Source organism: Microbacterium sp. IO18, assembly GCF_049099505.1.
Lineage (GTDB): Bacteria > Actinomycetota > Actinomycetes > Actinomycetales > Microbacteriaceae > Microbacterium > Microbacterium aurugineum.
In genome coordinates this window covers 1143119-1199002 of the sequence record NZ_JBMJAF010000001.1, presented here as the reverse complement: position 1 = coordinate 1199002, position 55884 = coordinate 1143119, and the positions used below count along the sequence as shown (strand labels likewise).

At 69.5% G+C, this 55884-nt stretch carries 50 protein-coding genes (1 of these 50 running past the window's edge); 19 read left to right on the top strand and 31 right to left on the bottom strand.

Translation table 11 applies throughout. The annotated features are described in order from the left end of the window. From ACLF6J_RS05805 to ACLF6J_RS05770, 8 genes are all read right to left on the bottom strand, one after another. On the bottom strand, positions 1–519 hold the 5' portion of the coding sequence (locus ACLF6J_RS05805; RefSeq protein WP_208526522.1) for an HAD-IA family hydrolase. The gene continues 132 nt to the left of window position 1, outside the view; the window shows 519 of its 651 coding nt (coding positions 1–519); it begins with the start codon at positions 517–519; its stop codon lies beyond the left edge, outside the window. Between the two features lie 39 nt (positions 520–558). Then, positions 559–1251 carry an ABC transporter ATP-binding protein gene (locus ACLF6J_RS05800; protein ID WP_047521675.1) on the bottom strand — a complete coding sequence of 231 codons (693 nt, stop codon included), beginning with the start codon at positions 1249–1251 and terminating at the stop codon, positions 559–561. Next, positions 1248–3020, bottom strand: coding sequence for an ABC transporter permease subunit (locus ACLF6J_RS05795; protein WP_131493784.1), 1773 nt, complete (start codon positions 3018–3020; stop codon positions 1248–1250). The genes ACLF6J_RS05800 and ACLF6J_RS05795 overlap by 4 nt, the downstream gene beginning before the upstream one ends. After that, on the bottom strand, positions 3007–3867 hold the full coding sequence (locus ACLF6J_RS05790) for a branched-chain amino acid ABC transporter permease (protein WP_134353239.1): 861 nt from the start codon (positions 3865–3867) through the stop codon (positions 3007–3009). The genes ACLF6J_RS05795 and ACLF6J_RS05790 overlap by 14 nt, the downstream gene beginning before the upstream one ends. Positions 3868–4094: 227 nt before the next feature. Beyond that, entirely contained in the window at positions 4095–5267 is a 1173-nt protein-coding gene (locus tag ACLF6J_RS05785) for an ABC transporter substrate-binding protein (RefSeq protein ID WP_134353240.1), read from the bottom strand. 82 nt (positions 5268–5349) lie between these two features. After that, positions 5350–5739 (bottom strand): nuclear transport factor 2 family protein, encoded by a 390-nt coding sequence (locus ACLF6J_RS05780; protein WP_134353241.1) that lies wholly within the window; start codon positions 5737–5739, stop codon positions 5350–5352. Positions 5740–5762: 23 nt separating this feature from the next. Next, positions 5763–6551, bottom strand: a complete 789-nt coding sequence (locus ACLF6J_RS05775; RefSeq protein ID WP_134353242.1) for a MoaF C-terminal domain-containing protein — start codon at positions 6549–6551, stop codon at positions 5763–5765. 229 nt (positions 6552–6780) lie between these two features. Beyond that, positions 6781–7737, bottom strand: a complete 957-nt coding sequence (locus tag ACLF6J_RS05770; RefSeq protein ID WP_047521664.1) for a helix-turn-helix domain-containing protein — start codon at positions 7735–7737, stop codon at positions 6781–6783. Between the two features lie 102 nt (positions 7738–7839). On the opposite strand from ACLF6J_RS05770, the gene ACLF6J_RS05765 reads away from it, so the two are divergent. Next, positions 7840–8946 carry a DUF998 domain-containing protein gene (locus ACLF6J_RS05765; RefSeq protein ID WP_256536055.1) on the top strand — a complete coding sequence of 369 codons (1107 nt, stop codon included), beginning with the start codon at positions 7840–7842 and terminating at the stop codon, positions 8944–8946. Between the two features lie 18 nt (positions 8947–8964). Here the strand turns inward: ACLF6J_RS05765 and ACLF6J_RS05760 are convergent, their stop codons facing one another. Continuing rightward, complete coding sequence (locus ACLF6J_RS05760) at positions 8965–9822, bottom strand: MurR/RpiR family transcriptional regulator (RefSeq protein WP_134353243.1); 858 nt, start codon at positions 9820–9822, stop codon at positions 8965–8967. A gap of 135 nt (positions 9823–9957) precedes the next feature. Between ACLF6J_RS05760 and ACLF6J_RS05755 the strand changes: the two genes are divergently transcribed. Both ACLF6J_RS05755 and murQ read left to right on the top strand, forming a co-directional pair. Next, positions 9958–10851: an N-acetylglucosamine kinase gene (locus tag ACLF6J_RS05755; RefSeq protein WP_166804708.1), complete on the top strand. Its 894-nt coding sequence runs from the start codon at positions 9958–9960 to the stop codon at positions 10849–10851. Continuing rightward, entirely contained in the window at positions 10841–11776 is a 936-nt protein-coding gene (gene murQ, locus ACLF6J_RS05750; RefSeq protein ID WP_047523144.1) for an N-acetylmuramic acid 6-phosphate etherase, read from the top strand. The genes ACLF6J_RS05755 and murQ overlap by 11 nt, the downstream gene beginning before the upstream one ends. A 193-nt stretch (positions 11777–11969) precedes the next feature. On the opposite strand, the gene ACLF6J_RS05745 is transcribed toward murQ, so the two are convergent. Both ACLF6J_RS05745 and ACLF6J_RS05740 read right to left on the bottom strand, forming a co-directional pair. After that, positions 11970–13955 (bottom strand): primary-amine oxidase, encoded by a 1986-nt coding sequence (locus ACLF6J_RS05745; RefSeq protein WP_208526523.1) that lies wholly within the window; start codon positions 13953–13955, stop codon positions 11970–11972. Between the two features lie 94 nt (positions 13956–14049). Beyond that, on the bottom strand, positions 14050–14634 hold the full coding sequence (locus ACLF6J_RS05740; protein WP_131493772.1) for a TetR/AcrR family transcriptional regulator: 585 nt from the start codon (positions 14632–14634) through the stop codon (positions 14050–14052). A 66-nt stretch (positions 14635–14700) separates the two neighbouring features. Between ACLF6J_RS05740 and ACLF6J_RS05735 the strand changes: the two genes are divergently transcribed. Together ACLF6J_RS05735 and ACLF6J_RS05730 are read left to right on the top strand one after the other, a co-directional pair. Then, the gene (locus ACLF6J_RS05735; protein WP_134353245.1) at positions 14701–15252 is read left to right on the top strand and encodes a hypothetical protein; all 552 of its coding nucleotides are present in this window, start codon (positions 14701–14703) and stop codon (positions 15250–15252) included. Between the two features lie 39 nt (positions 15253–15291). Beyond that, positions 15292–15957 carry an SDR family oxidoreductase gene (locus ACLF6J_RS05730; RefSeq protein WP_134353246.1) on the top strand — a complete coding sequence of 222 codons (666 nt, stop codon included), beginning with the start codon at positions 15292–15294 and terminating at the stop codon, positions 15955–15957. Positions 15958–15967: 10 nt separating this feature from the next. Here ACLF6J_RS05730 and ACLF6J_RS05725 read toward each other — a convergent pair whose 3' ends face one another. The 6 genes from ACLF6J_RS05725 to ACLF6J_RS05700 form a co-directional block, all read right to left on the bottom strand. Continuing rightward, the gene (locus ACLF6J_RS05725) at positions 15968–17188 is read right to left on the bottom strand and encodes a multidrug effflux MFS transporter (RefSeq protein WP_244093619.1); all 1221 of its coding nucleotides are present in this window, start codon (positions 17186–17188) and stop codon (positions 15968–15970) included. After that, complete coding sequence (locus tag ACLF6J_RS05720; RefSeq protein ID WP_134353247.1) at positions 17185–18168, bottom strand: alpha/beta hydrolase; 984 nt, start codon at positions 18166–18168, stop codon at positions 17185–17187. Before ACLF6J_RS05720 ends, ACLF6J_RS05725 begins: the two co-directional genes overlap by 4 nt. Further along, positions 18165–19163, bottom strand: a complete 999-nt coding sequence (locus ACLF6J_RS05715) for an alpha/beta hydrolase (protein WP_134353248.1) — start codon at positions 19161–19163, stop codon at positions 18165–18167. The genes ACLF6J_RS05720 and ACLF6J_RS05715 overlap by 4 nt, the downstream gene beginning before the upstream one ends. 33 nt (positions 19164–19196) lie before the next feature. Further along, a complete protein-coding gene (locus tag ACLF6J_RS05710; RefSeq protein WP_134353249.1) occupies positions 19197–20159 on the bottom strand; it encodes an aldo/keto reductase in 963 nt (320 codons plus the stop codon). Between the two features lie 7 nt (positions 20160–20166). Next, positions 20167–21267, bottom strand: a complete 1101-nt coding sequence (locus ACLF6J_RS05705) for a zinc-binding dehydrogenase (RefSeq protein ID WP_134353250.1) — start codon at positions 21265–21267, stop codon at positions 20167–20169. A gap of 99 nt (positions 21268–21366) precedes the next feature. Further along, positions 21367–22101 (bottom strand): SDR family NAD(P)-dependent oxidoreductase, encoded by a 735-nt coding sequence (locus ACLF6J_RS05700; RefSeq protein WP_134353251.1) that lies wholly within the window; start codon positions 22099–22101, stop codon positions 21367–21369. 100 nt (positions 22102–22201) lie between these two features. Between ACLF6J_RS05700 and ACLF6J_RS05695 the strand changes: the two genes are divergently transcribed. The 9 genes from ACLF6J_RS05695 to ACLF6J_RS05655 all read left to right on the top strand — a co-directional run bounded on the left by ACLF6J_RS05695 (position 22202) and on the right by ACLF6J_RS05655 (position 32935). Further along, positions 22202–23164, top strand: a complete 963-nt coding sequence (locus ACLF6J_RS05695) for an aldo/keto reductase (protein ID WP_134353252.1) — start codon at positions 22202–22204, stop codon at positions 23162–23164. A gap of 406 nt (positions 23165–23570) precedes the next feature. Then, complete coding sequence (locus ACLF6J_RS05690; protein WP_134353253.1) at positions 23571–24911, top strand: HNH endonuclease signature motif containing protein; 1341 nt, start codon at positions 23571–23573, stop codon at positions 24909–24911. A 397-nt stretch (positions 24912–25308) separates the two neighbouring features. Further along, positions 25309–26838, top strand: coding sequence for an ABC transporter substrate-binding protein (locus tag ACLF6J_RS05685; RefSeq protein ID WP_232762282.1), 1530 nt, complete (start codon positions 25309–25311; stop codon positions 26836–26838). Positions 26839–26913: 75 nt separating this feature from the next. Beyond that, the gene (locus ACLF6J_RS05680) at positions 26914–27855 is read left to right on the top strand and encodes an ABC transporter permease (protein ID WP_131494407.1); all 942 of its coding nucleotides are present in this window, start codon (positions 26914–26916) and stop codon (positions 27853–27855) included. Beyond that, a complete protein-coding gene (locus tag ACLF6J_RS05675; RefSeq protein ID WP_134353254.1) occupies positions 27852–29675 on the top strand; it encodes a dipeptide/oligopeptide/nickel ABC transporter permease/ATP-binding protein in 1824 nt (607 codons plus the stop codon). Before ACLF6J_RS05680 ends, ACLF6J_RS05675 begins: the two co-directional genes overlap by 4 nt. Further along, entirely contained in the window at positions 29672–30505 is an 834-nt protein-coding gene (locus ACLF6J_RS05670) for an ATP-binding cassette domain-containing protein (protein WP_134353255.1), read from the top strand. The genes ACLF6J_RS05675 and ACLF6J_RS05670 overlap by 4 nt, the downstream gene beginning before the upstream one ends. A gap of 47 nt (positions 30506–30552) precedes the next feature. Then, positions 30553–31140, top strand: coding sequence for a TetR/AcrR family transcriptional regulator (locus tag ACLF6J_RS05665; RefSeq protein WP_134353256.1), 588 nt, complete (start codon positions 30553–30555; stop codon positions 31138–31140). Positions 31141–31174: 34 nt separating this feature from the next. Further along, positions 31175–31873 carry an alpha/beta fold hydrolase gene (locus ACLF6J_RS05660; protein WP_134353257.1) on the top strand — a complete coding sequence of 233 codons (699 nt, stop codon included), beginning with the start codon at positions 31175–31177 and terminating at the stop codon, positions 31871–31873. Between the two features lie 72 nt (positions 31874–31945). Further along, positions 31946–32935 carry a methyltransferase family protein gene (locus tag ACLF6J_RS05655; RefSeq protein WP_134353258.1) on the top strand — a complete coding sequence of 330 codons (990 nt, stop codon included), beginning with the start codon at positions 31946–31948 and terminating at the stop codon, positions 32933–32935. Between the two features lie 128 nt (positions 32936–33063). Here the strand turns inward: ACLF6J_RS05655 and ACLF6J_RS05650 are convergent, their stop codons facing one another. After that, positions 33064–34407: an amidohydrolase gene (locus tag ACLF6J_RS05650; RefSeq protein ID WP_134353259.1), complete on the bottom strand. Its 1344-nt coding sequence runs from the start codon at positions 34405–34407 to the stop codon at positions 33064–33066. Between the two features lie 160 nt (positions 34408–34567). On the opposite strand from ACLF6J_RS05650, the gene ACLF6J_RS05645 reads away from it, so the two are divergent. Beyond that, positions 34568–36016 carry a glyceraldehyde-3-phosphate dehydrogenase gene (locus tag ACLF6J_RS05645; protein WP_134353260.1) on the top strand — a complete coding sequence of 483 codons (1449 nt, stop codon included), beginning with the start codon at positions 34568–34570 and terminating at the stop codon, positions 36014–36016. Positions 36017–36060: 44 nt separating this feature from the next. Beyond that, a complete protein-coding gene (locus ACLF6J_RS05640) occupies positions 36061–37107 on the top strand; it encodes a winged helix DNA-binding domain-containing protein (RefSeq protein WP_134353261.1) in 1047 nt (348 codons plus the stop codon). 27 nt (positions 37108–37134) lie between these two features. On the opposite strand, the gene ACLF6J_RS05635 is transcribed toward ACLF6J_RS05640, so the two are convergent. Next, the gene (locus tag ACLF6J_RS05635; RefSeq protein WP_047523168.1) at positions 37135–38577 is read right to left on the bottom strand and encodes a helix-turn-helix transcriptional regulator; all 1443 of its coding nucleotides are present in this window, start codon (positions 38575–38577) and stop codon (positions 37135–37137) included. A 112-nt stretch (positions 38578–38689) separates the two neighbouring features. Here ACLF6J_RS05635 and ACLF6J_RS05630 point away from each other — a divergent pair, with 112 nt between their 5' ends. Beyond that, positions 38690–40552: a phosphoenolpyruvate carboxykinase (GTP) gene (locus ACLF6J_RS05630; RefSeq protein WP_134353262.1), complete on the top strand. Its 1863-nt coding sequence runs from the start codon at positions 38690–38692 to the stop codon at positions 40550–40552. A 419-nt stretch (positions 40553–40971) separates the two neighbouring features. Here the strand turns inward: ACLF6J_RS05630 and ACLF6J_RS05625 are convergent, their stop codons facing one another. Next, the gene (locus tag ACLF6J_RS05625) at positions 40972–42858 is read right to left on the bottom strand and encodes an ABC transporter ATP-binding protein (RefSeq protein ID WP_134353263.1); all 1887 of its coding nucleotides are present in this window, start codon (positions 42856–42858) and stop codon (positions 40972–40974) included. A gap of 77 nt (positions 42859–42935) precedes the next feature. After that, a complete protein-coding gene (locus tag ACLF6J_RS05620) occupies positions 42936–43142 on the bottom strand; it encodes an AsnC family protein (protein ID WP_134353264.1) in 207 nt (68 codons plus the stop codon). A 73-nt stretch (positions 43143–43215) separates the two neighbouring features. Between ACLF6J_RS05620 and ACLF6J_RS05615 the strand changes: the two genes are divergently transcribed. Then, complete coding sequence (locus ACLF6J_RS05615) at positions 43216–44247, top strand: LD-carboxypeptidase (RefSeq protein WP_244093620.1); 1032 nt, start codon at positions 43216–43218, stop codon at positions 44245–44247. On the opposite strand, the gene ACLF6J_RS05610 is transcribed toward ACLF6J_RS05615, so the two are convergent. The 5 genes from ACLF6J_RS05610 to ACLF6J_RS05590 form a co-directional block, all read right to left on the bottom strand. Continuing rightward, entirely contained in the window at positions 44248–45708 is a 1461-nt protein-coding gene (locus ACLF6J_RS05610) for an MFS transporter (protein ID WP_047523171.1), read from the bottom strand. Between the two features lie 146 nt (positions 45709–45854). After that, positions 45855–47603, bottom strand: coding sequence for a glycoside hydrolase family 35 protein (locus ACLF6J_RS05605; protein ID WP_134353266.1), 1749 nt, complete (start codon positions 47601–47603; stop codon positions 45855–45857). A gap of 77 nt (positions 47604–47680) precedes the next feature. Further along, on the bottom strand, positions 47681–49042 hold the full coding sequence (locus ACLF6J_RS05600) for an ABC transporter substrate-binding protein (RefSeq protein WP_134353267.1): 1362 nt from the start codon (positions 49040–49042) through the stop codon (positions 47681–47683). A 67-nt stretch (positions 49043–49109) separates the two neighbouring features. Then, positions 49110–50000 (bottom strand): carbohydrate ABC transporter permease, encoded by an 891-nt coding sequence (locus ACLF6J_RS05595; RefSeq protein WP_052193637.1) that lies wholly within the window; start codon positions 49998–50000, stop codon positions 49110–49112. A gap of 1 nt (position 50001) precedes the next feature. Beyond that, entirely contained in the window at positions 50002–50910 is a 909-nt protein-coding gene (locus ACLF6J_RS05590) for a carbohydrate ABC transporter permease (protein WP_134353268.1), read from the bottom strand. 159 nt (positions 50911–51069) lie between these two features. Between ACLF6J_RS05590 and ACLF6J_RS05585 the strand changes: the two genes are divergently transcribed. Next, entirely contained in the window at positions 51070–52056 is a 987-nt protein-coding gene (locus ACLF6J_RS05585; RefSeq protein ID WP_134353977.1) for a LacI family DNA-binding transcriptional regulator, read from the top strand. Between the two features lie 13 nt (positions 52057–52069). Here ACLF6J_RS05585 and ACLF6J_RS05580 read toward each other — a convergent pair whose 3' ends face one another. The 5 genes from ACLF6J_RS05580 to ribD form a co-directional block, all read right to left on the bottom strand. Beyond that, positions 52070–52423, bottom strand: a complete 354-nt coding sequence (locus ACLF6J_RS05580) for a Fe-S protein (protein ID WP_134353269.1) — start codon at positions 52421–52423, stop codon at positions 52070–52072. A 175-nt stretch (positions 52424–52598) separates the two neighbouring features. Next, positions 52599–53072, bottom strand: a complete 474-nt coding sequence (ribH, locus tag ACLF6J_RS05575) for a 6,7-dimethyl-8-ribityllumazine synthase (RefSeq protein WP_134353270.1) — start codon at positions 53070–53072, stop codon at positions 52599–52601. Continuing rightward, positions 53069–54337: a GTP cyclohydrolase II gene (gene ribA / locus ACLF6J_RS05570; protein ID WP_131493450.1), complete on the bottom strand. Its 1269-nt coding sequence runs from the start codon at positions 54335–54337 to the stop codon at positions 53069–53071. The genes ribH and ribA overlap by 4 nt, the downstream gene beginning before the upstream one ends. Next, positions 54334–54963: a riboflavin synthase gene (locus tag ACLF6J_RS05565; protein WP_134353271.1), complete on the bottom strand. Its 630-nt coding sequence runs from the start codon at positions 54961–54963 to the stop codon at positions 54334–54336. The genes ribA and ACLF6J_RS05565 overlap by 4 nt, the downstream gene beginning before the upstream one ends. Further along, a partial coding sequence (gene ribD, locus ACLF6J_RS05560; protein ID WP_421076841.1) for a bifunctional diaminohydroxyphosphoribosylaminopyrimidine deaminase/5-amino-6-(5-phosphoribosylamino)uracil reductase RibD occupies positions 54963–55884 on the bottom strand: 922 nt, incomplete at its 5' end. The genes ACLF6J_RS05565 and ribD, both read right to left, overlap by 1 nt.

Here is a 55884-nt window from a genome sequence, read left to right as displayed (position 1 = left end):
ACCGGCCTGGATCCCGGCGCCGGAGTCTTCGAAAACGACGCAGTCGGCGGGATCGACTCCCAGCAGCTCCGCCGCGCGGAGGAAGCCCTCGGGATCCGGCTTCGACGCCGTGACGTTCTCGGCGGTCACGGTGAGCTCGGGGATCGTGAGCCCGGCCTCTCCCATGCGCGCGGTCATCAGGGCCACGTTCGCGGAGGTGACGATCGCGTGCGGGTGGGGGCGCAGGGCCTCGAGCAGGGCGTCGGCGCCGGCGATCCGGATCACGCCGTCGACGTCGTCGGCCTCGGTGGCGAGCATCACGTCGTTCTCGCGGAGGTTGATCTCGTGGTCGCGCTCCGGCAGCAGGATCGCCATGCTCTGGTGACCCTGTCGGCCGTGGACCACGCTGAGCACGGTCTCCGGCGCGATCCCGTGCGGCTCGGCCCACGCGAGCCACAGCCGTTCCACCACCGCGGTCGAGTCGACGAGGGTGCCGTCCATGTCGAGGAGGGCGGCGCGGGCGGAGATCGTCTGGGTCACCTCTTCAGGCTAACGCCCGGAGGCCCCGCGAGTGCCGGGTCAGCCGCCGAGGTAGGCGCGGTGCAGCAGCTCCGGATCCGCCTGCAGGGCCTCGGAGGTCCCCTGGAACGAGACCCGGCCGCCGGCGACGACCACCGCTTCCTGCGCGAGGCCGAGCGCGAGCTGGGTGAACTGCTCGACCAGCAGCACGCCCACCCCGGAGTCCGCGATCGACTTCACGATCGGCATCAGCCGCATGAACACCACGGGCGCGAGGCCGAGAGACATCTCGTCGATCAACAGGATGCGCGGCTTCGCGGCGAAGGCGCGCGCGAGCACCACCATCTGCTGCTCGCCCCCGGAGAGCAGGGCGGTCGGCGCATCGATGCGCTTCTGGAGCTCGGGGAACGGCGTGAGCGCGGCGTCGAGTTCACCGGCGGTCCGTGCGGTGAGGGAGATGTTCTCGCGCACGGTCAGTGAGGGGAACACGGCGCGCCCCTGCTCGATGTGGACGATCCCACGGCGGGCTCGCGTGACGCGCGACAGCTTGTCGATCGGTTCGCCGTCGAGGGTCATCGTGCCTGCCGAGTGAGCGGTGACGCCCGACACCGACTCGATCAGGCTGGTCTTGCCCGCGCCGTTCGGACCCACGAGGGCCAGCACCTCGCCACCGGCGACCCGCAACGAGACGTCGGAGATCACGGGCCCGGCGCCGCGGCGGACGGTCACGGAGTCCAGGACGAGTTCGCTCATTTCAGCAGCTCCGTCTCTCCCATGTACGCCTTGACGACGTCGGGGTTCGCGAGGACCTCGGCCTGCGGTCCGCTCGCCAGCACGCGGCCGAAGTCGAGCACCGTGAGGGTGGGGCAGACGGAGCGGACGAGATCGAGATCGTGCTCGATGATGATCAGCGCCACACCGTAACGCGCCGGCAGTTCCCGCAACCGCGCCGCGAGCGCCAGATGCTCTTCGTGGGACAGGCCGGCAGCCGGCTCGTCGAGGATCAGCAGCCGGGGGCGGGAGACCACGTTCGCGGCGACCTCCACGAGCCTCCGCGTGCCGACGTCGACGCTCGACAGCCGCGCTCGCGCGGGAGGGCAGCCGAAGAACTCGAGCACCTCGTCGATGTCGGCGGCCGCGAGTCGGCGCCGGGCCACGAACCTCACGTACGCGCCGACCGTGAGCGAGGGAGGCACCCGGTCCTGCTGGAACGTCCGGCGCAGACCCAGGCGGGCGCGTCGGGTGGGGGACAGGCCGGCGAGGTCGCGGTCCCCGAGCAGAACGCGTCCGCCGTGCTTCGGGAGGAAACCGCTGATCGCATCGACGAAGGTCGACTTCCCCGCACCGTTGGGACCGATGAGTCCCATGATCGAGGCGGGCGGAACCTGGAAGGACACGTCGTCCAGGGCTTTGAGGGCACCGAACTGCACGGTCAGGCCCTCGACGGTCAGCACGGGTGCGCCGTCGAGCATCGCTTCGTCGACGGTCGCCGTGGTCGTGGTGGTGATCTCCGTGGCGTCCGGACCGGCATCCGGAGGAAGCGCCGACAGTGCGGCTGCGGCCGTCTTGCGGTCCGCGCGACGCCAGATCAGGTTGCGGATGCCCTGTCCGAGGTTCGTGCCGCTGGTGAGCGCCTGCACGCCGAGCACGCCGAAGACGACGAAGGCCCAGTCCTGGGGGACGCCCCAGCGCTTGAGGAGCTCGGGGACCAGCACCCAGAGGATCCCGCCGAAGATCGCCATGTCGATCAGATGGGCGCCGGACATGATCGCGAGCACGTAGAGCGCGAGCGACTGCAACGGGGTGAAGCTCGACGCGAACGGAAGCTGCACCTGGCCGGCGAGCAGCCCGCCTGAGATGCCGCCGAGCGCGGCCGAGACCGCGAAGGCGGTGAGCTTCGCGGTCCGCACGCTCTGCCCCGCTGCGGCCGTACCGCGCTCGGAGAATGCGACGGCCTTCCAGCTCGACCCCCAGCGGCCCCGCTGCAGGAAGAAGGCGCCGAGCGCGCAGACGGCGAGGACGATGATCGAGAGGAAGAAGAACTGCCGGTCGTTGGAGAACATCTCGGGGCGTTCGACCGCGATCCCGTCGGCCGAGCCGGGGAACTGGATCTGCACGAGGGTCACGCCGGCCGCCGCCGCGAAGCCCAGGGTGACGACGGCGAGGTTCACGCCGCGCAACCGCAGTGCCGGGAGGCCGACGAGGATGCCGACCAGTCCCGCCGCGATCCCCCCGAGGATGAGCCAGACGATGAACCCGCCCGGGGCCTGCATGACGTTCAGCAACGAGACGATCCAGGCTCCGACGGCGGCGAAGGTGAGCTGGCAGAGCGCGATCATCCCGGCCGAGCCGGTGACGATGCCGAGGCCGAGGATGGCGATCGCGGCGGTGACGGCACTGATCGCGAGGAAGACGAAGTACCCCGGCAGGGCGGCGCTGAGGATCGCGCCCACGCCGATGCCGGCGAGGGCGACCGCGAACGGCCAGGTGGTCCGGAACCAGGGACGGTCAGCGAGCGGCATCCCACACCTCCTTGCGCTGCGTCCAGAGCAACAGGACGACGATGAACAGGAACGGGAGGAAGTTGCGCACCAGCGCCACTTCGTCGATCTGGGCGACGAGGCCGCCCAAGACGCCCAGGACGATGCCGCCGACGACGGCGAGGTCGAGTCGGCGGAAGCCGCCGAGCAGGGCGGCCGCCGCTGCGGGGACGATGAGCATCGACAGGCTGGTCGCGTCGTTGGACTGCGAGGGGGCGACGATGATGATCGCGATCGCGCTGATGACGCCCGTGACGAACCAGACCGCGATCGACAACGGGCGTGAGCGGATGCCGAGGAGCTCGGCGGTGGTCGGGCGCTCCGAGAGCGCCCGCAGCTGGGTGCCGACCCTCGTGCGGCGCAGGACGATGTGGACGACGACGGCCGTGATGATCGCCATCGCCACGGTCGCGACCGTGACCTGGCTGATCACGACGCCGCCGAACGAGAAGGCCGGGCCCGCGATGATCGGCGTGAACGGCTGCGGCTTGTTCCCGAACAGGATGAACGACATCGAGATGAGCAGCAGGAGCGGGCTCACGGTCATCGCCGAGCGCGTGGTGGTCGACGCCTCGGAGAGCCAGGTGGCGGCGATGAAGCCGATCGCCGCGGCGAGGAGCCCGGCGACCAGGACACCGAGGACGGATCCCAGCCAGATCGGCAGACCGAGCTCGCGCACGAACCACACCGCCGTGAAGGCGCCGAACATCCCGGTCGCGGCTTGAGCGAAGTTCACCACCCGCACCAGGCGTGACATCAACGTCAGGCACACGCCGAGAACGGCATAGAGGCCGCCGGCGGCGAGACCGGCGATGGCGCCTTGCAGCATGAGGCGTCCTTTCTGTTCCGAGCGTGGGGGGGCCTGGGGGGGGGGAGGGGGGGGGGGGGGAGGAAGCGCAACAGGCGTGACATCAACGGCAGGCACACGCCGAGAAGGGCATAGAGGCCGCCGGCGCCGAGACCGGCGATGGCGCCTTGCAGCATGAGGCGTCCTTTCTGTTCCGAGGGGAGGGGGGCCTGCCGCCGGGAATGCGCCCGGCGGCAGGCGAGGGGTGGCTACTCGCCGATGCGGAGCCAGTCGTCGGCGACCTTCTCCCAGGCGTTGGTGCCGGACTCGAGGACGATGGGCCAGCCCGCGGTGTTCTGCGTGCCGAACGCGTAGGGCGTCCCGACCATCGGGTTCTCGATCGGCTCCATGCTCTTCAGGGCCTCGGAGACGGTCTCGCGGGTGATGTCGCCGTCCATGCCCTCGAGCACCTCGATGAAGTACTTCGCGGCGAGGTAGCCGCCCTGGCTGAACGAGGTGAGCGGGATGTCGTTGGCCTCCATCAGCTCGCGCCAGTCGGCGTTGATCTCGTCGTCGTCGGTGAACGGGTAGAACTCGGCCGGGACGTAGATGCCGGCGCCCGCGTTGTCGATCGCGTCGGCGAAGTTCTCGCTGTAGACGCTGGTGAGGTACAGCCAGGTCACGTCATCCCAGCCCTGGGCGTTCGCGGCCTTGACCTGGCCGATCGCGTCGGGCTCCACCGGGTTGATCGCCAGCGCCTTGCAGCCCTGGTCCCGCGCCTTGACGATGTAGGGCGTGTAGTCGGAAGCGCCGTACGGGACGGTGTCGTCGACGTACTTCGGCTCCTTGCCGGTGATCTCGGTCCACTTGTCGATCGCGGCCTGGTAGGTCGGACGGGTCGAGCCGGCGATCTCGAGCAGGATGCAGATGTCGTCCATGCCGAGCACCTCGGAGCCGTACTGCAGCGTGAGGGTCATGTCGTTGAACGGTCCGACGTTCGCCGGAGAGATGTTGTCACTGGCGAAGCAGCCCGTGTCCACCCCGATGCCGGGCATCGAGAGGATGCCCTCCTGCTCGTAGTACTTGGCGTTGATCTCGCACTCGATCAGGCTGGCGGAGCCGACGAGCGCGACCGCGCCGTCACTGCCGACCAGTTCCCGGGCGGAGGCCGTGGCCGTGGCCGGGTCGCCCTTGTCGTCCAGCATCTTGTAGTCGATCGTGCGTCCGTCGAGCCCGCCCGCGTCGTTGAACGCGTCGAACACGGCCGCAGCGGCCTGAGAGGCCTCCGGGAAGGTCGCCGGGCCACTGATGGTGTTGACGGAGCCGACGACGATCGGGTCGCCCCCGCCTCCGCCGGCGCCGCCGTCTCCACCGGCGCAGCCGGCGAGGATGAGGGCGGCCACGGCGAGGAGCGCCGCAGTGCCGGATGCTCGTGTATTCATGTGCTTCCTGCCTCTCGTGTTCAGGTGGTGCTGTGTCAGGTGGTGCTGTGTCAGGTGGTGCGGTGCGGGGATGGTGCGGTGTTCAGCTGCGCAGCGCGCGGTTGACGAGTTCCGTGTCGGTGAACTGCTCGAAGGCGACGACCTGGCCGTCGGAGACCCGCCACACGTGTGCGACACGCGCGGCGAAGAACCGCCCGGTCTGCCTGTATGTGCCGGAGTAGGTGCCGATGCCCACGACGACATCGCCGCCGTCGACGACCTCGTCGATCGCGACGGTGTAGTCGTCCCACTCCTCCTGGATGCGGCCGAACACGTTCCGGGCCACGGCATCGGGGCCGATGTAGGTGCCGGCGTACGGGAAGCCGGCGGCCTCCGTCCACTGGATGTCGGCGGCGAAAGGGGCCAGCATCCCGTCGAGGTCACCGCGGTCGTTGGCGGCGTAGTGCTCTCGGATCAGGTCTGCGTTGCTCATGGGGTCTCCTCGGATGCCGGAGGTCAGACGGGCTGTGCGTCGGGGTAGACGACGGAGCCCAGCGGATAGATGTGGCCGCCACCACGGGAGTGCTCGGCGTCGCCGTCCCCGTTGAGTCCGAGGAAGATCCCCGTGGTCATGAGCTGATAGCCGAGGTCGTGCAACCACACGCTGGCGACGGCGATGCGGAACTCGCGGAAGCAGAACAGGTACAGGCCGTCGGCGAACTTCCACACGGTCGACAGGTCCATGTCTCCGTGGCCCTGCTGCACGCCCTCCACGCACTGCCAGGCGTAGCGCTGGCTGGAGATGTACACGTGCTCGTACAGATGGTGCGGGCTGTAGCGGTAGAGGTTGCGCTTGCCGATGAGGTCGCGGCTCGGGCCGGGGGCCTCCCCGCTCACAGGAGCCCCGTCGATCGTCGCCGCCCAGAAATCCTGGCCGACCTGAGGCATCCCCTCGACGGGTTCGGCGGCGATCCGGGAGCGGATGACGGTGGCCCGGTTCGTGCCGGTCGCGAACACGACGGTGATCGCTTCACGGGGGCGGCTCTGCAGCGGGACGTTGACGAACACCACGTCCTCCCGCACCCGCACGGCATCGTATGGGTCGGTTCCGGATGCCTCGAGGCCGTTCCAGGAGACGGTGTCGTCGGCGAACCGCAGGGTCAGCGCCGATCCGTCGTCGAGCGTGAGGGCGAGGTCGGTTCCGGTGAGCGTCGTGTTCGGCAGCCGGAACGTGTCGATTCCCGCGGCGAACTCGTCATAGGTGCGCCACTGGTCGAGGGCGGGGTCGGCGGAGATGTCGGTCATCGGGGTCCTGACGTCGCACGCGGCGGGGCCGCATCGCCCCGGGCACCGCATCATCGCGGTGCGCTTGCCTCATGCTGTGTCCGCGCCCGTCATCCCCTCAAGGTCGCAGCCGCCATCGCGCGCCGAGAGTCAACCGGCGTGCCCTCCGGGGCAAGCGCGGTGCGGGATCGAAAACGTGCGCCACGGCGCTCGCCGAGGAGCGTTATCGATCCCGCAGCGGGGCCGGGGCTCAGTGGCCGGCGCGGTACTCGCTGGGGGAGACCCCGAAGGTCGACTTGAACGCACGGCTGAAGTGCGCGGCGTCGACGAAGCCCCACCGGGCGGCGATCGCTGCGACCGGACGGTCGGCGAGCATCGGGTCGAGCAGATCCCGGCGGCACTGTTCGAGGCGGCGGGTGCGGATCCAGGTCGAGACGGTGACTCCCTGCTCCTGGAAGAGCCCGTGCAGGTGGCGCGTGGAGATGAAGTGCGCGGCGGCGATCGATGCGGGGCCGAGGTCCGTCGAGGCCAGGTTGCGGTCGATGTGGGCGCGGATGCGCTGCACGAGGGCGCGATGCGGGTCGGCCGACACCTGGTCGAGTCCGAGTTCGCGGGTGAAGACGGTGGTCACGAGGTCGAGCCCGCTGTGCGCGAGGCGTGCGCCGGTCGTGCCGGCGAGCTGATCCAGGTTGCCGGCGAGTTGCGTGAGATACGGCACGACCATGCCGCCGAGGCCTTCGTGACCGGAGATCCGCACCGCGGTGAGCTGTCCGACCATGTCCGCGGGGAGGCTGATGAGATGCTTCGGGAACATCACGACCATGGTGCGGAAGTCCTCGTCGAACACCAGGGAGTACGGGCGGTCCGTGTCGTACACGGCGAGGTCGCCGGCCTGCAGCACGGCCTCGCGGTCGTCTTGGATCAGCAGACCGGTGCCGGCGAGCATCAGGCTGACCTTGAAGTACGAGCGGTCGCCACGGGCGATGAGCTCGGGGGTGCGCTCGACGATGTGCGAGGTCGCGCGCACGTCGCTCACGTGCACCTCGTCGACGGAGGCACCGCGGATCACCCCGCGGAAGTGGTCGGGGCCCTCGGTCGTGACCTGCAACGGGACGAACGACTCGGAGACGGCCGCGCGGAAGTCGCTGATGTTGCGCGCGACGAGCGTGGAAACCGATTCGGCGGTGGCGGCGGGTGCACCGTTCATTACTGATCACCTCGGGATGGTGGAACGACGACGTTGTATACGATCCGTTCCGCGATGGTATCACCGGCTCCGCCCGCGTGGGCGACTTCTAGGATGTGGACCGTGACCGAACGACCGATGAAGACGCTCGCCGACCGTGTGCTGCAGGTGCTGCGACAGGTCCGCGGGCCGGACGCCTCCGATGCGGTGTTCGAGGCCACGGCCCTCATCGTGGGCAGTGCCTTCCTCGTGATCGGTTTCCTGGTGGCACTGCCGGTGTTCTGGGGTCACGAGCTGGCGATCAGCGGTTCCGGCTCCATCGGCGTCTTCGCCGCCTTCGGGGGTGCGCTCGCCGCCGCGATCGCCTTCGCGCTCGGACGCCTCGCCGTCCGTCCGGAGGAGGTCGATCCCGGGGCTGCGCGCGACGGCTTCAGCGTTCCGGGTGATCGGCTGCGCTGGTACGACCTGGCCGCCATCGCCTTCGCGCACGCGGCGATCGCGTACCTGGGATGGCTCGGGGTCGCCGAGCTCCTCGAGCGGAGCTTCACGGACGCCCCGGTCTACGCGTTCCCCGGTGCCGTGCTGGTGGCCGTGGCGTTCGCGCTGACCGGATACGTCTCGTTCCTGAGCGCGGTCGCCCTCACGCCGATGGTGCTCTCCCTCGTGCTCGCGGTGTTCCTGGTCGTGGGGGCGTTCGCGAGCATGCTCGCCTCCAGCGATGTGCACTGGTGGCGCGACAACCTCTCGGCGCTGGGCATGAGCAGCAACAGCTCCTCGATCGCGTTCAACACCACGCTGGTCATCGCCGGGATCATGGTGACGACGATCTCCCGCTACGCGACGGCGGGTCTGCCCGCGGAGGATCCGGTGGATCGCCGCGGGCGGTTCATGGTGAGGGGAGGCCTGATCCTGCTCGGGATCCTGCTCGCCTGCGTCGGCCTCTTCCCCGTCGACGAGTTCTTCCTGCTGCACAACACCGTGGCGACCGGGATGTGCGTGGTGTTCGCGGTCATCGTGGTGGGTCTGCCCTGGTTCCTCCGCACGATCCCGCGGGTCTTCGTGGGTCTGGGGTGGGCCTACGTGCTCGTGATCATCCTGCTCGCCGCCTTCTTCGCCGTCGGCTATTACAACCTCACCGCCGTCGAGCTGATCGCGGCCGTGCTGATCTTCAGCTGGATCATCGTGTTCCTGCGCACCGCAGGCTCGATCGGAGCGCGCGCGACCACGTGAGCGGTCGGTCGTCCGGCCTCAGTCGCGGAGCGCGCGCGTCGCCTCGCGGGTGCGCTGCAGAGCGTCGACGGTCTCGGTGAACCGTCGCTTCGCCACACCGATGAACAGGCAGTCGACGAGGGCGAGCTGTGCGATCCTGCTGACCATCGCGCCGGCGCGGAAGGTCGATTCGCGCACCTCGGTGAACAGGGCGTGGTCGGCCGCACGCGCGAGGGGGGAGTCCTTCGCCGACGTCACCGCCACCGTGGCGGAGCCGTTGGCGCGGGCGGTCTCGAGGAAGCGGACGGTCTCGATCGTCGAGCCCGCGTGGGAGAACCCGATCGCGACGGTGGGCGCTGACTGCAGCACGCTGGCGGCGACCGCCTCGTGGGAGTCCGAGAGCACGTGCGCATTGCGTCCGACGCGCAGAAGCTTGTGTGCGAGGTCTTCGGCCACGAACTGGCTCGCCCCGATGCCGTAGAGCAGGATGCGGTCGGCGCTGTCGATCGCGTCGATCGCGGCTTCGAGCACGTCGAAGTCGAGCTTCGCGACGGTCTCCTCGATGGCCAGCAGTTCGAGTGCGGCGAGCTTCGACACCGCCTCCTGCAGGGTGTCCTCATCGGAGATCTCCGATCCGAAGGCACCGCGGGCGGAGAACTGGGCTGCTTCCTTGCCGAGCTCGGTCGCCAGCGCCATGCGCAGCGGGGCGTAGCCGCTGAATCCGATCGCCCGGCAGAACCGCACCACGGAGGCGACCGAGGTCCGGCACTCGTCCGCCAGTTCGTTGATGGTCTTGTCGATGACGATCGAGGGGTTCTCTCGGACCACCGCGGCGATGCGTGCGAGCGACGGCGGCAGGGTCGAGGCGGCGGCTTCGATCGTCGACTGGATGCTCAATCAGTCCTCCGGGGGTGTGGGATTCTCAGTATGTCGTGACGGGGCTCACGACAAGGATGGTAAATTCTTTTCAGAGAGTCTATGTCGCATGTAGTCTCTTTTCGTTACGTCCCGACCGAGTCCCGAGGAGAGCCGATGACCGCGCAGTCGACCGCATCCGTCGATCTCGGCAAGTCACGGTGCCGAGTCGTCATCCACGACGCTACGCGTATCGAGCGCTCGGGGACGGGAGCGCCCGGGCTCGCCGCGGCAGGCGGCGTCGATGCCGCCCTCGATGCGATCCTCCCGCTGCTCGCCGATGCACCGGTCCTCGACAGCATCGGGGTCGGTGCCGCCGGGGGCTGGCTCGCCCCGGAAGCCGCCCGTGAACTCGCGGGGCGCCTGGCCGCGGCGACCGCGGCGCGGGTCGCCGTCGCCTCCGATGTCGTCACCGCCCATGCCGGTGCCCTCGAGGGGGCGCCCGGTGTGCTCCTGATCGCCGGCACCGGTGCCGCGGCACTCGGGATCGACGCCGATGGCGTCAGACTCGTCGACGGCTGGGGTCCCGAGCTCGGAGATCTCGGCAGTGGATCGTGGCTCGGCCGCGAGGGGCTTCGCGCCGTGCTGCGTGCGGACGACGGACTCGGCCCGGCGACCGCGCTCACCGCCGCACTCGCGGATCCGGTCGGCGCTGCCTCCGACATCCAGGGCTGGCTCGCCCGGAGCGCGCCGCTGGCCCGCCATCTCGCCACGCTGGCGCCTCTCGTCCTCGACACGGCGGAAGCGGGCGACCCGGTCGCCTCGGGCATCGTGACCGAGGGGGTCCGGCTGCTCACCGCGACCGCGGTCGCCGCCTCAGCCGTGACCTGCGACGTGGTGGTGCACGGAGGGCTCGCCGAACACTCCTGGTTCCGCGCCGCCCTCGGATCCGCCCTCCTCGCCGCCGGTCGCCGTGTCGTACCCGCTGCGGGCGACGCCCTCGACGGCGCGCAGTTGCTCGCGCGTCGTGATGATCTCCCCCATGAAAGGTTCGTGCACCGTGCCGAATGACGCCCCCCGCCTCGCCGCTCTCCTCTCGGTGCTGGAGAACCTCGACACCGAGGCCTCCACGACCGAGCGCGGCGACCTGGACCTCCTCGGCACCGCCGAGCTCGTGCGGAGGATGAACGCCGAGGACCGCCGCGTACCCGAAGCCGTCGCCGAGCGCGCTGAGGAGATCGCCGCCGCCGTCGACGGCATCACCGCGCGGTTCCGGCGCGGGGGACGACTCATCTACATCGGAGCCGGGACCGCGGGGCGCATCGGCGTGCTCGACGCGAGCGAGTGCCCGCCCACGTTCGGCACGGATCCTTCGCTGGTCGTCGGCCTGATCGCCGGCGGGGAGACCGCGATCCGCTCGGCCGTCGAGAATGCCGAGGACGACGCCGACGCGGCGGGTGTCTCCCTGCGCGAGCTCGACCTGTCGGAGAGCGACACCGTCGTGGGCATCTCCGCCTCCGGACGCACGCCCTACGTCGTCGGGGGCCTGGAGTACGCCCGAAGTGTCGGGGCGCTCACGGTCGCGATCGCGTCCAACGCCGCATCCGAGATCGGTGCCGTCGCGGAGATCGCGATCGAGGTCGTCACCGGGCCCGAGTTCATCTCCGGCTCCACGCGCCTGAAGTCCGGGACCGCGCAGAAGCTCGTGGTCAACATGCTCACGACGCTCTCGATGATCAACCTCGGCAAGACCTACCGCGGCGTGATGGTCGACCTGCTCGCGACCAACGAGAAGCTGCGTGCGCGGTCGATCCGCACGGTCTCGCAGCTCGCCGGCGTCGGGATCGACGAAGCCGCCGCCGCTCTGGAGGGGGCGGACGGCTCCGTCAAGCTCGCCCTGTTGATGCTCGCCAGCGGTGCGTCGCCGCAGTCCGCGGCCTCGGCTCTCGAGGGTGCCGACGGCATCCTCCGCGACGCCATCGCCGCGCTCGCCTGACCTTCCCTCCGCTCGCTCCTGCGTCCGCTCTGGCCGCGAACTCGCACCTCTTGGTTCGCTCCGGTCGCGAATTCGCACCGGCCAGTCCGCTCCGGTCGCGAACTCGCATCGGCCCCTCCGCTCCGGTCGCGAATTCGCACGCTATTCGCTCGGATTCACGACCTTTATGCGACCGGAGCGGAGTAATTCGCGCTCAGTGCTCGCAGGTGCAGGTGCCTCCGCCGCAGCAGCTGCCGGATGAGACCGCGTGTGCCTGCGAGGATTCGGGCACATCCATCGCGGGGTTCTGGTCGAGGAAGCCGTTGGGCTTGAACCGGAACCCGGCGGTGTCGACGGGCATGATCGGCCAGTCCTCCGTGCGCGGGAAGTGCGTGAGGCCGAACGTGTGCCACAGCACCATGTCCTCGCCGTCGATCGATCGGTCGCCTGCCGTGTAGGCGGGGAGTCCGCCGCCGCCCTGGTGTGCGTTGGGATACCGCCCCGCAGGCCAGATCTGACCGTGTTCGTAGCGTGTCGCCCAGAGGTGCTTGGTGGCGAACGCGGCGCGCGCGGCGACCGAGGACTCCGGATCGGCCATGAGCAGCGCGGTGGGCTCGGGGACGAGGTGGTACGCGGTCGGTCGCCCGACGTGATTCATGCGGGACGTGCTCTGCACCTCCCAGACGCGCGCGACGGAGGAGTCTGCGTCACGCTGCGCGGCGGTCTCGGTCGTCAGCGGGGTCTCGGACCAGCTGAACGCGTTGCCGAACGGGTTGTCCGGCCCCATCGGCACGCGCTGTGCGTCCACCTCGACGAGCCGATTCCGGTCGCCGTCGATGGCGACGTCGAGTCGCGCGCAGAACAGGTGCTGGTGCACGGGCGCGAAGACGCCAGGGGCGAGTTCGGTCGCGTGGCGCTGTCGGACGCCGGGCTCGCCGCCGCCCACGAACACGATGCCGGTGGCCTTGGCGACGACCTCGATCGAACCGTCCAGGCCGAAGTACCAGTAGAAGCCGTAGTCGTAGTTGCCGATCGTGGAGAAGTACGAGACCACGAACCGGCGGGAGCGGCGCACGTCGGCGCGGCCCGCGAGGTCGGTGTGCTTCCAGAGGATCCCGTCGTCCTCCTCGTGCATGCAGACCACGTTCGGGATGCGCACCGGGTTGCCGTGGTCGTCGGCCACGTAGCCGTCGAGGTAGCGGATCACGCCCAGGCAGTCGCAGCCGAGTTCGAGGTGGTTGGCGTTCTTGCCGAGGAGATATTCGCCGGCATCGAAATAGCTGATCCAGAAGCGGCCGGGGGCGGTGTCGCCGTAGGGGACCACCATCTCGGGAACGCTGGCGCGGCTGAGCACGGAGCGGTCCTGGAAGGTGACGTCGTGCAGCACGAGGCCTTCGCGGGCGTTGAAGTCGACACGCATCGACCAGCCCTCCCACTCGACGAGCGAGCCGGTGACGGCGAAGCTCGGTCCCTCGGGCTGCGTGATCTCGATGGGCTTGAGCGAGGTGCGCGCCTTGCCCTGCACCTCGGGGTAGTAGTTGCCGTGGCCGGCGGGCACGGGCACGTCGCCGTGGTCCTCGACGCGGATGACGCTGTTCGAGGTGAGGTCGATGTGCACGACGAGTCCTTCGACGGGGTGCGCCCACGGGGAGTCCTGCTCGTCGTACTTGAGGAACGTCAGGGAGCGGATCACGCGGCGACCGACTTCATCGGCACGACCGGTGTAGCCCGGGGCGAGCGGTCCGCAGAACGCGAGGTCCATGTGGTCGGCGAGGCCGCGGCGCGTCATGGCCGCCTGCCACTCGGGGGAGGCCTTCGCGATCGCCTCGGCGCGTTCGTACTCCTCGAACAGGTACTGCGGCTGGCCGTAGGGCGGGGCGTCATTCGGCACGCGTTCGGTGCGCAGGACCTCGCCGCGGGTGATCGACACGATGGCTTCGGTCGCGACGCCGGTCGCCGTGTCGAGCAGTGTCACGTCGACGCGGCGGTCGATGGGGGAGCCGGGAGTCCAGGCGGCGAACTCCTGCTTCGTGGGCTCATCGGGCAGCAGCATCGGCACGCGGGTGGTCTCGGTCAGGAGTCCGGCCGCGTCGAGGATGGCTCGGGCGGCGGCGATCTCCTCGCTCGAGAGCGGATCGTGCGGGTGCGGGGCCGCGATCTTGTCGACGGAGACGGGCTGCGGTGCGTGGTGGGACATCATCGACCTCACTATTTTCGAGCAGGTGCTCAATAAACGGGTTGCGATGATGATACGACGGCTCGCCGCAGGTCCACAAGCGCCGTTTTCGCGGGGCTCAGGCGCGCCAGGGGGCGAGGATGCTGTCCAGGACGGCGAGATGCGCCGCCGCGGGCTGAGGTTCGGTGACCTCGACGATCTGCTGTCCGTACGTGATCGAGCGCAGCAAGGCCATCACGGCGTCGGCGGGGGTGTCGGCGCGCAGCTCTCCGTCGTCCACGGCCTCGGCCAGGGCGAGACGGATGCTGTCCTGCCAGGTCGCGAGGGTCGGGGCGCCCGCGTCGGGAGTCGGCGCGAGGGCGGCCAGGCGCCCCCAGAAGCCGACGACCACATGCGCTTCCGTGCGGGTGTCGTCATCGATCGGAAGGACCTCGCGCATCAGTGCGTGCAGCCGGTCCAGTCCCCGGAGGCCGTCTGTGGCGGCGGCGATGCGCGCGTCGGTGCGGCGCGTCACCTCAGCGGCTGCGGCGCGCACGACCTCGTCGAATCCGTCGAAGTAGTGCCAGAGCGAGCCGGTCGCGACACCGAGTTCCTTGGCGACGGCGCGCGAGGAGACGCTTTCGTGTCCATCGCGAGCGGCGACGGCGAGCAGCGCCTCGGCGATCTGCCGGCGGCGCTCATCATGGTCGACGATGCGGGGCACGTGCCCATCTTGTCGCATCCGACCTAGGTCTAGCGTTATTGAGCGATCGATCAATATACTTCCCGGATGGAGCTCCTCCTCCCTGCAGCACCGTGGCTGATGGCTGTGGCGGCGATCGTCGCTGCGGTCGCCTGCATCGGTGCGTGGCGTGCGGTGCCGTGGCAGGGGCGGCAGGCGGCGCTGATCATGGCGGCGGCGATGCTGGCGCTCGCGGTCTCACCCGGCGACGCGCTCGCGGGACTCCTGCTCGGGGTGCTGCTGCTGGTTTCGGCGATGCTCGGAACGATGGGCGTTCGGGGAACCGCGGCGGCCGCCGCGTGCTGTCACCGGGCGCTCGGGTCGCTCGTGATGGCCGTCTGCGCGTTCCAGAGCGCGTCGACGCGCGGGGTGCAGTCAGCCGGTGCGGGCGCAGAGATCGCGGTCTCGGGCCACGGCGGACACGGGATGAACGGCGTCCTCTCCGTTGTGATGCTGGTCGGGGTAGCCGGGGTCGTCGTGTGGACCGTCGTCTCGGAGTGGTTCCTCCCTTCCGTGCATCGTGGCAGGACGGCACGGTTGCTGGCGACGGAATCGTGGGCCATGGCAGCGGGCGTCGTGATCATGTGCGTGGGGTTCTGAGGGCAGCGGGACGCGTGTGCGTTCCGGTACGGTGGCCGGATGCCCCTCGCTCTGATCACCGGCGCTGCCCGGGCGAACAGCATCGCCGCCGGCATCGTCCCTCGTCTGCGTGCGGCCGGATGGACGGTCGTGACCAGCGATCTCCACGACGCTGACCACCTCGCCGACCTCGCGACCCCCGACGGACCCGGCGCGCTCGTGGACGCGGTCGTCGCCGCGCACGGGCCCATCACCGCGCTCATCCTGAGCCACGCCCACGACGTCGAGTCCGGCATCCTCGACACCACCGCGGGGAGTTTCGACAGGCACGTCGCCGTGAACGCGCGGGCGAGTCTGCTGCTGATCGCGGCCTTCGCGCGTCAGATCGGCGACGACGGGGGAGTGATCGTGGCGCTCACCAGCGACCACGTGACCGGGAACCTGCCCTACGGTGCATCGAAGGGCGCACTCGACCGGCTCGTGATCTCGGCCGCTCGCGAGCTCGGTCCTCGTGGGATCTCCGCGAACGTGCTGAACCCGGGACCGATCGACACCGGCTGGATGGACGACGAGACGCGGGCCTCGCTCGGGGCGATGACCCCTCTGGGGCGTCTGGGGCGTCCGGCGGATGTCGCCGCGGTCGTGGAGTTCCTCGTGTCGGATGAGGGGCGTTGGATCTCCGGTCAGCTGCTCCAGTCGGACGGGGCGTTCTCGGCTCGCTACTGAGCGCTGCGGGCTACTGAGGCGCTGCGGCCGGCCGCACGAACACCCAGGCCGCGACCGCGGCGGCGGCCGCTGCGAGCGTCATGGTGACGGCCATCGTGACCGCGTTCGTGCCACCCAATCCGGCCGCGATCGGCGCCACGACGGGCCCGAACAGGAAGGTCGCCATGCCGAGCAGGGCGGAGGCTGTGCCCGCGCGGCTGCCGTGGTGCGCGAGGGCGAGGGTCTGACCGTTCGGGCCACCCACTCCCGAGCAGAGCATGAACCCGATCAGCGCAGCGATCACTCCGTAGACGCCGGTGCCGGTCAGCGTCAGCACGAGGAACGTCGTCGTGGCGAGCAGCGTCGCCGTGATGCCACCCAGATAGACGCGCAACGGTCCCCACCGCCGCACGACGAGCCTGCTGGTCTGGCTGCCGACGATGCTCGCCAGCGCCCCCGCCGCGAACGCGAGACTGAAGGTCTGCGGGGTGAGGCCGAACTGGTCTTGCAGGACGAACGATGACATCGACAGGTAGGTGAAGAACGCGACGCCGCCTCCCGCCGCCGCGCACAGCACCGCGACGAACAGGCGGTCGCGGATCACGGCACGGGCATGATTCCGCAGCACCACGAGGCCGCCGCCGTGCCGCGCCGAGGCGGGCAGCGTCTCGGGCAGGGCGAACACGACGATGAGGAGCAGCACGACCCCGACGGCGCTGAGCACGCCGAAGATGCCCCGCCAGTCCATGACCCGGGCGAGTTGCCCACCGACGACCGGCGCGATGATCGGTGCGGTTCCGGAGACGAGGAACAGCAGCGACAGCATCCGCGACAGCTCGACACCCTCGAACTGGTCTCGTGCGATGGCCAGGCAGATCACGATCCCCGCCGAGCCCGCGAGCCCCTGCAGGAAGCGGGCGATCAGCAGCAGCTCGATGTTCGGGGCGAGGGCGCACACCAGCGACAGCACCGCGAAGGCCGAGACTCCGACCATCAACGGCAGTCGCCTTCCGAGTCGATCGCTCAGCGGTCCCGCGATGAGTTGTCCGAGCCCGAGACCGATCATGCACGCCGACATCGTCACCTGCGCCAGAGCCTCCGTCGTGCCGAGAGACGCGGCGAGCTGCGGCAACTGCGGCAGGTAGAGGTCCATCGACAATGGCCCGAAAGCCTCCAGCATCCCGAGCACCAGCATCGCCCGCAGGGTGCTCATGCGCGGGCGAGCCGGCTCTTCGGGAACGGGGAGACTCATCCGCCCAGGCGCAGGATGCGGCGCAGCCAGCTCTCCCGCGCGGCGACGGCGGCCTTCGAGACCTCGGCCTCGGGCGAGAATCCGGAGAAGCCGTGGTACCCGCCGGCCCACACGTGCAGCTCCGCTTGTCCGCCGGTCGCCCAGATGCGCAGGGCGTAGTCGACGGCTTCGTCGCGGAACGTCTCGGCAGCGCCCACCTCGATGAACGCGGGTGCGAGACCGGCGAGGTCTGTGGCGCGGGCGGGCGCGGTGTACGGGGAGACGCGGTCGGTGAACCGGTCGTCCCCGGCGATGGCATCCCACGCGGTGTCGTTGTTGTTCCGATCCCACGCGCCGAAGCCGTCGTACTGCCGACTGGAGGCGGTCTCGTTGCGGTCGTCGAGCATCGGACAGCCGAGCAGCTGGCCGGCCAGGTGTGGACCGCCGCGATCCCGGGCGATCAGCGCGACGGCAGCCGACAGGCCCCCGCCGGCGCTCATCCCCGAGGCGATGATGCGGGCGGGATCGATGCCGAGCTCGTCGGCGTGGGCGGCCATCCACTCCAGCGCGGCGTAGCAGTCCTCCGCCTGCGCGGGACCGGGATGCTCGGGTGCCAGCCGGTATTCGACGGCCACTCCGACGACGCCGTGCCGCTCGGCGAGGTCGATGAGCTCGGCGGTGCCGAAGAACCGGGTGCCGAGCACCATCCCGCCACCGTGGATCGACAGGACCGCGGGGGCGGGCACGGAAGTCGCGCGCGCCGGCCGGACGATCGTGATCTCGATGTCCGGCGCCCCGGCCGGTCCGGGGATGACGCGGTCCTCCCAGACGACCTCCCGACCCGCGGCCTGTGCGGCCATGGGCGGGATGATCGTCGCGAAGTGGTCGCGGTTGGCATGGATCGTGTCGGCACGCAGCGGGATGATCTCCACCATCCCGACGAACGCGTCGAGGCCGGCGACGAGCTCCGGGTCATACGGGACCGGCAGCGGCGCGGTCATCGGTCCGCCCGCCAGATGCGACGCAACCACGAGGCGCGAGCGGCGAGAGCGGCTCGGGAGATCTCAGCCTCCGGCATGTACATGTCGAAGCCGTGCGCTCCGCCGCCCCAGACATGCAGTTCGGCCTGTCCTCCGGTGGCCCAGATGCGCAGCGCGTACTCCGTGTCCTCATCGCGGAAGGCCTCGGCCTCGCCGACTTCGATGAAAGCGGGCGGGAGCCCCGACACATCGGTCGCGCGGCTGGGGGCGGCGTAGGCGGGAGCGTCCGGGTGGAAGGCGAGGTCGTCGCCCAGCACGCACGACCACGCCAGCAGGTTCATCTCGCGCTGCCAGGTGCCGATGCCGTCGTACTGGCGGCTCGCGACGCTGGTGTTGGTGTTGTCGATCATCGGGCACAGCAAGAGCTGCCCGGCCATGACGGGCCCCTGTCGGTCGCGCGCCATCAGGGCGACAGCGGCTGTCAGCCCTCCGCCCGCACTGCCTCCTCCGACGATGAGGCGCTCCGGGTCGATGCCGAGTTCCGCGGCGTGCTCATGAACCCATACGAAGGCGGCGTAGCAGTCCTCGACGCCCGCGGGGTAGGGATTCTCCGGAGCGAGGCGATACTCGACGTTGACGGCGACGACCCGGTGTTCGTCGACGATGTCGACCACGCGGCCGGTCTCCCACGAGCGGTGGCCGACGATCATGCCGCCGCCGTGGATGTTCACGAAACCGGGGAGCACCTCGCCGTGGACGCCGGCGGGGCGGAACACCGTGATCTCGAGGTCGGGTGCTCCGGCGGGACCGGGGATGACGCGGTCCTCCCACTCGATGTCGCGCCCGGCGATCACGGAGTCGTTGTCGGGGAACATCCGGTCGACGCCGTCACGCGGAAGAGTATCGCGGGTGAGCGCCGGCTGTGGGTTCTTCGCGAGCTCGTCGAGCACGGCCTGCACCTCGGGGTCGAAGGGCACGGGGGTGACGGTCGGGCGTCCGGCGGCGGTGGCGGTCATGGTTCTCCTTGGATGGAAGGGCGAAGCGGCGGGTCAGGGGCCTTCGGGGTCGACGACACCGCGATCGGCCCAGAACGGTTCGACCAGGCGGCGCAGCTCATCGCCGCCGACCCGATCGACCAGGGCTGCAGCGTCGAGGTTGGCGCGCAGCTGTTCCCCGCTGGAGGCGCCGAACAGCGTCGTGGTGAGCGCCGGATGGGTGAGGGTGAACGCGATCCCGAGCTGCGCGGGTGAGACGTCGAGGGATGCGGCGACCTCGGTGAAGGCGGGCACCGTGTTGATGATCCGCTCTCGGATGTCACCGGGGTCGCGGCCGATCTGCCGGTCGCCGTTGATCTTGCCGGCGAGCACGCCGCCCTCGAGGCAGTCGGAGGCCTGCAGAGTGAGCCCCTGTTCCCACAGCCGGGCGAAGGGGCCGCCGTCGGGGATCGAGCGCCGGGAGACGCTGTACTTCAACTGCGCGATCTGCGGTCCGGCCACGCCCTCCGCCGCGGCGATGTCGATCAGGGACTGGATGCTCGATGCCGACCAGTTGTTCACACCCCAGGTGCGGATGAGGCCGGCCTCCGCGAGGCGGGCGAGGTCGAGCACGAGGTCACGCAGGTCGAGGTCGTCGCGCCGCAGGTCTCCGAGGATCACGAGGTCTGCGTGCTCGACGCCGACCCGCATCAGCGCGTTCTCGAGCTGGGGGCGGAAGCCGTCGTCGCCGAAGGCCTCGAGCCACAGCTTCGACGAGAGCAGCCAGTCGTCGCGCCGGAGGCCTGCAGCGCGCACCATCGCTGAGAAGATTACGTCGGTGAAGACCGGTGGCGCTCCCGGCGCGGAGTACACGCCCACGTCGAAGAGGTTCACACCGCGGTCCACGGCTTCACGGAGCATCGCGACCGCGTCGGCGAAGTCCATCCGGTCGTAGGTGTGCCAGGAGCCGAGAGAGAACAGCGAGGCGTCGATGCCGCTGCGGCCGATCTCGCGTCGGGGCAGGAGGGGAGTGGTCATGGAGTCCTCACAGTCTCGGGTCGATGACGGCTTTGACCTCATCGAGGTCGTGCATGTGGGCGATCTTCGCGGAGGCTTCGGCGAGGCCGACCGGGGCGCTGAAGAGGTCGTCCCAGGGGTAGCGATCCGCGAACGCGGTGAAGAAGTCGATCGCACGGGAGTAGTCGGAGATGTCGCCGTTGAGCGAGCCGACCACCGTGAGCTCCTTGCCCATGATGGTGCTGAGCGGGAAGCCGTCGCCCGCGGGACCGGTCGAGCCGACGATCGTGACGGTCCCGCGCTGAGCGGCCATCGCGATCGCGTCAGGGCCGACGCTGGGCGCACCCGCGAAGTCGAACACGTGGTCGGCGCCGCGCCCTCCCGTGAGCGCCATCACCTGATCGACCACCGGGCCGTCGCGGAAGTCGACGACCGCATCGGCGCCGAAGCGGCCGGCGAGTTCGAGCCGGGAGGCGGGGGCGCCCACCGTGATGACCTGGCCCGCACCGGAGATCTTCGCGACGGCCGTGGCGAAGATGCCGAGCGCCCCGGCGCCCTGCACGACCACGGTCGAGCCGGGGCGGATGCGCCCTGCCCGCTCGAAGGCCCGCAACACGGTCTTGGCCGCGCATCCGGCCATCGAGGCCCAGGTGTCTTTGACGGATGACGGGAGCAGCAACTTGGCCGCCCCCGGGGTCACATAGGCGTACTCCGAGAGTCCCGCGGTGGCGAACGGAGGCACGTCCGCACGCTGCAGGAAGCCGTACCCGCGGCGGGAGCAGGCGACGGGCTCGCGCAGCACCACGCAGCCGTAGCACTCGCCGCAGGTCGACTCGGACCAGCCGATGCGATCGCCGGGGGAGAGGGGGCGGCCCAGGGCGTCCTTCGTGTCAGGGCCGGTGGCGACGATCTCGCCGACCATCTCGTGGCCGAGCACCATCGGGAGCATGCCGGGGAAGGTCATCCGTCCCTCCCAGATCTCGATGTCGGTGCCGCACAGCGTGGTGCAGGCGATGCGCACGAGCGCGGCGCCCGCTTCGATCTCGGCGGGGAGAGGCAGGTCCTGCAGGGTGAGCGGCTCGCCGTGCGCGGTGAGCACGGCGGCCTGGGTGCGGGTGGGGAGGGGCATGCGGTTCTCCAGTCGCGGGCGGGTGGCGGAGCAGCGGGGCGGGTGGCGGATCAGAAAGGGGCCTCGGAGGGGACGGGAAGGCGCGGAATCGATCCCGCGTCAGACCAGGAGCTGTCCGCCATCGACGGGGACGGAGACTCCGGTGATGTGGCTGGCGGCGTCGCTCGCGAGGAACAGCACGAGCGGGGTGATCTGGTCGACCTCGGCGATGGAGCCAAGCGGGATGCGGGACTCCCACGCCGCACGGGCTTGCGGGTTCGAGGCAAAGTCCGCGGTGAGAGGCGTGAGCACGGGACCGGGGGCGACCGCGTTGACCCGGACACCCGAGGCGGCGAGCTCGATCGCCGCGGTGCGGGTGAGGGCGTCGACCGCGGCCTTCGTCGCCTCGTAGTGCCCCAGTCCGGGGGTGGGCTGCCGTGCGCCGATGGACGAGATGTTGACGATCGCGCCGCGTCCTGCGTCGGCGAGCAGCGCGCCGAAGATCCGGAGCATGAGGAAGGTTCCGCGCACGTTGACCCGCAGGGCCGCGTCGACGACGTCGACCGGGACTTCCTGCAGGGTGCCGCCGCCGGCGACGATGCCGGCGTTGTTGACCAGGACATCGATGCCGCCGTCGGCAGTGAGTCGTTCGGCTGCGGCGCGCACGGAGGACTCGTCGCCGATGTCGAGGGTGAGCGCCGTGGCGCCGATCTCGGCGGCGACTGCCGTGGCGGCGTCCGCGTTCACATCGCCGATGAAGACCTCGTCTCCACGGTCACGGAATGCGGTGGCGATGCCGCGGCCGAGGCCGGACGCGCCGCCGGTGACCAGGATGCGGCGGGGGGATACGGTCATGTTCGTCCTCACTGACGGCGGTTCTGACGGGATGTCTCCGTTATATTCTACAAACATAGAAAAACACAACCCCGTGTCTCGAGACGGCGAAGGAGCCTTCATGCCCGAAACGACATATCCCTGGAAGCCGCTGGATTCCCGGAGCGCCCCGGTGTCCCCGCTGGCGCTCGGATCCTGGAACACCTGGGATCGGATGGCGCCCGACGACGCGGTGGCGCTGATCCGCCGGGCGGTCGAGCTGGACGCCGGCTTCTTCGACGTCGCGTACTACAACATGGGTCCGCACTCCGAGAACTCGAAGACCGACATCCTCTTCGGGCAGGCTCTGAGAGTGAGCGGCGTCGACCGCGATGACATCGTGCTGTGCGGCAAGCTCTGGCTGTGGGACTGGCCGAACCAGGGCTTCCGCGCGCAACTGGTCGAGTCCCTGGAGCGAGCGGGCCTCGACCGGTTCGACACCCTCGTCGTGGGGGACTACCTCGACGCTCCGGACCTGCCGCGCCTCGTCGCCGAGGTGAACGAGCTGATCGCCGAGGGGCTCGTGGGCTCCTGGGGCATCAACAACTGGCGGATCGAGCACACGCGGGAGGCGCTCGCCGTTGCCGCGGCGCAGGGCATGGCTGGTCCGGTGTTCGCGCAGCTGAAGTACGGGATCGCTCGGCGATCGATGGCGGAGGGGGACGCCTATGGTCCGCTGTTCGCCGAGGGGACTCTCACGCTCCAGGCGTCGGACGTGTTCGAGGGTGGAATCCTCGCCACCGGACGCATGCCCGAGCGGAAGATCGGTGCCGACGTGGGAGGCATCCGGGAGCAGATCGCCGCCGTGTACCCCGAGGTCGCGCGGGTTGCGGGAGAGTTCGGGGTCACGCCGGCCGCGCTCGGCGTCGCCTTCTGCCTGTCGAACCCCGCCACCGCGAACGTGCTGTTCGGTGCCTCGCGCCTCGCGCAACTCGAGGAGAACCATGCGGCGCTCGCCCTCGCGCGAGACCACGGAGCCGAGGTGCGGACTGCGCTCGCCGACTGCTGGGTCGACCGGGAGGTGCGCGCCGACGGGGCGTGGTGAAGGGGGCTGGGGTTCTGGGGGCTGCGTGCTGCCGGTGTGGGAACATGAGGCGCGCCGAGATCCGCCGTGGATGTCGGGGGAGCGGAGATGAGATGAGCCCGGAGCCCACGCTGCTCATGGCCGTGGTCTTCGGTGGATTCCTCTTTCTGGTGGTCTTCTTCGTCGGCTGGTAGCTGATTCTCGACAGACGCGCTGATGCGAGACGCCGGGCTGTCGAGGAGGACGGTGGCTTGACCGATGCGAAGCCTGGCGACGCTGAAGCCGACGCTGAAGACGTGGAGCTGCGAGTGGCTGATGCTTCGCAGTCGCAGGACTTCGTCTGAAGGAGCCCGGGCGGTCTGCGATATGCTGGCATTCATTCGAACAAATCTACGAAAGTAGGGCGGTTCTTCGATAGAATCTGGGTATGTCGAAGTTGGCCGTGTTGCATGAGGCGATGTCCCGTCTCGACGCGGCGTGGGCTGATGCCGACGACTCGGGTGAGTTGTCGCGAGAGCAGCTCATCGCGGTCAGCGCGTCCCTCGGGGTGCTCCAGCGCCGGCTGGATGCTGTGCACGTCGAAGTGGCCGCGTGCATCTCTCGCGAGTCCCGCCCCGAACTCGGGGCCGAGAGTCTCGCGAAGCAGCAGGGGTTCCGCAATCCGGCGACGCTGATCGCGGCGACCGTGGGTGTGTCACGCGGTGATGCGACGCGGCTCGTGAAGGTGGGGGAGGCCGTTGCTCCGCGTGCAGACCTCCTGGGGGCGCCGCTGCCGGCGAGATACCCGGTCGTGCGGGAGGCGCTCGGCGCGGGAATGCTGAGCGCTCAGTCGGCGGCGGTGATCATCTCATTGCTCGATAGATGTCGCGTCGCGGTGGGCCTGACGCGCGTCGCCGAGGCAGAGCGTGTGCTGGTGGAGAAAGCGTGCGGGCTCGCGCTGGACGATGTGCGGAAGCTGGTGGTGCGGGCGGAGGCGTGGCTGGACCCGGATGGGGTGGAGCCGCGACTCGAGGAGCAGCGTTCCCGTCGATCACTCACCATCCACGAGCGTGAGGGGATGGTGCATCTGAACGCGGTCCTCGATGCCGAGACGGCTGCCCCTGTCATGACGGCGATCCGTGGCTACGTGACGGCCGCGTTCGCCGCTCGGAAGGATGCGGCCGCTCCCGACGCGCCCGACGCCGACCGTCGCACCGTGCCGATGCTGCAGGCTGATGCGCTCGCTGTGTTCGCCGCCCACGTGCTCGGGTGCGAAGCGAGGGTGCCGCTGGCAGGAGCGACGATCGTGGTGAGAATGAGCCTCGATGATCTCGAGGCCGGCACCGGCTCTGCGGAGATCGACGGGGTCGAGCAGCCGATCAGCATCGGAGCCGCGCGACGAATGGCCGCCGGCGGGGGTGTGATTCCGTGTGTGCTCGGCGCCGCGAGTGAAGTGCTCGACTGGGGGCGCGAGAAGCGCTTGTTCACGCGATCGCAACGGTTGGCGCTGGTGGAGCGCGATGGGGGCTGCGCGATGTGCGGGTTGCCGCCGGAGATGACGAAGGCGCATCACATCCGGTGGTGGAGTCGTGACCGCGGGCCGACGGATCTGTCGAACGGCGTGCTGCTGTGCGAGACCTGCCACCACCGAGTGCATGACAACGGGTGGGACATCCGTATCGATGGGGGCGGTCCGGTGGGGCGGGTGTGGTTCATCCCTCCCGCCTCGATCGACCCTGCGCGCAGCCCGCGCCTCGGCGGTCGAGCGCGCTTCGACATCGCCGCCTGACATCGCCGCCTGACATCGGTGCCTGGCATCGACGGCTGACATCGACGTCTGATGCCGGTGCCTGACGTCGACGGCTGACATCGACGCCTGATGCCGCTGCCTGACATCGACGCCTGATACCGCTGCCTGCGTGTGCGGCTCGGGATGTGCTGGTCTGCTCATGGGCGCGCGCTCGTACTCGCGCGCCCATGTCCATGCGCTCATGCCTGCGCGCTCGGTCAAGCCCGGTGCGCCCCCGGGCATGGTCCGGCACACCGCGGGGGAGAATCGCCCTTGCGCTCTTTTTCCACGCATGTAGACTAACCAGCACGACACATCGAAGTGACGTCGGACCCGGCTTCCGATCAGCGGCACCTCGACCCTTCTTCACCACCCCCTGCACCCGAGAGAAGGAATCATGAAACGAATGCCCCTCGCGCTCGCCGCGGCTGTCGCCGTGACGCTCGCCCTCACCAGCTGCAGCGGCGGCGCCTCGCCCTCGCCGTCCGACGGCAGCGGGGTCGACAGCCCCGACGCCCTCAACATCGGGAACTTCCTCGACGTCACGTCGTGGGATCCCTCGCTCGCCGACATCGGCTTCGACGGCCCGTATCTCTCCGCCGTCTACGACGCTCTGATCGCCCTCGACGCCGACGGCGAACCGATCCCCTCACTCGCCACCGAGTGGACCGTCGCCGACGACGACCTCAGCATCGACCTCGACATCCGCACCGACGCCGTGTTCAGCGACGGCACCCCGGTCGATGTCGACGCCGTGATCACGAGCCTCGAGTACCTCAAGGCGGGTGCGCGCTCGGGTGAGGCCTACGTCAACGTCGCCTCCTTCGAGAAGGTTGACGACGACACCGTCCGCATCGCCCTCACGCAGCGCGACGACACGATCCTCTACTTCATGGGTCTCGGACGCAGCTACGTCGCCTCCCCGGCCGCCATCGAAGCGGGCACGCTGGGCAGCGAGCCCATCGGCTCCGGCCCCTACGTCCTCGACAGCACGACGAGCGTCGCCGGTGCCGAGTACCACTTCACCAAGACCGCCGACCACTGGGACGCCGACGCGTATCCCTTCTCCGAGCTCGCGATCTTCCCGATCACCGATGCCACCGCCCGTCACAACGCCATGCTCAGCGGCCAGATCAACGTGCAGTACGGCGATGTCGCCAACCTCGAGCAGGCGAAGCAGCAGGGGTGGAACACCGCCGAACGCGTTTCGGGATGGGCGGGCCTCGTCATCACCGACCACACCGGCGTGAAGAGCGAGCCGCTCGGCAAGCTCGAGGTGCGGCAGGCGCTGAACTACGCGTTCGACGGAGCGGCGGTCCTCGCCGCGGTCGGCAGCGGAGCGGGCGTCGCCACCAACCAGGTGTTCCCCGACGGCGGCCCCATCAACGATCCGTCGCTCAACGACACCTACGCCTACAACATGGACAAGGCCAAGCAATTGCTGGCGGACGCCGGCTACCCCGACGGCTTCGAGATCTCGATGCCGATGTCTCCCATCTTCGAGATGTGGAAGCCCTCGGCCGAGCAGGCGCTCAACGAGCTCGGCGTGAAGGTCACCTGGGACAACATGCAGATGCCCGACTACCAGTTGAACGCGCCGAACTACCCGATGTTCATCTCGTTCCTCGCGATGGACGGCAACGACGTCGCCACCGTCGCCCGCCAGGTGACCAGCGTGCAGTGGTTCAACCCCGCGCCCGACTATGCGGAGAACGAGGTCATCGCTCCTCTCGTCGAGAAGGTGCAGACCGAGCGCGGCGACGCGCAGACCGACGCCGTCAAGGAGCTCAACAAGGCTCTCGTCGACCAGGCATGGTGGTCGGTCTGGTACCAGGCGAACAACATCTACTACACGGCGCCCGGCATCCAGCTGCAGCCCGTCGTGGGCATGATGTTCCCGACGCTCCGCTACATCACCCAGGGCTGACGCCCGCCGGGGCGGCCGCGACACCGGCCGCCCCGGCAACCTTCCCCCTCCGACCCCATCCTCCGAGAGGCCCCCATGTTCCTGTTCACGGCGAAGCGGGTGCTGTCCGGCATCCTCCTGCTCGTCGCGGTCTCGATCGGCACCTTCTTCCTGGCCCATCTCGCCATCAGCGACCCGACGGCCTCGCTTCTGGGCACCACGGCGAGTCCGGCTCAGCAGGCGGCGCTCGCCGAGAAGATCGGCCTCGACCGTCCGCTCCTCGTGCAGTTCTGGGACTGGCTCTCACACGCGGTTCTGCTCGACTTCGGCGTCTCCTGGCGCAACTTCCAGCCCGTCAGCGCACAGCTCGCGATCAAGGTCCCCGTGACCCTGTCGGTGGTGACGTTCGCGACGCTGATCACCGCGGTCGTCGGTGTCACGTTCGGGATGATCACCGGACTCCGTCCCGGCACCTGGTTCGACCGCGTCATCAAGGGCATCTCGGTCGTGCTCTTCGCTCTCCCCGGCTTCTGGGTGAGCCTCGTGCTCGTGATGTGGCTCGCGGTGCAGCTGAAGTGGTTCCCGGCCGTCGGCTACGTGCCGCCGACGCAATCCGTGGACGGATGGCTGCGCTCCATCACCCTCCCGGCGATCTCGCTCGCCCTCGGCGGCATCGTTGCCGTCGCCGAGCAGCTGCGCAACGCCGTGATCGCGCAGAGCCGCCAGGACTGGGTGCGCACGCTTCGCAGCCGGGGTCTCTCCGCCACCCGGGTCAACCTGCACATCCTCCGCAACGCCTCGCCCGCCGCCCTCACCGTCATCGCCCTGATGTTCGTGGGGCTGCTGTCCGGCGCGATCGTGGTCGAGCAGATCTTCAGCCTCCCCGGTCTCGGACAGCTCACCAACCAGTCCTCGCAGAACGGCGACATCCCGATGCTCCTCGGCATCACGGTCATCTCGATCGTCTTCGTCGTCCTCATCAACCTCCTGCTCGACCTCGTGCTCGGCTGGATCAACCCGAAGGTGCGCGTCGCATGACCACCACAGACATCCGGGTCGCCTTCGACCGAGCGGCGCAGAAGCGACGCTCGAGCCTCTTCCGCCGCTTCCTCCGTCACCCCGGCGGATACATCCCGCTGGCGATCTTCCTGCTCATCGTGCTCGTCGGGGTCTTCGCACCCCTGCTCGCGCCGATGGACCCGAACTTCGTCGACCTCGCCGCGGCCAAGGCGCCTCCCGGGCCCGAGCACCTCCTGGGCGGCGACTCGACCGGCCGGGACATCCTGAGCCGACTCATCTACGGCACACGAACGACCCTGTGGGGCGCGCTCATCACGATCGTCACCGCGCTCGTGATCGGTGTGCCGTCCGGCGTCGCAGCCGGTTACTTCGGCGGCGCGTTCGACCGCATCGCCACCTGGATCAGCGATGCTCTCCAGTCGATCCCCGGAATGATCATCCTGCTCGTGGTCGCCGCGGGCAGCCGCAACAACTTCGAACTGCTCATGGCCACCGTCGGCGTGTTCATGGTTCCCGGCTACTTCCGCATCGCGCGCTCTCAGACCCTGGCCGTGCGCGGCGAGCCCTACATCGACGCCGCTCGCGTGTCGGGCTTGTCCGCCGGACGCATCATCTTCCGCCACGTCATCAAGGCCGTGTATCCGCCGGTCATCATCCAGACCGCCCTCACCGCCGGCATCGCGATGGGCATGCAGGCCGGCCTCCAGTTCCTCGGCATCGGCGACTCCAACGTGCCCAGCTGGGGCGCGATGATGCTCGAGGGCTTCCGCCTGATGCTCACCTACCCGCTCATGCTGTTGTGGCCGTCGGCCGCCCTCGGACTCACGATCGCGGTGCTCGCGATCATGGGATCCACGCTCGCCGAGCTGGTGCAGGTGCGCACGCCGCGCGTCTCCCGCCGGTCCGGCACCGGTGCAGGCACGGCTGCCGGTACCACCGCCGGTACCACCGCCGGGGCCGCGACGCCGCTCGCCCCCGCGACCGGAAGCGCGCAGCACACCGCAGAGGAGTCCGCGCTGCGCGTCGAGAACCTGCGGGTCGTGCACGCCACCCCGACCGGCGAGACCGAGGTCGTGCACGGCGTCACCCTCGACGTGGCACCAGGCGAGGTCGTCGGCATCGTGGGCGAGTCGGGTTCCGGCAAGTCGCAGACCGTGTTCTCGGTGCTCGACCTGCTGCCGTCCAGCGGGCGCGCGACCGCCGACGCCATCTGGGTGGGCGGGGCCGACGTGACGAAAGCGACCCCGAAGCAGCGACACGCTCTGCTCGGACGTGAGATCGGCTACGTGCCCCAGGAACCGATGAGCAACCTCGACCCGTCGTACACGATCGGCCACCAGCTCATCGAGCCGCTGCGCCGCACCCACGGGCTCCGCAAGGCGGAGGCCAGGCAGCGGGCGCGTGCGATGCTCCTGCGCGTCGGCCTCACCGACCCCGACCGTGTCATGCGCAGCTACCCCCACCAGGTCTCGGGCGGCATGGCGCAGCGCGTGCTCATCGCCGGCGCGATCGCGGGCAAGCCGTCTCTGCTCGTGGCCGACGAGCCGACCACGGCGCTCGACGTGACGGTGCAGGCCGAGGTACTCGAGCTCCTGCGAGAGCTGCAGGCCGAATACGGCATGGCTCTGCTGATCGTGACCCACAACTTCGGCGTCGTGGCCGACATCTGCGACCGGGTGATCGTGATGCGCGGCGGTGACGTCGTCGAGACAGGACCGGTCGACTCGCTGTTCGCGTCACCCGCCGAGGAATACACACGCGAACTGATCGCCGCGTCCCTGGACGATGCGGAGGGCCGCGCCGAACTCGACCGCACCGGAACGGAGGTGACCGCATGAGCGCCCTGCTCGAAGTCGACGACCTGGTCGTGGAGTACGGCCGTGGCCGACACGCCTTCCGCGCGCTGCACGGCGTCTCCCTCGACATCGCGCCGGGCGAGTGCCTGGGCCTCGTCGGAGAATCCGGCTCGGGGAAGTCGACGCTCGGCAAGGCGATCCTCGGCCTCGCACCCGTCACGGGTGGGAGCATCCGCTTCGACGGCAAGGAGATCAGCAGGCTCGGCGGCCGTGCCCGGCGTGCGCTCGCCGATGACGTGCAGGTCGTCTTCCAAGACCCGTACGGATCGCTCAACCCCGCGATGACGATCGGCGACATCCTCGCCGAACCGCTGCTCACCACCGGTATCGGCACGAGATCCGCCGAGACGAAGGTGCGCGAGATGCTCGACCGCGTGCGCCTGCCCGAATCGGCCATGGATCGCTACCCGAGCGAGTTCTCCGGCGGCCAGCGTCAGCGCATCGCGATCGCCCGCGCCCTCGTCCGCGGGCCGCGCCTCATCGTGTGCGACGAGCCCGTCAGCGCCCTCGACCTCACCACGCAGGCGACGATCCTCGATCTGTTCATCGAGCTGCAGCGCGACACCGGCGTGGCCTACCTCTTCGTCTCTCATGACCTCGGTGTCGTGCGCCGCGTCTGTCACCGCGTGGCGGTCATGTATCGCGGGGAGCTCGTCGAGGTCGGCGAGGGGGAGCAGGTCACCCGTGCCCCGCAGCATCCCTACTCCGAGCGGCTGCGCCTCGCCTCGCCCGTCGCCGACCCGGTCGCGCAGCGTCAGCGACGTGCCCAGTGGCTCGCTCTGCGGGAGGTGCGCGATGCGGCGGTACGGTAGCTCCAGGCCTGATCACCCCACGCCTCGGAATCGGCCGGAAGGACCTCATGCCGAAGATCATCGATCACGACCAGCGTCGACGGGACATCGTCGAGGTCGCCAAGAGCATCATCCTGAAGGGTGGCTTCGAGGCCGCGACCATGCGCAGCATCGCGGCGGAGGCCGGCTTCGCGAACGGTGCGCTGAAGCACTACTTCCCGGGCAAGGAGAGCATCGTCGCGGCGACGTTCGAGACGATACTCCAGCAGATGTCCGAGGGGGTGCAGGCCGCCGGCGAGGAGCCGGCGTCCGCGGATGCCGCGCTGCGGGGGTTCCTGCAGGCGACGATCCCTCGCGATCAGGAGCAGATCGCCGCGGGGCGGGTGCTGCTCGCGCTGTGGGAGTACGCCATGGCGAACGAGTCGCTGGCCGAGCTGTATCGCGGACACCTGGCGTCCTGGCGCGCTTCTCTCATCGAGCGCATGGAGGCCGCGCGGGACGAGGGGTCGATCCGCGATCAGGACTACGGCCCGCTCGCGAACGAGTACATCTCGGCGGCGGTCGGTGCGACCGTCATCAACCTCATGTACCCCGACGGCGAGCGGATCGCCGACTACGAGACCTACATCGACCAGTTCCTGGCACGCCTGCGCTGAGCGCGGCGCGCCGGGTCCGAGAGGACGGCGCGTCATGACCTCATCCCTGTTCATCGAGCGCCACCAGGGCACCGGGCGTCCTGTCGTGTTCCTGCACGGCCTCGCGTCGCGCGGAGCGCAGGATTGGCCGGATCACGAGTGGGCCGGCGTCGTCGGCGACCGTCCCCGCCTCGTGGTCGACCTCCCGGCGCACGGTGAGAGCCCGGCACTCGGCACGGCGCCCACGACCGCAGTGCTGGACGCACTCGCCTCGGCCGTCGGCAGCGACGAGATCGACCTGGTCGGATACTCACTCGGGGCTCGCCTCGCGTGGGATCTGGCGGCGCATCCGCGCGTCTCCGTGCACCGCCTGGTGCTCGGCGGTCTCAGCGCGGGGGAGCCGTTCGCGCAGGTCGACCTCGCGGCCGCGCGCGCCGCGGTCGACGGTGGCGCCATGCCGACGGATCCCCTCACGGGCATGATCGTGCACATGGCGTCGTCGTCCGGCAACCGTCCGCACGATCTGATCGACCTGATCGAGGGCCTCGCCGCAGAGCCGTTCGCGCCACGGGCCGAGGGCATCGCCGTGCCCGTGCTGCTGCTGGGCGGCACCGACGACCCGATGGCGGCCGGGGTCGACGACCTCGCGCGGCTGCTCCCGAGCGCCCGTGTGCAGCGCGTCCCCGGCGATCACCTCTCCGCCCTGCACACGGCGGAGTTCCGTGCCGCCGTGCGGGACTTCCTGGCGGACTGAGCCACACCGCGACCGGGAACACCTCTGCCGTTTAATTCCAACAATCGTAGAAATATAGGGAAAGGCCCACACATGACCGACACGCCCACCGCGGATGCGGCACGGATCCTCGACATCGCCACGGGGTACATGGCGTCCAAGCAGCTCTTCCACGCCAGTCGCATCGGCCTCTTCCGTGCCGTCGACGGCGGAGCGGACACGGTGTCGGCGATCGCCGAGGCGTGCGGGGTGAGCGAGCGCATCGCCCGTCTGCTCGCCGATGCGATGGCCGCCAAGGGCCTCCTGGTGCGCACGGATGGGCGCTACGCCGTCGCCCCGGACGCCGCCGCGTATCTGACCGGTGCCGATGCCGCGATCGACCTCGCGCCCTTCCTGACGTTCCTCGATGAGATCAGCTACCCGCACTGGCTCCAGTTCGCGCACACGGTCGACACCACCGAGCCCGGCGATCTGCAGATGGACGACGCCCGCTGGGCGACGTTCATGGCGGGGGTGATGACGTACAACCGCCTGCACGCGCAGGAGTTCGGCCGTCACCTCGACCTCTCCGGTGCCACCCACGCGCTCGACTTCGGCGGCCTCTCGGCCGACTTCGCGCTGTCCGTGATGGCGCGCAATCCCGAGCTGCGGACGACGTTCCTGTATGCGCCCGGCTTCGAAGACGGTGTCGCCGAGGCGGTCGACGCGGCCGGGGTCGCCGATCGTGCCGTGGTGGGGGTCGCCGACACCGCGACCGCCGCGCCGGAGGGCGCCTACGACGCGATCTTCGCGAACCACGTCATCCACCGCTTCGGCGCCGAGGAGAACGCCCGGATCTTCCGCAATCTGCGAGCGGCGGCGGCGCCGGGGGCGACCCTGACCGTGCTCGACTTCTTCCTCGACGACGATCCGGCGCAGCGCGGGATCGACGCCCTGCATGCGGGAGAGTACCTCGTCATCGACGGGACCGTCGTGTATCCGGAGGCCCAGGTGCGCGGCTGGCTGAGTGATGCCGGCTGGGAGGTGCGCGAGAAGGTCGCTCTGCCGGGGAGTCCCCGGGTGCTCGTGGCGACCGCGGTGTGAGGCCACCCCGGCGTCGGGGGACCGGCGCCGGGGTCATGGACTGGTCCGAGGGGGATCAGAGGCGGGCGGCATGCGTGAACATGCCGCCCGCCGTTTCCGTGCGTACCCGGGTTCGGTCGTGCGAGAGCTCACTCGCGGGTGAACACCGTGCGGCCGTCGACCATCGTGCGCTCGACCTCGAGGGAGGAGAACGGACGCCCGGGAGTCAGGGGATCCTCATCGAGGATCGTCAGATCGGCGACCTTCCCGATCTCGAGCGTTCCCTTCCAGGCGGACGCGCCGTCCTGTCGCGCGGCATCCACCGTCATCGAACGCAGCAGGCGGCGGCGCGATCGCGCGTCATCGGCGACGCCGGCGTCGCCGAGCAGGCCGAGCGAGGCGTCGAGGCCGAGCCGCCAGTCCGGGCTCGCGATCGGCGAGTCGCTCGTCACCGTCGTGAGTGTTCCGGAGGTGAGCATCGCCGCCAGGGGCCAGGCGGCGGCGAGGCGTGCTTCGCCGAGCTGGAGCGCCGCCCAGGAGTGCGTGTGCGCGGCGATCAACGGTTGCACGGCGAATCCGGCGTCGACCCTTCCCATCCGGGCGATCTGCTCGGGCGTGGCCAGGTCTCCGTGGACGACGTAGTGGGGCGCGGCCGGCCGGGGCGCGTCGGGGAGGCGTTCCAGGACGGCGAGGAACTCCGAGATCGATCGGTCGCCGGTCGCATGCACGGCGATCTGCATACCCCGGGAGGCGGCGAGCTCCACCATCCGCTGGAACGCGGAGAGCGGATCATCCCCGCCCCGCGTGAGCAGGGCGCCGGTGCTGCCGTCCGTGTAGGGCTCCTCGACCCAGGCGGTGGCCATCGGCGGGATGCCGTCGGCGAAGATCTTGACCCCGGGGATCGCGAGCCACCGGGGGTCGTGTGTCGGCGCAGGGGTGCGGATCCCGCGCTCGAAGTCCTCCAGTGTGCTCTCGCCGTCGATCGTGCCGAACAGCCGAAGCAGGGTCACGCGCGAGGTCTGGGCGCCTTCGCGGTGCAGCTCGCCGTAGGTGTCGAGCATGACCGTGCCGAAGCAGCCGGTCTCGCCGGCGTCCTCTCCCGGGCCGATCCCGGGCTCGGTGTAGCTCGTGATGCCGCGTTCGGCGAGGAGGCTCCACGCGCGGAGAAGGGCGGTGCGCCGCTCTTCCCGGCTCGATACGAGACGCCCGGACGGCTGCTCCGCGGATGACGTGTCGGAGAAGAACAGGTGCGGCCAGCGCGCGCCGAGCCAGGCGGCGTGCAGATGGGCGTCGTTGATGCCGGGGATCGCGGTGCGCCCGTCGAGTTCGAGGGTGGTGCGCGCTCGGAGCGGTGCGACGGCTTCGTCGACGGCGACGATCACGCCGTTTCGCACGGCGAGGGTGTGGGCGATGGAGTCCGTCCCGTCGAGGGTGTGGATGCGGCCGCCGCGGATGATCAGGTCGGCGTCGTCGCCGGGCAGTGTCTCACTCATTATTCCACCAGTGTAGACGTAAAACGGGACCCGCGGTGAGACCGGAAAGACCTGGATTCGGCGCGCGGTTCCGGGGCTTGTACGCTGGAGCCATCCCCCGATCACCCGGCAACCCGCGCGCCGGTGACCTCGGTGCGCGCTCACACATGCAAGGACGCAGATGAACGATTCCGCGGCACACCGCGAAGACTGGACGGCGAGCGAAGAACTGGCGGAGCGGATGATCCCGCTCATCGGGGCGCTTCGACGCGAGCACGATGTGGTCACCTCCCTCCACGGGCACCGCCTGCTCGGCCTGTCGGCGACCGGGCTCGTCGAGGTGCACGAGCGCGTGGCCCAGCTCGGACACGAGCGTCTCCCGATCGAAGACAGCCTGGCCGTGCTGGAAGCGATCCACGCTCTCGCGCCCGGCGCCTCCTCGCTCGATGTCGCCCGTCTCGTGGCCGGGCATGCCTCCAGCGGCGAGTCCTTGGAGACCTACCTCGCCGACGTGCTGGCACCCGCGATGGGTGCCGTCGCCGCCGAACCCACCGACGTCGTGCTCTACGGCTTCGGACGCATCGGCCGTCTGCTGGCCCGCATCCTCATCGCCCACACCGGTGGCGGCAGCGGTCTGCGGCTGCGCGCGATCGTGGTGCGGCGCGGCTCCGAGAACGACCTCGTCAAGCGGGCATCGCTGCTGCTGCGCGATTCCGTGCACGGGCGCTTCGCCGGATCCGTCACGGTCGACGAGGAGGCCGAGCAGATCATCGCGAACGGCACTCGCATCCAGGTGATCTACTCCGACGACCCCGCCACCATCGACTACACCGCCCACGGGATCGACGACGCCATCGTGGTCGACAACACGGGCCGCTGGCGTGACGAGGCGGGGCTCTCGCAGCATCTGCGGTCGAAGGGGGTCGCCCGGGTCCTGCTCACCGCTCCGGGCAAGAGCCCGCTCAAGAACATCGTGCACGGGATCAACGACGACACCATCACCGACTCCGACCGCATCGTCTCCGCGGCCTCGTGCACGACGAACGCCATCACACCGGTGCTCGCGGCGATCGACGAGGCCTACGGCGTCGTCAAGGGACACGTCGAGACGGTGCACTCGTTCACGAACGATCAGAACCTGATCGACAACTTCCACAAGGGCGACCGGCGCGGGCGTTCGGCGGTGCTCAACATGGTCATCACCGAGACCGGTGCGGCGAAGGCCGTCGCGAAGGCGCTCCCGCAGCTCGAGGGAAAGCTCACGGGCAGCTCGATCCGCGTCCCCACTCCCGATGTCTCGCTCGCGGTGCTGCATCTGACGATCGAGCGTCCGGCGACCAAGGACCAGGTCAACGACTACCTGCGCCGCGTCTCCCTGCACTCGAAGCTGCGTCAGCAGATCGACTACGTCGAGAGCCCCGACGTGGTCTCCACCGACTTCGTCGGCTCGCACCGGGCCGGCATCGTCGATGGACTCGCCACGATCGCCGACGAGGACACCCTCATCCTCTACGTCTGGTACGACAACGAGTTCGGCTACTCCTGCCAGGTGATCCGCGTGCTCGAGGTCATGGCGGGCTCGCACCCGATCGTGCTCCCGGAGCGCCGTGAGGTGACGCTGCAGGGCTGACGTCGCTCGTGCGCGGCGTCGGAGGCGCCCGGCATGATGGGGTCATGAAGTCCGCGACCCTGCTCGCCGAGCGCCTCCGCTCGCATCGCCTCACCGCGCCGACGCCCACGGTCTCCGCTGCCGCGCACCACATGCTGGCGGTGCAGAGCCAGGACTTCACCGCCGGTCGGTGGGCCCTCGCGGTACGCACCCGCGGAGACGTGACCGTGCGCGACGTCGATCGCGCCTTCGACCGCGGTGATCTCGTGCGGGGCTGGACCATGCGCGGCACGCTGCACACGGTTCCGGCGCGTGACCTCGGCTGGATGCTGGAGGTCACGGCCGCGCGGCAGCGCCAGCAGGCGGCGACGCGTCATCGACAGCTCAGCATCGACGACGACATGATCGCCGCGGTCGTGCGGGCCGTGACACCGGCGCTGCGCGACGGCGGCCGCACCCGCGCCGAGCTCTTCGACATCCTCGAGGGAATCGGCATCGATCCCGCGGGGCAACGCGGGATCCACGTGCTCTTCACCCTCACGATCGACGGACTCATCTGCCAGGGCCCCGTCGCCCCGCGCGCCGGCGTGACGCGGGAGCAGCGGTTCGTCCTCGTCGAGGACCACATCCCCGACCCGGCGCGCCCCGACGACCCACTCGCCGAGCTGTTCGTGCGCTACATCGACGGCCACGGTCCGGCGGGTGTCGCGGACTTCTCCTGGTGGTCCGGACTCACGCTCGGGCAGTCCCGCGAGGCCGCCGCACGCGCGGCAGAGCGCGTCGTCGAGGTCGAGGAGGGACTGTTCACGGCTGTCCGGCGACCGCGACGGATGACGGATGTGTCCGCCGTCCACGCGCTCGGTGCGTTCGACGAGTACTACATCTCCTACGCCGACCGCACGGACGTGTGCGCCCCGGAGCATCTGGCGGCTGTCGGTCCGGGCAAGAACGGGATGGTGCGCGCGACGCTCATCGAGCAGGGCCGCGTGATCGGAACCTGGTCGCACGCCACCGCGACGCGCGACGCGCCTCCCGAGTTCTTCGCGGACCCGGCCGATCCCGCAGAGATGACCGCCGCTCTGGGGCGATTCGCACGGTTCCTCGACGACTGATCCCCCTCGCCGCGAGGACGGTCGCGACTACTCTCCGGCGTGCCGTGCGAGGAAGCTGTACACCTCGTTGTCGTCCACGCCGGGGAAGGCGCCGCGGGGGAGTGGCGAGAACATGTGCGTGTGCACGCGTGCACTCGGCCACGCCCGTCCGCTCCAGCGCTCGCTCAGCTCGGCCGACGGGCGGCGGCAGCACGACTCGTCCGGGCACGTGGAGACGGCCCGGTCGTTGGTCTCCCGTCCACGCCACCACCGGGCATCGTCGAACGGCACTCCGACGGTTACCGAGAACTCGCCGTCGCTCGACGATCCGGTCTGGGTCGAGCACCAGAACGTGCCGGAGGGTGTGTCGGTGTACTGGTGGTGCTCGACCGTGCGGTTCTGCTGCGTGAACGCCGCGCGCGCCTGGAACTTGCGGCACACCCGCTGGCCCTCCACCGCGCCGGTCACGTCCATCGGCAACGGCAGGTCATCGTTCTCGTAGACCCGGGTGATCGCCCCGGTGGAGTCGACGCGCAGGAAGTGCAGCGCCATCCCGAGATGCTGGGTCAGCAGGTTGGTCATGCGCATGCCCGCGGCCTCGTGCGTCACGCCGAAGCCGTCGCGGAAGTCCTCGACCGCGAGGTTGCGGTCCTTCTTGGCCTGCTGCAGGAAGGCCACGGCGGCGGTCTCGGGCATCAGGCAGCACGCGGCGAAGTAGTTGATCTCCAGGCGCTGCTGGAGGAAGTCGGCGTAGTCGGTCGGCGGCGTGTGTCCGAGCAGGCGGTGCGCCATGGCCTGCAGAGCCATCGAGCGCAGTCCATGGCCGCCGGGGATGGAAGCCGGCGGCAGGTAGATCCGTCCGTTCTCGAGGTCGGTGACCGAACGAGTGGAGTGGGGGAGGTCGTTGGCGTAGATCAGCTCGAACCCGAGCTTCTCGGCCATGATGCTCACGGTGCGGTGCGTGAGTGCGCCCTGGACGTGACCGGCCGCCTTGAGGTGCTTCTCGGCGAGCTTCTCGATCTCGGGGAGGTAGTTGTTCTGCGCGCGCATCCGCAGCCGCAGCTCGGTGTTCGCACGACGCGCTTCTTCCGGTGTCGCGATCGCCTCGCGCTCCCGACGCTCGAGCTCGCGGTGCAGACCGAGGACCGACTCGATCGTCTCATCGCTCATGCCCTTGGTCACGCGCACGGGCGCGACGCCGAGCTGCCGGAAGACGGGGCTCTCCTGTGCGCGCTCGAGCTCGATCTCGAGAGCCGCCCGTCGGTTCGGCGGTTCGCCGGAGATCAGGTCGGTGACCTCCGTGCTCGTGGCCTGCGCGATCGCCTGGAGGAGGGACAGCTTCGGCTCGCGCTTGCCGTTCTCGATCAGACTCAGCTGCGAGCCGGCCACACCGACGAGCGCGCCGAGCTCATCGAGCGTGAAGCCGTTCTCCAGCCGGTGGTGACGGATGCGGTGGCCGAGGGTCGTGAGGTGGATGCCGGAGGACGCCATTCCTTGAGTGTAGCGAAAGAATCGCATTTCTTATCGCTCGATTCGCCCGAAAGTTGCGCCTGAATCGGAAGAAGATAGGTGCAACGCCCCACACTTCGAAGGAGCACACGTCATGGCCATCGCCGAAGTCTTCACCCCCCGCACGTCTCCGGTCGCCGCGACGCGTACGTACGGCGCCGCCCCCACGTACGACACTCCTGCCATGGCCGAGCTGGCCGCCTGGGTCGAGGAGATCCGCGAGCTCACCCAGCCCGACGCCGTGCACTGGGTCGACGGTTCGCGGGCCGAGAACGACCGGCTCCTGCGCGATCTCGTCGACGAGGGCAAGCTGATCAAGCTCAACCCCGAGTGGCGTCCCGGCTCCTACCTCGCGCGTTCGCACCCCAGCGACGTCGCGCGGACCGAGGGACGCACCTTCATCGCCTCCGAGCGCGAGGAGGATGCCGGTCCGACGAACAACTGGGCCGCTCCGGCCGAGATGCACGCGAAGATGAACGAGATCTTCGCGGGCTCGATGCGCGGCCGCACGATGTACGTCGTGCCGTTCTCGCTGGGACGCGTCGGCGGTCCCCTCTCGCACATCGGCGTCCAGATCACCGACAGCGCCTACGCCGTCGCCTCGATCGGCATCATGACCCGGGTCGGCGATGCGGTGACCCGTCAGATCGCCGAGGGGGCCCCGTGGGTCAAGACCGTGCACTCGGTCGGCGCGCCCCTCGCTCCGGGTGAGCAGGACGTCGAGTGGCCCTGCAACGACGACAAGTACATCGTGCACTTCCCGGAGACCCTGGAGGTCTACTCCTACGGCTCGGGCTACGGCGGCAATGCGATCCTGGCGAAGAAGTGCTTCGCCCTGCGTATCGCCTCCGTCATCGCCCGCGACGAGGGATGGCTCGCCGAGCACATGCTGTTGATCCGCGTGATCGACCCGCAGGGCAAGGCCTACCACGTCGCCGCCGCGTTCCCCTCGGCGTGCGGCAAGACGAACCTCGCCATGCTGCGGCCGACCATCCCCGGGTGGCGGGTCGAGACCCTCGGCGACGACATCGCCTGGATCCGTCCGGGAGAAGACGGTCGCATGTGGGCGATCAACCCCGAGGCCGGCTTCTTCGGGGTCGCGCCCGGAACCGGTGAGTCGACCAACGTCACGGCCGTCGAGACACTGTGGGGCAACACGATCTTCACGAACGTCGCGCTCCGCCCCGATGGAGATGTGTGGTGGGAAGGCCTGACCGACGCGCCGCCCGCGAACCTGATCGACTGGGAGGGCAACGACTGGACGCCCGAGTCCGGCCGGCCCGCAGCGCACCCGAACTCCCGCTTCACGGTGTCGGCGGCGCAGTGCCCGCAGATCTCCGAGGACTGGGAAGAGGCCGTCCCGCTCGACGTCATCCTCTTCGGTGGACGCCGCGCCAGCAACGTTCCGCTCGTGGTCGAGGCCACCGACTGGACGCACGGCGTCTTCCTCGGCTCGAACATCTCGTCGGAGCGCACCGCTGCCGCCGAGGGCACGGTCGGGGAACTGCGCCGCGACCCGTTCGCGATGCTGCCGTTCTGCGGCTACAACATGGCCGACTACTTCGGGCACTGGCTGAAGGTCGGCCGTGGCCTGCGTTTCGACCGTGCACCGCGCATCTTCCAGGTGAACTGGTTCCGTCGCGGGGAGGACGGCCGCTTCCTGTGGCCCGGGTTCGGCGACAACTCCCGCGTCGTGGACTGGATCATCCGGCGCATCGCGGGCGACGTCCCGGCGGTCGACAGCCCGATCGGACGCCTACCGCGCGTGGAGGACCTCAACCTCGACGGCCTCGACATCCCGGCCGCAGACCTCGATGAGCTGTTCTCCGTCGACGCCGAGGCCTGGAAGACCGAGGCTGACCTGACGGAGGCGTTCTACGACACCTTCGGCGACAAGGTCCCCGCGGCGCTGCGCGCGGAACTCGCCTCGCTCCGCTACCGCCTCGACAAGGCGTAGCCCCCAGACCGGTGCCGGTTCGGGGGAGCCGGCACCCTCAGGGCCTCGTGCCCTGCAGACCCGCGAAGGCGGGACATCAGAGACGAACCCATGGCTGAGTGGTCTCCGACGTCCCGCCTTCGTGTCGTCCGCCCCTCCTGTTCATCCACACCCCTCCGCAGGGACGCCAGGAGACGGGGGTGTGGACGCTGGACGGGGGTGTCGGCGCCAGCCTTCGTGTCGTCCACCCGCCTTCTCGTCGATGCCCCTCCTGCTCGTCCACACCGCTCCTGCTTGTCGATGCCCCTCCTGCTCGTCCACACCCCTCCGCAGGGACGCCAAGAAACGGGGGCGTGGACGCTGGGCGGGGGTGTGGACGCTGGGCGGGGGTGTCGGCGCTGGGTGTCGGACGCGGACCCGGGGCGGGGGCGGGGTGCCCGTCAGGCGAGCAGCTGGTGGCGGGCGAGGTCGCGGTAGAGGGGCGTCGACTCCACGAGCTCCGCATGCGTTCCCTGGCCGACCACGACGCCGTCCTGCAGCACCACGATCAGGTCGCTGTCCACCACCGTAGAGAGGCGGTGCGCGATCACGATGAGCGTGCGGTCCGTGGACACGGCGTCGATGGCCTCGCGCATCCGTTGCTCGTTCACGCCGTCGAGGGAGGATGTCGACTCGTCGAGCAACAGGATCGGGGCGTCCGTGAGTAGTGCGCGGGCGATCGCGAGGCGCTGGCGCTCGCCGCCCGACAGCATCACGCCGTCCTCGCCCACGGGGGCCTCGATGCCGAGCGGATTGCGCTCGAGCACATCGCCCAGGTTCACGGCGCGCAGCACGCGTTCGCAGTCGGCATCGGTCGCGTCGGGGGATGCGAGTCGCAGATTCTCGGCGAGCGTGCCCGCCAGCGTCGGCGCGTCCTGCTCGACGTAGCCGAAGTGGGCGCGCAGGTCGTCGCGCGGGTAGGTGCGGGCATCATGGCCGTGCACGCGGATCGACCCTCCGGTCGGGTCGTAGAACCGCTCGATCAGCGACAGGATCGTGCTCTTGCCCGCGCCACTGGGCCCGACCAGGGCGACGCGGGAGCCGTGCGGGACGGCGAACGACACGCCGCGGAGCACCTCGTGGTCCTGTGGGGCGTCGGCAGCATCTTCGGTGGATTCCAGGTGGGCGTCCGCGAGCAGGGATCGCGCCTCCTTCGCCGCCGCCTGGCGGGCGGCCACCACGTTCGCGGGGTAGTGGAAGCGCACGTCACGGAACTCGATCGCCGGGGCATCCGCCGCTGCGGCCTCACGCGGCAACGAGGCGGCGATCTTCTCGTCGTCCTGCGACTCGGTGGGAAGATCGAGCACTTCCTGGATGCGCCCGAGCGCGCCGAGCGCCTGGTTCACCGAGGTGATCGCCCCGAAAGTGGTCGCCAACGGCATCACGAGCAGGAAGAGGAACATGATGAACGAGATCAGCGACGCGATCGTGACGGCACCGGCGGCGACGCGGAACCCGCCCACGCCGAGGACCACCAGAAGCGAGAGCTGCAGAGCGATGCCGGAGACCGGGACCACCAGCGAGGAGATCTTGGCGATGCGCACGCCGATGCCGTAGGTCTCGGAGGCGAGCGTCGTCACGGTGTCCGCTTCGCGCTCAGTAGCTCCCGAGGCGCGGATGGTGCGGATCGAGCCGATCGCCCGCTCCACGCCGGACGCCAGCTCGCCGACCTTCATCTGCTGGGCGGTCGAGGCCGTGCGGATCCGGCCGCTCAGCAGCACGACGACCGTGACCGAGAGGCCGATCACGAGCACGATCATCAGCAGCAGCACGGGGTCGATCACGAGCATCGCGATCAGGGCGCCCAGGAACAGGACGGCACTGCCGACGGCGTCCGCGAGCCCCTGGGTGAGGACGGCGTAGAGCAGAGTCGTGTCGGTGCCCACGCGCGAGACGAGGTCGCCGGTCCGGCGGGCGTCGAACTCGGAGGTGGGCAGATGCAGGATGCGCGCGATGAGCTTGCGCCGGCTCGAGTACACGACCGCGGTTCCCGTGCGCTGCAGCAGATAGTGCTGGAAACCGGAGATGATCGACGACACGATCACGAACCCGACCAGCAGCCACACGAGGATCCCGATCCCGGCATCGGACTGCACCGCTTCGATGACCTGTCCCACGAGCAGAGGTTGCACGAGCGAGGTCGCGGCACCGACGACGCTGAGCACCGCGACCACGATCAGCGTGTGCTTGTGCTCGAACAGGAAGGGGAGGAGCTGGCGGAAGGTGGCGCGCGGGCCTTCGGGCTGCGCGCCCCGTCCGCGGCGGCGTGCTGTCGCCGAACCGGACATGCGGGACCTCTATCTGGAGATGGTACTTCGACCGTACTTCGTGCGTGGACGAATCCTATGGAGGGGCTGTATGCGGATCAGAAGCGGCCGAATCGCCGATGCGCGGCCTGCTTGCTCACGCCGAGGGCGCTGGCGATCGCCTGCCAGGAATATCCGAGGTTCCGTGCGCGGCGCACGTTGGCCTCCTCGGCGCGGGCGATTTCCGTGCGCAGCTCGGCGAGTCTGTGCAAGGCGGCCAGCGGCTCGCTTCCGTCGTCCTGTGCGATCGCGGTCGGCATTGTCATGATGTCCTCCTGCGTCAATCATCGTTGACGCGGTACGCGCTGTCAATATATGTTGACGTGCCAGACTGGGCGGATGCTGTCCGCACCCCGCCTCACCCCGGGAGACCGTGTCGCGGTCCTCTCCCCGTCATTCGCTGCACCGGCCGTCGCACCGGACCTGCATGCACAGGCGATGCACCGGCTCGAGGACCTCACGGGGCTGATCCCGATCGAGTATCCGACCACGCGTGAGCTCGGCGCGAGTCCACAGGCGCGCGCCGCCGACGTGAACGCGGCGTTCGCCGACCCGAGCATCCGTGCGATCCTCGCCACGATCGGCGGAGACGACCAGCTCCTCGTCGTCCCGCACCTCGACCCGGCGCTGCCCGTGGCCGACCCCAAGCCGTTCGTCGGGTACAGCGACAACACGAACATCCTCAACTGGCTCTGGGGCCTCGGGGTTCGGGGCTACTACGGCGGCTCGACCGCCGTGCATCTCGGGCCCGGACCGTTCGTCGACGACATCCACCTGCGCTCCCTGCGTGCCCTGCTCCTGACCGGTGGTGTGCTCGACATCACCGAGCCGGGCGAGTCGGAAGACGTCGGGCGACGGTGGCACGACCCCCGGGCGCTCCTCGAGTTCGGCGACCGCGTCCCGACCGAGCCGTGGGCCTGGGCAGGGCCCGCATCACGGGTGGAAGGCGTGACCTGGGGCGGCTGTCTCGAGGTGATCGACGGCCTGGCCTTCGCCGACCGGCTGCCGCGCGCGGCGGACCTGGAAGGAGTTGTCCTGCTGCTCGAGACCAGCGAGGAGCGGCCGTCCGCGGGCTGGGTGGCCCGGTGGTTGCGCGGACTGGGGGAGCGCGGCATCCTCGCGGCTGCGGCAGCCGTGGTCGTCGCCCGCCCGCCCGTGAGCGACTTCGAATACCACCCGTCTCACGCCGAGGCTGCAGCGCTGCGTGCGGCGCAGCGGGATGCAGTGATCGACGTCGTGAGCCACTACAGCCCCGACGCCGTGATCTGTGTCGGCCCGCCGTTCGGGCACACCCGACCGCAGTGGATCCTGCCCTACGGCGGGACGATGATCGTGGACGGCGCTGCGCGCACGATCACCGCCGCGTACTGATCAGAGCTCGACGGCGGCGGCGACGCCGAGGTCGCCGTCGTAGTCGTGGTCCTTCGTCTCCGGGCTCAACAGCAGCGCGATGAAGGTCAGGACGCCCATGGCCGACAGGTACAGGCCGACCAGCCACGGGGCGCCGTCGCCGAGCGCCCACAGCCACAGGGCGATCAATGGGGCCACGGCCGCACCGAGGATGGAGGACACGTTGTAGGCGATCGCCGATCCCGTGTACCGCACGTTGGTCGGGAAGAGCTCCGGCAGCAGCGCGCCCATCGGACCGAACGTGGCCCCCATGAGCAGGAACCCGAACACGAGGAACGCCTGGGCGAGCGCACCGGTGAACTTCGGGTCGACCGCGGGGAGGAGGAACGTGTTGAAGGTGAAGCCGAAGACGATGATCGCCCCGGTCACCCACAGCAGCAACTTCCTGCGGCCCACCGCATCGGCGATCGGGCCGGACAGGAGCGTGAAGATGCCGAAGAACACCACGCCGATGATCTGCATCAGCACGAAGTCGGTGTATCCGAAGCCGAGCCCCGGGTAGAACTGCGCCGCGAATTCGCTCGGGTCGAAGGAGGCACCGGTCGCCTCTGCTGCAGCTTTCGCCGCGGCCGAGGCGGTCTCCAGCGATGCGGGCTTGGTGCCGTACGCGAGCGTGAAGTTGGTCATCAGGTAGAAGAGCACATACGTCGCCAACATGATGAACGTGCCGAGGATGAGCTGCTTCCAGTGGTGACGGAACACGGTCGCGAGGGGAAGCTTGCGGATCGCGCCCTTCGTCTCGGCCTTCTTGAAGGTGTCGGACTCGACGAGCTTGAGCCGCACCCACAGGCCGATGATGACCATCACCGCGGAGAACAGGAACGGGATGCGCCAGCCCCACGCCAGGAACGCCTCGGACTTCAGGGCCGGGTTCTCGGAGTGTGGCAGCAGCCAGTTGATCGTGAGGAAGAGGAAGTTGGCGATGATGAAGCCGAGCGGGGCGCCCAGCTGAGGGAAGGTGCCGTACCAGGCGCGCTTGCCCTTCGGGGCGTTCTCCGTGGCCACCAGCGCCGCGCCGGACCACTCGCCGCCGAGCGCGAAGCCCTGCGCGAGACGCAGGATGAGCAGCAGGAGCGCCGCCCACCAGCCGATCTGCTGGAAGGTCGGCAGCAGCCCGATCACGAAGGTCGCGATGCCCATCGTCAGCAGCGACGCCACCAGCGTGGCCTTGCGGCCGAACTTGTCGCCGAAGTGTCCGAAGACCACGGCGCCGATCGGGCGGGCCACCATCGCGGCGCCGAAGACCGCGAACGAGGAGAGGAGCGAGGTGGTGTCGTTGCCCGTGGGGAAGAACAGCACCGGGAAGACGAGCACGGCCGCCGTGGCATACGCGTAGAAGTCGTAGAACTCGATCGTGGTGCCGACCAGGCTCGCGGTGATGACGCGCGAGCGGGGATTCGCGGGCGCAGTGGCAGTACTCATGACGCTTCTCCGATCAGCCCCGGTCTGCCGGGGACCTGGGCGAGTTTACGCCTTCCTGAGTGTTGCCTGTGTGCGCCGCGACCCGTTCGAGTCGCGCAGACGGATGCATCTGCGTACCGGATGCAGCCGTCTGCGCGATTCGAGGGTCACTCCTCCGTGGCGCCGAGCGACGGGGAAGGAACGAAAGCGGCCCGGCGCTCGATGAGCTGCTCGAGCTCCAGGACGACGAGGCGATTCGTCCCGGCGACGGTGGCGGGGGCGGGCACGTAGAGCGTGCGCTGCGGTCCGTTGCGCCAGTAGCGGCCGAGGAAGAACCCGTTCACGAACGCGTAGCCCTTGCTCCAGCTCGCGGTGTCGAGGAAGAGATCGGCGCGGGCATCCAGCTCGAACTCGGCGGTCCATGCGGTCGGACCATCTCCGGCAGCTGTTGCCTCGGCGTCCGCGACAGCGTTCCTCCCGATCCCCGCGGCGATGGCGGCGACGTCCAACGGCGTGGAGCGCCATCCGCTCAGCGGTGCCCCGTCGAGGGTGACCGCCCCGATGAGTCCCTTCTCCTCGCCGAGCCGGTGGTCGTAGTTCACCCGCCCCTGGTCCTCCACCAGGATGCTCAGGGTGCGGCCACCGGGGATCCGGATCGCGCGGTCGTGGCGGGTGCGGGAGATCGTGCCGACCGTGCGCCCGTCGACACTGACCCAGCCCAGGTCCCGGAGTTCATCGACGAGGAGCACCCCGCCGTTGCCGTGGGGGAGGTCGACGTCGTAGCGCATCAACGCGCTCTGGTGTCCGAGCGCATCGAAGGTCTCGGGGTGGGCCGTCGGTTCCGCCGATCCCGCGGTCGTCGTCCAGGCACCTCCGGCGACGAGGGGGACCTCGAGCGCGGGGGCGGGGGTCGCGCTCGCGGGCAGCTCGTCCGGCACGGGCGCATGGCGCGCGATCACGTCGCGGAAGGCGAAGAACTTCTCCGTCGGGTTGCCCGCCTCGTCGAGCGGGGCGTCGTAGTCGTAGGAGGTCACGAGCGGCAGATAGCGTCCCTTGTCGTTCGCGCCGTTCGTGAGTGCGAAGTTCGTGCCGCCGTGGAACATGTAGATGTTGACCGAGGCACCGGCGGACAGGAGCGCATCCAGGTCGGCGGCCGTGGTCGCGACGTCCGTCGTGTGGTGCACGCCGCCCCACCAGTCGAACCATCCGTCCCAGAACTCCGAGCACATCAGGGGGCCGGTGGGCTGATGCCGGCGCAGCGTTGCGAGGCGCTCGGTGCTGCGCGAGCCGAAGGACCCCGTCTTGTGCAGCCCGGGGAGACTCCCGTTCGTCAGCATCCGGTCGACCGGCTGGTCGACGGTCGTCAGCGGCACCGTGATCCCGGCCTCGCGGGTGACCGTGACCAGCGTCTCGAGATACGCCGCGTCGGAGCCGTAGGCTCCGTATTCGTTCTCGATCTGCACGAGCACGACCGGACCGCCGCGATCGATCTGGCGCGGTCCGACGATGTCGTACACGCGGCGGAGGTACGCGCTCACCTCCACGAGGTACTCCGGTGCCGAGGAGCGCAGCTCACCCGTGCCCCCGGTGAGCCAGACCGGCAGCCCGCCGTTGTGCCACTCCGCGCAGATGTACGGACCGGGGCGGACGATCGCGTCCAGACCCTCCGCGTGGATCAGGTCGAGGAAGCGCCCGAGATCGTTCCATCCACTCGCGTCCCACTCGCCACGTCGAGGTTCGTGCGCGTTCCAGGCCACGTACGTCTCGATCGTGTTCAACCCCATCAGTCGGGCTTTGCGGATGCGGTCCTGCCACTGATCCGGGTGCACGCGGAAGTAGTGGATCGCGCCGGAGATGACCTGGTGCGATCGTCCGTCGCGGAGGAAGTCGGTGTCACCGAGGGAGAAGGAGGTCACGAGTCGTGGTGCTTTCGATGAGGCGAGCTGTGCCGATCCCGTGACGGGGGATCCGGGACCGGCACAGCTCGCGGGTATTACTTGTTGACGGTGAAGCCCTGCGCGTTGCCGTACTCGACCAGCGCGTCCTGCCAGGCGGTCAGGCCGTCGTTCAGATCGGTGCCGTTCTGGTACGACTGGCCGACGGTGTCGCCGAAGATGCTGTTCGCGTACACCTGGTAGGGCAGGTAGTTCCAGCCTTCGACGACGTCATCGGCCGCGGCGGCGAGCACCTCGTTGATCTTCTGGCCGCCGAAGTACTCGGGAGCGTCGGAGAGGAACTCCTCGCTGGACAGCTCGGCGGTCGTGGACGGGAACCCGCCGCTCTCGAGGAAGATCGAGATGCTCTCCTCGGAGTTGTTCAGCCACCACAGGAAGCCGGCCGCCAGCTCGGGGTTCTCGCTCTGCGTCGTGACGGCCTGGCCGCCACCGCCGTTCTCCGCGCTCGCCGGGGTGCCGTCATACGTCGGCATGGGGGCGACGCGCCAGTCGCCTGCGCCGTCGGGTGCGCCCGAGATGAGGTTTCCGGGCATCCAGGCGCCGATCACGAGGCTGGCGAGGCTGCCGTCGCCGAGGGCACGGAACCACTCGTCGCTCCAGCTGCCGTAGGGCGCGATCAGGTCCTCCTCGACGAGGCGGTTCCAGTTCTCGGTCCACTTCTTCGAGCCCGCGTCCTGCAGGTCGATCGTGACGTCGGTGCCCGAGGTCTCGAACGGCTTTCCGCCGGCCTGCCAGATCATCGAGGTCGCGAAGCCCGCGTCCCCGGCGTCGTTGGTGATGTACGCGTCGGGGTTCGCCGCGTGGATCTTCTTGGCGGCCTCGTAGTACTCGTCCCACGTGGTGGGCACCGCGACACCCGCGGCGTCGAACACGGTCTTGTTGTAGAACAGGGCCATGGGGCCGGAGTCCTGCGGCAGACCGTAGATCGCGTCGCCGTTCGTGACGGAGTTCCAGGTCGAGGCGGTGTAGTCGTCCTCGAAGTCGGCGAACCCGTAGGCCGAGAGGTCGGCGAAGGCGTCGGTGAGGGCGAACTGCGGGAAGGCGTAGTACTCGATCTGCACGACGTCGGGGGCGCCGGAGCCCGCCTTGATCGCGTTCTGCAGCTTGGTGTACTCCTCGTTGTTCGTCCCGGCGTTGACCAGATTGACGGTGACGTTCGGGTACTCCTTCTGGAAGGCCTCGACCTGCGCCTGGGCGGACGGGGTCCAGGACCAGTACGTGATCTCGCCGCCCTTCTCGAGGGCGGCTTCGACGGCGTCGAAGGAGCCGGAGCCCGCATCGGTGCCGGAACCGGAGTCGGTCGTGCCGCCGGTGCTGCAGCCGGCCAGCGCCAGTGCTGCCACGGTTCCGGCGGCGAGCACGGCGAGGCTGCGCCGGGTCGGTGAGGGAAGGTGCTTCATTGCTGTGTCCTTTCGGGAGGTGCGGTCCAGCATCGGATCGCGGGGGCGTTGCAGAAGATGCGGGGAGCTATTGCTTGACGCTTCCCGCGGTGAGACCTGACTGCCAGAAGCGCTGCAGCAGCAGGAAGGCGATGACGATCGGGATGATCGTGAGGAGCGAGCCCATGATCACGAGGTTGTAGATCGGCTGGGATCCCGCGCCGATGGCCTGAGCACTCCACTGGTTCAGGCCGACGGTCAGGGGGTACCAGGCGGGGTCCGACAGCATGATCAGCGGCAGGAAGTAGTTGTTCCAGGTGGCGACGACCGTGAAGAGCGCGACCGTGACGATGCCCGGGGCGAGAAGCCGCATCGAGATCGTGAAGAACGTCCGGAACTCGCCGGCTCCGTCGATGCGTGCGGCCTCGAGGAGTTCGGTCGGCACCGATTCGGAGGCGAACACCCAGATCAGGTAGAGCCCGAACGGGCTGATGAGCGAGGGGATGATCACGGCCCAGGGCGTGTTCGTCAGCCCGAGCTCGCTGAAGAGCAGGAAGGTCGGCACGGCCAGTGCCGTACCCGGCACCGCCACGGCGCCGAGGACCACGGCGAACACCGCGCGCCGCCCGGGGAAGCGGAACTTCGCGAGTCCGTAGCCGGCCATCGTGGCGAGCAGTGTCGCACCGCCGGCGCCGACCACCACGTAGAGCAGGGTGTTGCCCAGCCAGCGGAGGAAGATGCCGTCGCGGTAGGAGAACGTGGCGACGAGGTTGTCGAAGAATGCGAAGTCGTCGGCGAACCAGAGGCCGAAGGAGCTGAAGAGTCCGGCCTGCGTCTTGGTCGAGCTGAAGAGCAGCCACACCAGCGGGACGAGCGTGTACAGCGCGTAGATGACCATCACGATCAGCAGCGTGTTGGACTTGCGGGGCTTCAGCGGATCGTCGCGTCGGCGCGAGGGGCGGGCGAGGGGGAGTGCCATGTCAGCGCACCTCCGATGTCGAGCCGCGCAGCTGCACGACGTAGGCGATGACGGCCGTGATCACGCCCATGATGATGGCGATCGTCGCGGCGTAGTTGAACTGCTGACCGGCGAACGACAGGTTGTACGCGTACATGTTCGGGGTGAAGAACGTGGTGATCACGTTCGGAGCCAGCGGGCGCAGGATGTTGGGCTCGTTGAACAGCTGGAAGCTGCCGATGATCGAGAAGATCGTCGCGATCACGAGCGCCCCGCGCACGGAGGGGATCTTGATGGAGAAGATCGTGCGCCAGGCGCCCGCGCCGTCCAGGGCGGCCGCCTCGTACATGTCGGTCGGGATGGTCTTGAGCGAGGAGTAGAAGATCAGCATGTTGTAGCCGACGAACTCCCAGGTGACGATGTTGCCGATCGAGACGAGCATCCATTCCTTGGCGAACGGCGTGATCGCGTCGATGCCGAGGAAGTCGTTGATGTTGCTGGTGAGGCCGAACTGGTCGCCGTAGATGTAGCCCCACATGAGGACCGCGACGACGGCGGGAACCGCGTAGGGGAGGAAGATCAGGATGCGGAAGAACGACGCTCCGCGCAGGCGTGCGCTGTCGAGGGCGAGGGCGGCGCCGAGCGCGAGGAGGAGCATGATCGGCACCTGCACCACCAGGAAGATGAGCACGCGGCCGAACGCCTCCCAGAACTGCGGGTCGGTGAGCGCGCGGACGTAGTTGTCCAGGCCGACGAAGGCGGTTCCGCCGATCAGCTTCTCCTGGAAGAAGCTGAGATACAGCGCGTAGGCGAGCGGTGTCAGGAACACCAGGGCGAACACGACCATGAACGGGCCGACGAAGGACCAGCCCTTCCAGTCGCGCCGTCGGACGCCGGGGGCGCCCAGGGGTGCGGGGATTTCAGTCGTCATCGACGAGTCCTTCTTACGATCCGGGCGCTTGCTGCGCCGTGTGTCAACGTCAACATATTCGATGGACTGCTAGTGTGTCAACGTCAACACATGAGGGGATGGGTGATCGTGAGCCCAGAGCATCCGACCGAGACGTCGACGCGTCGTCGTGAGCCCTCCATGGAGGACGTCGCCCGGGAGGCCGGAGTCTCAGGGCAGACCGTGTCCCGCGTCGTGAACGCCCGGGGCTACGTCGGTGCGACCACCCGTGAGCGCGTCGAAGCCGCGATGCACCGTCTCGGCTACCGGCCCAACAGCGCGGCGCGTGCTCTGCGATCAGGACGCTTCCGCACCATCGGCGTCGTGATGTTCTCGTTCAGCTCGTACGGAAACCAGCGCACGCTCGACGCGATCGCGGTGCGCGCCGCCCAGCTCGGCTATGCCCTCACCCTCATCCCGGTGGAGTCGAGTGCCGGTGAGACCGTGGCCGGTGCGTTCCGGAGGCTCGAAGAGCATGCCGTCGACGGCATCATCATCGTGATCGAGGCGCACCAGCTCGACGAGGCCGACATCGAGATCCCCGAGGCCCTCCCCGTCGTGTTCGTCGACTCGAACCGCGGCGAGACCCATCCGTTCGTCGACACGGATCAGGCGCAGGGTGCCCGCTTGGCGACCGAGCACCTGCTCGAACTCGGCCACGAGACCGTCTGGCACGTCGCCGGTCCCGCCCGTTCCTACTCCGCGGAGCGACGCAGGGAGGCCTGGAGGGAGACGCTGGAGCAGCACGGGCGTCGCGTGCCGGAGCCGCTGCCGGGGGACTGGTCCGCCGCTTCGGGTTACGAAGCCGGTGTCGAACTGCGCGAGCGCGGCGAGGTCACTGCCGTCTTCGCCGCGAACGACCAGATGGCGATCGGTGTGCTGAGGGCCTTTCGCGAGGTCGGCCGCGAGGTGCCGGGCGACGTCAGCATCGTCGGGTTCGACGGGCTGCCCGACGCTGCACAGCTGTGGCCGCCCCTGACCACCGTGCAGCAGCACCCGGAACGCGTGGGAGCCCTCGCGGTGGACGCGCTGCTCGCCGAGCTCGACGGCACCGGACGTCAGCAGACGCCGCTCGTGAGCTGCGAACTCATCGTGCGCGCGAGCACGGCACCTCCGCAGAAGCGCTGAGGAGAGCTGCCGGTCAGCGCCAGATGACGGCGAGACCCGCGTTCAGGAGCGCCAGGATGCCGATCAGCCAGAAGACGGCGGGCGGCACAGCGGCGCCGCGCTTCTGACGGGCGGAGCCGATGCCGAGCAGGGCGCCGATGATCAGCAGCACGACCAGCTTGACGCCGATCTTGACGTAGTTGAGCGGATGATCGATACCCCACGGTGCGGCGAGAGCGAGGCCGGCGACACCGGCGATGGCGAGGCCGTAGTCCATGATCTTCGTGATCTGGCCCTTGCCCCCGAATGCCTGCGCCGCCCAGGCGCCGAAGAGCACGGCGAATCCGATGAGGTGGACGAACAGCACGATGTGACGGAGGGTCTCCATGGCTTCACCGTACGAGTGCGGCGCCCTTCTGCGCTAGCAAGGGCAGGCTGACCTCAGGCACGGGCTATCGACGTGCGCCTGTGTTCACCTGTCGGGAGATTGCACGGAAGTCGGGCGGAAACGTCGGTCTCGCCCCTTCGCCCGGTCATTCTCCCGACAGGTGCACGCGCCCGCCTCAGCCGCGCAGCTCCCGGGTCACGAGGGCGGTGCGCAGGGCAGCGTCCGCAGCTTCGGCGCCCTTGTCCTCCTTCGAGCCTTCGAGGCCCGCGCGGTCGAGTCCCTGCTGCTCGTCGTCGAGGGTCAGCACACCGAACCCGACCGGCTTGCCGGCATCGAGCGCGACCCGGGTGAGGCCGTCGGTGGTCGCCGCCGACACGTACTCGAAGTGAGGGGTCCCGCCGCGGATGATGACGCCCAGCGCGACGACCGCATCCGCACCACCGGCGAAGGCCGCCTGCGCAGCGATCGCGAGCTCGAAGGATCCGGGCACGCGTACCAGTCGGTGCGTGGCCTGCGCCGCCGACAGCACACGCTCGGCTCCGGCGATCAGGCCGTTCGAGATCGTCTCGTGCCACGTGCCGGCCACGATCACGACATTCAGTCCCCGCCCGTCGATGTTGCCGGTCTCGGGTGCTCCTGCGCCGCTCATTTCTCGTCCTCTCCCGTGGCGAGAGCTTCTGCGAGCTCTGCTTCGCCGATGATGTGACCCATCCGGTCACGCTTGGTCTCCAGGTACTGGTGGTTGTTGGGCCCGACGCCGACGATCAGCGGTACCTGCTCGACGACGTCGAGGCCGAGTTCGCGCAACTGTGCGACCTTGTCGGTGTTGTTCGTCAGGAGGCGCACCTTCGACACACCCAGGTCGGCGAGGATCCCGGCCGCTGCCGCGTAGTCACGGGCGTCGGCGGGCAGACCCAGCGCGAGGTTGGCGTCGACCGTGTCGAGCCCCTCTTCCTGCAGGCTGTACGCGCGCAGCTTGTTGATGAGCCCGATCCCGCGCCCCTCGTGCCCGCGCATGTAAATGACGACGCCGCTCTCCTTCTCGATCGCGTCGAGGGCGGAGTCGAGCTGCGGACCGCACTCGCACTTCAGCGACCCGAACGCCTCACCCGTCAGGCACTCGGAGTGCACCCGCACGAGCGCCGTCTCGCCGGGCTCACCGGAGACGACGGCGATGTGGTCGGTGCCGGTGATGCGGTCCTTGTACGCCAGGAATCGGAAGCTGCCGTGGGTCGTCGGCACCGTGGCGTCGGCGCGCAGGCTCACGCGACGACCGCGGTGCGCGCTCGGCGTCGCGCCGTCGGGGTCGATCTCGTTGAGGTGGTCGATGAGCTGTTCGATCGTGATGACCGGCACCCCGTCGCGGGCGCCGAGTTCGATCAGGCCCGGAAGGCGCATCATGCTGCCGTCCTCCGCGACGACCTCGGCGATCGCTCCGACGGGGCGGAGCCCGGCCAGCTTCATCAGCTCGACAGCGGCCTCGGTGTGCCCGCTGCGCTCGCGCACGCCGCCGTCCACGGCGCGGAGCGGCAGGACGTGTCCGGGGCGGATGATGCTGGTCGACGTCGACTCCGGATCCGACAGCACGTTCAGGGTGTGTGCGCGATCATGCGCGCTGATGCCGGTCGTGACGCCCTGGGCGGCGTCGACGCTGACGGTGTATGCGGTGGAGCGGGCGTCTTCGCTGGCGGCGACCATCGGCGGCAGGTTCAGGTGATCGGCGAGGTCGGCGGGCATCGGGGCGCAGATGAATCCGGACGACCAGCGCACGGTCCACGCCACCCACTCGGGGGTGGCGAGCTCTGCCGAGAGGATGACATCGCCTTCGTTCTCACGGTTCTCGTCGTCGGCGACGAGGACGGGTCGCCCGGCGCGCAGTGCGTCCAGGGCCTCGGCGATCGTGGAAAGGCTCATCGAGAGCCTCCTTCCGGTGCGGCGCGGAACGCGAGCAAGCGCTCGACGTGCCGGGCGAGGATGTCGGTCTCCAGGTTCACGCGGTCCCCGACGGCGCGGACGCCGAGGGTCGTCGCGGCCAGGGTCTCCGGGATCAGCGAGATCTCGAACCACGGGGAGGGGTCGGCGGGGGCGCTGACGGCGCTGACGGTCAACGAAGTGCCGTCGACCGAGATCGACCCCTTGTCGACGACCAGCGGCGCGAGGTCGGCGGGGAGGCTGATGCGCAGCACGCTCCACTCGACCCCCGGGCGCACCGCGAGCACGTCGCCGGTGCCGTCGACATGGCCCTGGACGATGTGACCGCCGAGCCGGGCGCCGACGGGCATGGCCTTCTCGATGTTCACCCGGGTGCCGACCGTCGCCGACCCGATGGCCGAGACGTCGAGCGTCTGCTTCATCACGTCGGCGTCGAAGGTGTCCGCTGTCGAGCCGACCACGGTCAGGCAGACTCCCGAGACGGCGATCGACTCGCCGTGCACGGCATCCGCGGTGGCTCGGGGGGCGCGCACGGTCAGGCGCCAGCCGTCTCCGGACGGGGCGATCGCGGTGATCTCGCCCATCTCCTCGATGATTCCGGTGAACATCAGGCGGCTCCTTCGTGCTGCGGGTCTTCGTGCTGCGGGTCGGTCTCTTCCACGGGGTGTGCGATCGCGAGGAGGTCGCCCCCGAGGGGCACCCACTCGTCGATGGTGAGGCGCCGGGCCTCGGTGAGGGAACCGACCCCGATGTCGGTCAGCGCGAGTCGCCGGCCGCCGAGCAGCACGGGCGCGATGTACGCGAGGATGCGGTCGGCGAGCCCGGCCGCGAGGAAAGCGCTGGCGAGGGTCGGACCGCCTTCGACGAACAGGCTCTGCACACCACGGGAATGCAGATCGGCCAGGATCGCGTGCAGATCATGGGTGTCGAAGAACAGCGGCGTGTGGGGATGCCGACGCACTGCGGCATCGTCCGGAGTGACCCGCGCGCCGATGACCACCGGGATCGGCTGGTGGGGCAGCAGGGCGTCGCCGTCGCGGGCGGTGAGGGAGGGGTCGTCGGCGAGCACGGTGCCGGTGCCGACCGCGATGGCGTCGGCCTCTCCACGGCGTCGGTGCACATCGGCGCGCGCCTCCGGGCCCGTGATCCACATGCTCGAACCGTCGTCCGCAGCGGCGCGCCCGTCCAGACTCTGCGCCCACTTGACCGTGACGTGCGGGCGTCCGAGCCGCTGCGCGGTGAGCCACCCGTCGATCACGGCGTGCGCGGCCTCGGCCTGTTCTCCCGACTCGACGTCGACCCCGGACGCACGCAGCCGATCGGCCCCGCCACCGGAGACGGCGCCCGGGTCGTCGAGTGCGTAGACGACGCGGGCGATGCCGGCCTCGATCAGCGCGACGGCGCACGGACCCGTGCGGCCGGTGTGGTTGCAGGGTTCCAGGGTGACGACGGCCGTGGCGCCGCGGGCCTCGAGGGGGTCGAGCTTCGAGAGCGCGTCGACCTCGGCGTGCGGGGTGCCGGCACCCCGG

What these genes read in the sequence shown, in the direction of transcription:
- ACLF6J_RS05640 (WP_134353261.1), top strand. Translation starts at nt 36,061, where the DNA reads ATGAAGTCCGCGACCCTGCTCGCCGAGCGCCTCCGCTCGCATCGCCTC.
- ACLF6J_RS05790 (WP_134353239.1), bottom strand. Translation starts at nt 3,867, where the DNA reads ATGCTGCAAGGCGCCATCGCCGGTCTCGCCGCCGGCGGCCTCTATGCC.
- ACLF6J_RS05755 (WP_166804708.1), top strand. Translation starts at nt 9,958, where the DNA reads ATGACCGCGCAGTCGACCGCATCCGTCGATCTCGGCAAGTCACGGTGC.
- ACLF6J_RS05715 (WP_134353248.1), bottom strand. Translation starts at nt 19,163, where the DNA reads ATGACCGCCACCGCCGCCGGACGCCCGACCGTCACCCCCGTGCCCTTC.
- ACLF6J_RS05675 (WP_134353254.1), top strand. Translation starts at nt 27,852, where the DNA reads ATGACCACCACAGACATCCGGGTCGCCTTCGACCGAGCGGCGCAGAAG.
- ACLF6J_RS05680 (WP_131494407.1), top strand. Translation starts at nt 26,914, where the DNA reads ATGTTCCTGTTCACGGCGAAGCGGGTGCTGTCCGGCATCCTCCTGCTC.
- ACLF6J_RS05665 (WP_134353256.1), top strand. Translation starts at nt 30,553, where the DNA reads ATGCCGAAGATCATCGATCACGACCAGCGTCGACGGGACATCGTCGAG.
- ACLF6J_RS05770 (WP_047521664.1), bottom strand. Translation starts at nt 7,737, where the DNA reads ATGAACGGTGCACCCGCCGCCACCGCCGAATCGGTTTCCACGCTCGTC.
- ACLF6J_RS05730 (WP_134353246.1), top strand. Translation starts at nt 15,292, where the DNA reads ATGCCCCTCGCTCTGATCACCGGCGCTGCCCGGGCGAACAGCATCGCC.
- ACLF6J_RS05705 (WP_134353250.1), bottom strand. Translation starts at nt 21,267, where the DNA reads ATGCCCCTCCCCACCCGCACCCAGGCCGCCGTGCTCACCGCGCACGGC.
- ACLF6J_RS05735 (WP_134353245.1), top strand. Translation starts at nt 14,701, where the DNA reads ATGGAGCTCCTCCTCCCTGCAGCACCGTGGCTGATGGCTGTGGCGGCG.
- ACLF6J_RS05720 (WP_134353247.1), bottom strand. Translation starts at nt 18,168, where the DNA reads ATGACCGCGCCGCTGCCGGTCCCGTATGACCCGGAGCTCGTCGCCGGC.
- ACLF6J_RS05565 (WP_134353271.1), bottom strand. Translation starts at nt 54,963, where the DNA reads ATGTTCACCGGAATCATCGAGGAGATGGGCGAGATCACCGCGATCGCC.
- ACLF6J_RS05615 (WP_244093620.1), top strand. Translation starts at nt 43,216, where the DNA reads ATGCTGTCCGCACCCCGCCTCACCCCGGGAGACCGTGTCGCGGTCCTC.
- ACLF6J_RS05585 (WP_134353977.1), top strand. Translation starts at nt 51,070, where the DNA reads ATGGAGGACGTCGCCCGGGAGGCCGGAGTCTCAGGGCAGACCGTGTCC.
- ACLF6J_RS05700 (WP_134353251.1), bottom strand. Translation starts at nt 22,101, where the DNA reads ATGACCGTATCCCCCCGCCGCATCCTGGTCACCGGCGGCGCGTCCGGC.
- ACLF6J_RS05670 (WP_134353255.1), top strand. Translation starts at nt 29,672, where the DNA reads ATGAGCGCCCTGCTCGAAGTCGACGACCTGGTCGTGGAGTACGGCCGT.
- ACLF6J_RS05580 (WP_134353269.1), bottom strand. Translation starts at nt 52,423, where the DNA reads ATGGAGACCCTCCGTCACATCGTGCTGTTCGTCCACCTCATCGGATTC.
- ACLF6J_RS05645 (WP_134353260.1), top strand. Translation starts at nt 34,568, where the DNA reads ATGAACGATTCCGCGGCACACCGCGAAGACTGGACGGCGAGCGAAGAA.
- ACLF6J_RS05745 (WP_208526523.1), bottom strand. Translation starts at nt 13,955, where the DNA reads ATGATGTCCCACCACGCACCGCAGCCCGTCTCCGTCGACAAGATCGCG.
- ACLF6J_RS05625 (WP_134353263.1), bottom strand. Translation starts at nt 42,858, where the DNA reads ATGTCCGGTTCGGCGACAGCACGCCGCCGCGGACGGGGCGCGCAGCCC.
- ACLF6J_RS05785 (WP_134353240.1), bottom strand. Translation starts at nt 5,267, where the DNA reads ATGAATACACGAGCATCCGGCACTGCGGCGCTCCTCGCCGTGGCCGCC.
- ACLF6J_RS05600 (WP_134353267.1), bottom strand. Translation starts at nt 49,042, where the DNA reads ATGAAGCACCTTCCCTCACCGACCCGGCGCAGCCTCGCCGTGCTCGCC.
- ACLF6J_RS05685 (WP_232762282.1), top strand. Translation starts at nt 25,309, where the DNA reads ATGAAACGAATGCCCCTCGCGCTCGCCGCGGCTGTCGCCGTGACGCTC.
- ACLF6J_RS05800 (WP_047521675.1), bottom strand. Translation starts at nt 1,251, where the DNA reads ATGAGCGAACTCGTCCTGGACTCCGTGACCGTCCGCCGCGGCGCCGGG.
- ACLF6J_RS05610 (WP_047523171.1), bottom strand. Translation starts at nt 45,708, where the DNA reads ATGAGTACTGCCACTGCGCCCGCGAATCCCCGCTCGCGCGTCATCACC.
- ACLF6J_RS05590 (WP_134353268.1), bottom strand. Translation starts at nt 50,910, where the DNA reads ATGACGACTGAAATCCCCGCACCCCTGGGCGCCCCCGGCGTCCGACGG.
- ACLF6J_RS05635 (WP_047523168.1), bottom strand. Translation starts at nt 38,577, where the DNA reads ATGGCGTCCTCCGGCATCCACCTCACGACCCTCGGCCACCGCATCCGT.
- ACLF6J_RS05595 (WP_052193637.1), bottom strand. Translation starts at nt 50,000, where the DNA reads ATGGCACTCCCCCTCGCCCGCCCCTCGCGCCGACGCGACGATCCGCTG.
- ACLF6J_RS05650 (WP_134353259.1), bottom strand. Translation starts at nt 34,407, where the DNA reads ATGAGTGAGACACTGCCCGGCGACGACGCCGACCTGATCATCCGCGGC.
- ribA (WP_131493450.1), bottom strand. Translation starts at nt 54,337, where the DNA reads ATGAGCCTTTCCACGATCGCCGAGGCCCTGGACGCACTGCGCGCCGGG.
- ACLF6J_RS05630 (WP_134353262.1), top strand. Translation starts at nt 38,690, where the DNA reads ATGGCCATCGCCGAAGTCTTCACCCCCCGCACGTCTCCGGTCGCCGCG.
- ACLF6J_RS05710 (WP_134353249.1), bottom strand. Translation starts at nt 20,159, where the DNA reads ATGACCACTCCCCTCCTGCCCCGACGCGAGATCGGCCGCAGCGGCATC.
- ACLF6J_RS05655 (WP_134353258.1), top strand. Translation starts at nt 31,946, where the DNA reads ATGACCGACACGCCCACCGCGGATGCGGCACGGATCCTCGACATCGCC.
- ACLF6J_RS05690 (WP_134353253.1), top strand. Translation starts at nt 23,571, where the DNA reads ATGTCGAAGTTGGCCGTGTTGCATGAGGCGATGTCCCGTCTCGACGCG.
- ACLF6J_RS05775 (WP_134353242.1), bottom strand. Translation starts at nt 6,551, where the DNA reads ATGACCGACATCTCCGCCGACCCCGCCCTCGACCAGTGGCGCACCTAT.
- ribH (WP_134353270.1), bottom strand. Translation starts at nt 53,072, where the DNA reads ATGAGCGGCGCAGGAGCACCCGAGACCGGCAACATCGACGGGCGGGGA.
- ACLF6J_RS05660 (WP_134353257.1), top strand. Translation starts at nt 31,175, where the DNA reads ATGACCTCATCCCTGTTCATCGAGCGCCACCAGGGCACCGGGCGTCCT.
- ACLF6J_RS05795 (WP_131493784.1), bottom strand. Translation starts at nt 3,020, where the DNA reads ATGCCGCTCGCTGACCGTCCCTGGTTCCGGACCACCTGGCCGTTCGCG.
- ACLF6J_RS05695 (WP_134353252.1), top strand. Translation starts at nt 22,202, where the DNA reads ATGCCCGAAACGACATATCCCTGGAAGCCGCTGGATTCCCGGAGCGCC.
- ACLF6J_RS05780 (WP_134353241.1), bottom strand. Translation starts at nt 5,739, where the DNA reads ATGAGCAACGCAGACCTGATCCGAGAGCACTACGCCGCCAACGACCGC.
- ACLF6J_RS05620 (WP_134353264.1), bottom strand. Translation starts at nt 43,142, where the DNA reads ATGACAATGCCGACCGCGATCGCACAGGACGACGGAAGCGAGCCGCTG.
- ACLF6J_RS05725 (WP_244093619.1), bottom strand. Translation starts at nt 17,188, where the DNA reads ATGAGTCTCCCCGTTCCCGAAGAGCCGGCTCGCCCGCGCATGAGCACC.